This is a genomic window from Streptomyces aureoversilis (genome assembly GCF_042657885.1).
GTDB classification, from domain to species: Bacteria; Actinomycetota; Actinomycetes; order Streptomycetales; family Streptomycetaceae; genus Streptomyces; species Streptomyces aureoversilis.
Genome location: NZ_JBHSKJ010000012.1, coordinates 168,166 through 223,453 on the forward strand (window position 1 = coordinate 168,166; position 55,288 = coordinate 223,453).

53 protein-coding genes (1 of these 53 cut by a window edge) are annotated in these 55,288 nt (G+C 72.7%); 32 read left to right on the top strand and 21 right to left on the bottom strand.

What is annotated here, in order from left to right:
- The 3 genes from ACFPP6_RS21940 to truA form a co-directional block, all read left to right on the top strand.
- Positions 1-781, top strand: partial view of a DNA-directed RNA polymerase subunit alpha gene (locus tag ACFPP6_RS21940; RefSeq protein WP_004946635.1) — the 3' portion only. 242 nt of this gene lie to the left of the window's left edge; only the last 781 of its 1,023 coding nucleotides appear in the window; the start codon falls outside the window, past its left edge; its stop codon occupies positions 779-781.
- 161 nt (positions 782-942) lie between these two features.
- The gene (gene rplQ / locus ACFPP6_RS21945; protein WP_030368392.1) at positions 943-1,407 is read left to right on the top strand and encodes a 50S ribosomal protein L17; all 465 of its coding nucleotides are present in this window, start codon (positions 943-945) and stop codon (positions 1,405-1,407) included.
- 78 nt (positions 1,408-1,485) lie between these two features.
- Positions 1,486-2,340: a tRNA pseudouridine(38-40) synthase TruA gene (gene truA, locus ACFPP6_RS21950; RefSeq protein ID WP_382044950.1), complete on the top strand. Its 855-nt coding sequence runs from the start codon at positions 1,486-1,488 to the stop codon at positions 2,338-2,340.
- A 52-nt stretch (positions 2,341-2,392) separates the two neighbouring features.
- Here truA and ACFPP6_RS21955 read toward each other — a convergent pair whose 3' ends face one another.
- Positions 2,393-4,516, bottom strand: coding sequence for a glycosyltransferase family 4 protein (locus ACFPP6_RS21955; RefSeq protein ID WP_382044953.1), 2,124 nt, complete (start codon positions 4,514-4,516; stop codon positions 2,393-2,395).
- Between the two features lie 148 nt (positions 4,517-4,664).
- Positions 4,665-6,839, bottom strand: a complete 2,175-nt coding sequence (locus tag ACFPP6_RS21960; protein WP_382044955.1) for a glycosyltransferase family 4 protein — start codon at positions 6,837-6,839, stop codon at positions 4,665-4,667.
- A gap of 186 nt (positions 6,840-7,025) precedes the next feature.
- On the opposite strand from ACFPP6_RS21960, the gene ACFPP6_RS21965 reads away from it, so the two are divergent.
- On the top strand, positions 7,026-7,856 hold the full coding sequence (locus ACFPP6_RS21965) for a hypothetical protein (RefSeq protein ID WP_382044957.1): 831 nt from the start codon (positions 7,026-7,028) through the stop codon (positions 7,854-7,856).
- 184 nt (positions 7,857-8,040) lie between these two features.
- Here ACFPP6_RS21965 and ACFPP6_RS21970 read toward each other — a convergent pair whose 3' ends face one another.
- Complete coding sequence (locus ACFPP6_RS21970; protein WP_382044960.1) at positions 8,041-9,138, bottom strand: hypothetical protein; 1,098 nt, start codon at positions 9,136-9,138, stop codon at positions 8,041-8,043.
- A 65-nt stretch (positions 9,139-9,203) separates the two neighbouring features.
- Here ACFPP6_RS21970 and ACFPP6_RS21975 point away from each other — a divergent pair, with 65 nt between their 5' ends.
- From ACFPP6_RS21975 to glmM, 4 genes are all read left to right on the top strand, one after another.
- Positions 9,204-10,832, top strand: a complete 1,629-nt coding sequence (locus tag ACFPP6_RS21975) for an ABC-F family ATP-binding cassette domain-containing protein (RefSeq protein ID WP_382044963.1) — start codon at positions 9,204-9,206, stop codon at positions 10,830-10,832.
- A gap of 253 nt (positions 10,833-11,085) precedes the next feature.
- Entirely contained in the window at positions 11,086-11,532 is a 447-nt protein-coding gene (gene rplM, locus ACFPP6_RS21980; RefSeq protein ID WP_106681041.1) for a 50S ribosomal protein L13, read from the top strand.
- 39 nt (positions 11,533-11,571) lie between these two features.
- Positions 11,572-12,075: a 30S ribosomal protein S9 gene (rpsI, locus tag ACFPP6_RS21985; protein WP_106681042.1), complete on the top strand. Its 504-nt coding sequence runs from the start codon at positions 11,572-11,574 to the stop codon at positions 12,073-12,075.
- A gap of 194 nt (positions 12,076-12,269) precedes the next feature.
- Positions 12,270-13,628, top strand: coding sequence for a phosphoglucosamine mutase (gene glmM, locus ACFPP6_RS21990; protein WP_382044967.1), 1,359 nt, complete (start codon positions 12,270-12,272; stop codon positions 13,626-13,628).
- Between the two features lie 125 nt (positions 13,629-13,753).
- Here glmM and ACFPP6_RS21995 read toward each other — a convergent pair whose 3' ends face one another.
- Together ACFPP6_RS21995 and coaA are read right to left on the bottom strand one after the other, a co-directional pair.
- Positions 13,754-14,710 carry a DUF389 domain-containing protein gene (locus tag ACFPP6_RS21995; RefSeq protein WP_382044970.1) on the bottom strand — a complete coding sequence of 319 codons (957 nt, stop codon included), beginning with the start codon at positions 14,708-14,710 and terminating at the stop codon, positions 13,754-13,756.
- Between the two features lie 75 nt (positions 14,711-14,785).
- Complete coding sequence (gene coaA / locus ACFPP6_RS22000; protein ID WP_179081366.1) at positions 14,786-15,778, bottom strand: type I pantothenate kinase; 993 nt, start codon at positions 15,776-15,778, stop codon at positions 14,786-14,788.
- Positions 15,779-16,004: 226 nt separating this feature from the next.
- Here coaA and ACFPP6_RS22005 point away from each other — a divergent pair, with 226 nt between their 5' ends.
- The 5 genes from ACFPP6_RS22005 to ACFPP6_RS22025 all read left to right on the top strand — a co-directional run bounded on the left by ACFPP6_RS22005 (position 16,005) and on the right by ACFPP6_RS22025 (position 20,528).
- A complete protein-coding gene (locus tag ACFPP6_RS22005; protein WP_382044973.1) occupies positions 16,005-16,235 on the top strand; it encodes a hypothetical protein in 231 nt (76 codons plus the stop codon).
- A 132-nt stretch (positions 16,236-16,367) separates the two neighbouring features.
- Positions 16,368-18,215 (top strand): glutamine--fructose-6-phosphate transaminase (isomerizing), encoded by a 1,848-nt coding sequence (glmS, locus tag ACFPP6_RS22010; RefSeq protein WP_382044975.1) that lies wholly within the window; start codon positions 16,368-16,370, stop codon positions 18,213-18,215.
- Positions 18,212-18,580, top strand: a complete 369-nt coding sequence (locus tag ACFPP6_RS22015) for a holo-ACP synthase (RefSeq protein ID WP_382044978.1) — start codon at positions 18,212-18,214, stop codon at positions 18,578-18,580. Before glmS ends, ACFPP6_RS22015 begins: the two co-directional genes overlap by 4 nt.
- A gap of 151 nt (positions 18,581-18,731) precedes the next feature.
- Positions 18,732-19,916: a helix-turn-helix domain-containing protein gene (locus ACFPP6_RS22020; protein WP_382044981.1), complete on the top strand. Its 1,185-nt coding sequence runs from the start codon at positions 18,732-18,734 to the stop codon at positions 19,914-19,916.
- 144 nt (positions 19,917-20,060) lie between these two features.
- Positions 20,061-20,528: a hypothetical protein gene (locus ACFPP6_RS22025; protein WP_382044984.1), complete on the top strand. Its 468-nt coding sequence runs from the start codon at positions 20,061-20,063 to the stop codon at positions 20,526-20,528.
- Here the strand turns inward: ACFPP6_RS22025 and ACFPP6_RS22030 are convergent.
- Together ACFPP6_RS22030 and ACFPP6_RS22035 are read right to left on the bottom strand one after the other, a co-directional pair.
- A complete protein-coding gene (locus ACFPP6_RS22030) occupies positions 20,525-20,956 on the bottom strand; it encodes a hypothetical protein (protein ID WP_382044986.1) in 432 nt (143 codons plus the stop codon). The two genes, ACFPP6_RS22025 and ACFPP6_RS22030, sit on opposite strands and share 4 nt — an antisense overlap.
- 170 nt (positions 20,957-21,126) lie before the next feature.
- Entirely contained in the window at positions 21,127-21,369 is a 243-nt protein-coding gene (locus ACFPP6_RS22035; protein ID WP_382044989.1) for a chaplin, read from the bottom strand.
- A 147-nt stretch (positions 21,370-21,516) separates the two neighbouring features.
- On the opposite strand from ACFPP6_RS22035, the gene ACFPP6_RS22040 reads away from it, so the two are divergent.
- Entirely contained in the window at positions 21,517-22,503 is a 987-nt protein-coding gene (locus tag ACFPP6_RS22040; protein WP_382044992.1) for a MerR family transcriptional regulator, read from the top strand.
- A gap of 110 nt (positions 22,504-22,613) precedes the next feature.
- Here ACFPP6_RS22040 and ACFPP6_RS22045 read toward each other — a convergent pair whose 3' ends face one another.
- The 3 genes from ACFPP6_RS22045 to ACFPP6_RS22055 are packed head-to-tail and all read right to left on the bottom strand — an operon-like array spanning position 22,614 to position 23,385.
- Positions 22,614-22,808 (bottom strand): SDR family oxidoreductase, encoded by a 195-nt coding sequence (locus ACFPP6_RS22045; RefSeq protein ID WP_382044995.1) that lies wholly within the window; start codon positions 22,806-22,808, stop codon positions 22,614-22,616.
- On the bottom strand, positions 22,805-23,176 hold the full coding sequence (locus ACFPP6_RS22050; protein ID WP_382044998.1) for a fic family toxin-antitoxin system, toxin component: 372 nt from the start codon (positions 23,174-23,176) through the stop codon (positions 22,805-22,807). Before ACFPP6_RS22050 ends, ACFPP6_RS22045 begins: the two co-directional genes overlap by 4 nt.
- On the bottom strand, positions 23,173-23,385 hold the full coding sequence (locus ACFPP6_RS22055) for a hypothetical protein (protein WP_382045000.1): 213 nt from the start codon (positions 23,383-23,385) through the stop codon (positions 23,173-23,175). The genes ACFPP6_RS22050 and ACFPP6_RS22055 overlap by 4 nt, the downstream gene beginning before the upstream one ends.
- Before the next feature lie 180 nt (positions 23,386-23,565).
- Between ACFPP6_RS22055 and ACFPP6_RS22060 the strand changes: the two genes are divergently transcribed.
- Positions 23,566-26,877, top strand: a complete 3,312-nt coding sequence (locus ACFPP6_RS22060) for an NACHT domain-containing protein (protein WP_382045002.1) — start codon at positions 23,566-23,568, stop codon at positions 26,875-26,877.
- Here the strand turns inward: ACFPP6_RS22060 and ACFPP6_RS22065 are convergent.
- Entirely contained in the window at positions 26,858-28,321 is a 1,464-nt protein-coding gene (locus tag ACFPP6_RS22065; protein ID WP_382045004.1) for an NAD(P)H-hydrate dehydratase, read from the bottom strand. The two genes, ACFPP6_RS22060 and ACFPP6_RS22065, sit on opposite strands and share 20 nt — an antisense overlap.
- A gap of 185 nt (positions 28,322-28,506) precedes the next feature.
- Here ACFPP6_RS22065 and alr point away from each other — a divergent pair, with 185 nt between their 5' ends.
- From alr to ACFPP6_RS22085, 4 genes are all read left to right on the top strand, one after another.
- The gene (gene alr, locus ACFPP6_RS22070; RefSeq protein ID WP_382045007.1) at positions 28,507-29,664 is read left to right on the top strand and encodes an alanine racemase; all 1,158 of its coding nucleotides are present in this window, start codon (positions 28,507-28,509) and stop codon (positions 29,662-29,664) included.
- A gap of 297 nt (positions 29,665-29,961) precedes the next feature.
- Entirely contained in the window at positions 29,962-31,161 is a 1,200-nt protein-coding gene (locus ACFPP6_RS22075; RefSeq protein WP_382045160.1) for an alpha/beta fold hydrolase, read from the top strand.
- 39 nt (positions 31,162-31,200) lie between these two features.
- Positions 31,201-31,758: a tRNA (adenosine(37)-N6)-threonylcarbamoyltransferase complex ATPase subunit type 1 TsaE gene (tsaE, locus tag ACFPP6_RS22080; RefSeq protein ID WP_382045010.1), complete on the top strand. Its 558-nt coding sequence runs from the start codon at positions 31,201-31,203 to the stop codon at positions 31,756-31,758.
- A gap of 175 nt (positions 31,759-31,933) precedes the next feature.
- Positions 31,934-32,119 carry a hypothetical protein gene (locus ACFPP6_RS22085; RefSeq protein WP_382045013.1) on the top strand — a complete coding sequence of 62 codons (186 nt, stop codon included), beginning with the start codon at positions 31,934-31,936 and terminating at the stop codon, positions 32,117-32,119.
- A 5-nt stretch (positions 32,120-32,124) separates the two neighbouring features.
- On the opposite strand, the gene ACFPP6_RS22090 is transcribed toward ACFPP6_RS22085, so the two are convergent.
- On the bottom strand, positions 32,125-32,736 hold the full coding sequence (locus tag ACFPP6_RS22090) for a hypothetical protein (protein WP_382045016.1): 612 nt from the start codon (positions 32,734-32,736) through the stop codon (positions 32,125-32,127).
- A gap of 166 nt (positions 32,737-32,902) precedes the next feature.
- Between ACFPP6_RS22090 and tsaB the strand changes: the two genes are divergently transcribed.
- The 3 genes from tsaB to tsaD are packed head-to-tail and all read left to right on the top strand — an operon-like array spanning position 32,903 to position 35,224.
- Complete coding sequence (gene tsaB, locus ACFPP6_RS22095) at positions 32,903-33,571, top strand: tRNA (adenosine(37)-N6)-threonylcarbamoyltransferase complex dimerization subunit type 1 TsaB (protein WP_382045019.1); 669 nt, start codon at positions 32,903-32,905, stop codon at positions 33,569-33,571.
- 23 nt (positions 33,572-33,594) lie between these two features.
- A complete protein-coding gene (gene rimI / locus ACFPP6_RS22100; RefSeq protein ID WP_058047222.1) occupies positions 33,595-34,077 on the top strand; it encodes a ribosomal protein S18-alanine N-acetyltransferase in 483 nt (160 codons plus the stop codon).
- Entirely contained in the window at positions 34,061-35,224 is a 1,164-nt protein-coding gene (tsaD, locus tag ACFPP6_RS22105; protein WP_382045022.1) for a tRNA (adenosine(37)-N6)-threonylcarbamoyltransferase complex transferase subunit TsaD, read from the top strand. Before rimI ends, tsaD begins: the two co-directional genes overlap by 17 nt.
- A 68-nt stretch (positions 35,225-35,292) precedes the next feature.
- Here tsaD and ACFPP6_RS22110 read toward each other — a convergent pair whose 3' ends face one another.
- The 3 genes from ACFPP6_RS22110 to ACFPP6_RS22120 form a co-directional block, all read right to left on the bottom strand.
- On the bottom strand, positions 35,293-35,742 hold the full coding sequence (locus ACFPP6_RS22110; protein ID WP_382045025.1) for a hypothetical protein: 450 nt from the start codon (positions 35,740-35,742) through the stop codon (positions 35,293-35,295).
- A 143-nt stretch (positions 35,743-35,885) separates the two neighbouring features.
- On the bottom strand, positions 35,886-36,212 hold the full coding sequence (locus ACFPP6_RS22115) for a hypothetical protein (protein WP_382045028.1): 327 nt from the start codon (positions 36,210-36,212) through the stop codon (positions 35,886-35,888).
- A 27-nt stretch (positions 36,213-36,239) separates the two neighbouring features.
- Positions 36,240-37,469: a THUMP-like domain-containing protein gene (locus ACFPP6_RS22120; protein WP_382045031.1), complete on the bottom strand. Its 1,230-nt coding sequence runs from the start codon at positions 37,467-37,469 to the stop codon at positions 36,240-36,242.
- A gap of 97 nt (positions 37,470-37,566) precedes the next feature.
- On the opposite strand from ACFPP6_RS22120, the gene ACFPP6_RS22125 reads away from it, so the two are divergent.
- The 3 genes from ACFPP6_RS22125 (at position 37,567) to groL (ending at position 40,852) form a co-directional block, all read left to right on the top strand.
- Positions 37,567-38,469: a polysaccharide deacetylase family protein gene (locus tag ACFPP6_RS22125; protein WP_382045034.1), complete on the top strand. Its 903-nt coding sequence runs from the start codon at positions 37,567-37,569 to the stop codon at positions 38,467-38,469.
- A gap of 357 nt (positions 38,470-38,826) precedes the next feature.
- Positions 38,827-39,135, top strand: a complete 309-nt coding sequence (gene groES / locus ACFPP6_RS22130) for a co-chaperone GroES (protein WP_058046787.1) — start codon at positions 38,827-38,829, stop codon at positions 39,133-39,135.
- Between the two features lie 94 nt (positions 39,136-39,229).
- Positions 39,230-40,852, top strand: a complete 1,623-nt coding sequence (gene groL, locus ACFPP6_RS22135) for a chaperonin GroEL (RefSeq protein ID WP_382045038.1) — start codon at positions 39,230-39,232, stop codon at positions 40,850-40,852.
- A gap of 111 nt (positions 40,853-40,963) precedes the next feature.
- Here the strand turns inward: groL and ACFPP6_RS22140 are convergent, their stop codons facing one another.
- The 3 genes from ACFPP6_RS22140 to ACFPP6_RS22150 all read right to left on the bottom strand — a co-directional run bounded on the left by ACFPP6_RS22140 (position 40,964) and on the right by ACFPP6_RS22150 (position 43,364).
- A complete protein-coding gene (locus ACFPP6_RS22140; RefSeq protein WP_382045041.1) occupies positions 40,964-41,662 on the bottom strand; it encodes an ester cyclase in 699 nt (232 codons plus the stop codon).
- 85 nt (positions 41,663-41,747) lie between these two features.
- Entirely contained in the window at positions 41,748-42,521 is a 774-nt protein-coding gene (locus ACFPP6_RS22145) for an SDR family NAD(P)-dependent oxidoreductase (protein WP_058046784.1), read from the bottom strand.
- Between the two features lie 168 nt (positions 42,522-42,689).
- Positions 42,690-43,364, bottom strand: coding sequence for an MOSC domain-containing protein (locus ACFPP6_RS22150; RefSeq protein WP_382045046.1), 675 nt, complete (start codon positions 43,362-43,364; stop codon positions 42,690-42,692).
- A gap of 79 nt (positions 43,365-43,443) precedes the next feature.
- Here ACFPP6_RS22150 and ACFPP6_RS22155 point away from each other — a divergent pair, with 79 nt between their 5' ends.
- On the top strand, positions 43,444-44,355 hold the full coding sequence (locus ACFPP6_RS22155) for a LysR family transcriptional regulator (protein ID WP_382045048.1): 912 nt from the start codon (positions 43,444-43,446) through the stop codon (positions 44,353-44,355).
- Positions 44,356-44,443: 88 nt separating this feature from the next.
- On the opposite strand, the gene ACFPP6_RS22160 is transcribed toward ACFPP6_RS22155, so the two are convergent.
- On the bottom strand, positions 44,444-44,749 hold the full coding sequence (locus ACFPP6_RS22160; RefSeq protein ID WP_030368345.1) for a WhiB family transcriptional regulator: 306 nt from the start codon (positions 44,747-44,749) through the stop codon (positions 44,444-44,446).
- Positions 44,750-45,149: 400 nt separating this feature from the next.
- Between ACFPP6_RS22160 and ACFPP6_RS22165 the strand changes: the two genes are divergently transcribed.
- The 4 genes from ACFPP6_RS22165 to ACFPP6_RS22180 all read left to right on the top strand — a co-directional run bounded on the left by ACFPP6_RS22165 (position 45,150) and on the right by ACFPP6_RS22180 (position 49,597).
- Entirely contained in the window at positions 45,150-45,761 is a 612-nt protein-coding gene (locus tag ACFPP6_RS22165; protein ID WP_003948568.1) for a response regulator transcription factor, read from the top strand.
- A gap of 299 nt (positions 45,762-46,060) precedes the next feature.
- Entirely contained in the window at positions 46,061-46,663 is a 603-nt protein-coding gene (locus ACFPP6_RS22170; RefSeq protein ID WP_058046781.1) for a sigma-70 family RNA polymerase sigma factor, read from the top strand.
- 173 nt (positions 46,664-46,836) lie between these two features.
- Positions 46,837-48,339, top strand: coding sequence for an IMP dehydrogenase (gene guaB / locus ACFPP6_RS22175; protein WP_382045053.1), 1,503 nt, complete (start codon positions 46,837-46,839; stop codon positions 48,337-48,339).
- Between the two features lie 130 nt (positions 48,340-48,469).
- Complete coding sequence (locus tag ACFPP6_RS22180; RefSeq protein WP_168093463.1) at positions 48,470-49,597, top strand: GuaB3 family IMP dehydrogenase-related protein; 1,128 nt, start codon at positions 48,470-48,472, stop codon at positions 49,595-49,597.
- Between the two features lie 97 nt (positions 49,598-49,694).
- Here the strand turns inward: ACFPP6_RS22180 and ACFPP6_RS22185 are convergent, their stop codons facing one another.
- Positions 49,695-50,297 (bottom strand): hypothetical protein, encoded by a 603-nt coding sequence (locus ACFPP6_RS22185; RefSeq protein ID WP_382045057.1) that lies wholly within the window; start codon positions 50,295-50,297, stop codon positions 49,695-49,697.
- 139 nt (positions 50,298-50,436) lie between these two features.
- Between ACFPP6_RS22185 and ACFPP6_RS22190 the strand changes: the two genes are divergently transcribed.
- Complete coding sequence (locus tag ACFPP6_RS22190; RefSeq protein WP_382045059.1) at positions 50,437-51,588, top strand: rod shape-determining protein; 1,152 nt, start codon at positions 50,437-50,439, stop codon at positions 51,586-51,588.
- 65 nt (positions 51,589-51,653) lie between these two features.
- Here the strand turns inward: ACFPP6_RS22190 and ACFPP6_RS22195 are convergent, their stop codons facing one another.
- Complete coding sequence (locus ACFPP6_RS22195; protein WP_382045061.1) at positions 51,654-52,925, bottom strand: nucleotide sugar dehydrogenase; 1,272 nt, start codon at positions 52,923-52,925, stop codon at positions 51,654-51,656.
- Positions 52,926-53,222: 297 nt separating this feature from the next.
- Between ACFPP6_RS22195 and ACFPP6_RS22200 the strand changes: the two genes are divergently transcribed.
- Entirely contained in the window at positions 53,223-54,929 is a 1,707-nt protein-coding gene (locus ACFPP6_RS22200; RefSeq protein WP_382045063.1) for a glycerol-3-phosphate dehydrogenase/oxidase, read from the top strand.
- The last annotated feature ends 359 nt before the right edge of the window (positions 54,930-55,288 follow it).

Here is a 55,288-nt window from a genome sequence, read left to right on the forward strand (position 1 = left end):
GCAGCTGGTCGTCTCCTCGGAGCACGACGAGCCGGTCGTGATGTACCTGCGCAAGCAGGGCCCGGGTCTGGTCACCGCCGCCGACATCGCCCCGCCGGCCGGTGTCGAGGTGCACAACCCCGACCTGGTCCTGGCGACCCTGAACGCCAAGGGCAAGCTGGAGATGGAGCTGACCGTCGAGCGCGGTCGCGGCTACGTCTCCGCCGTCCAGAACAAGCAGGTGGGCCAGGAGATCGGCCGTATCCCGGTCGACTCCATCTACTCGCCGGTTCTCAAGGTCACCTACAAGGTCGAGGCGACCCGAGTCGAGCAGCGCACCGACTTCGACAAGCTGATCGTCGACGTCGAGACCAAGCAGGCCATGCGCCCGCGCGACGCCATGGCGTCCGCCGGTAAGACCCTGGTCGAGCTGTTCGGTCTGGCCCGCGAGCTCAACATCGACGCCGAGGGCATCGACATGGGCCCGTCCCCGACGGACGCCGCCCTGGCCGCCGACCTGGCGCTGCCGATCGAGGAGCTCGAGCTCACGGTCCGCTCGTACAACTGCCTCAAGCGCGAGGGCATCCACTCCGTGGGTGAGCTCGTCGCCCGCTCCGAGGCCGACCTGCTCGACATCCGCAACTTCGGTGCGAAGTCGATCGACGAGGTCAAGGCGAAGCTGGCCGGCATGGGCCTGGCCCTCAAGGACAGCCCGCCCGGATTCGACCCGACCGCCGCGGCCGACGCCTTCGGCGCCGACGACGACGCGGATGCGGGTTTCGTCGAGACCGAGCAGTACTAAGAGCTCGGACCTTACGGTCTGATCTTGGCTGCGAGTCCGCTTCGGCTGGTCGCGCAGTTCCCCGCGCCCCTTCGGGGGCGCGGTCTCCGACAGGCGACCGCCTGCTCGGATACTGACTCCGGTACCTGATACGGCCGGGGCAGACACCTAGGAGAAACACCATGCCGCGTCCCACCAAGGGTGCCCGTCTGGGCGGCGGTGCCGCGCACGAGAAGCTGATGCTGGCGAACCTCGCCAAGTCGCTCTTCGAGCACGGCCGCATCACGACGACCGAGGCCAAGGCCCGCCGCCTGCGTCCGGTCGCCGAGCGCCTGATCACCAAGGCGAAGAAGGGCGACATCCACAACCGTCGCCAGGTGCTGCAGACGATCACGGACAAGGGCATCGTGCACGTGCTCTTCACCGAGATCGCTCCGCGCTTCGCCGAGCGTCCGGGTGGCTACACCCGTATCACCAAGATCGGTAACCGCCGTGGCGACAACGCGCCCATGGCCGTGATCGAGCTGGTCGAGGGCGAGATCGCCAAGAAGGCGACCGTCGCCGAGGCCGAGGCCGCCACCAAGCGTGCGGTCAAGGAGTCCGAGGCTGCCGCCGAGGCTCCGGCCGAGGAGTCGAAGGACGCCTGACACCGCTGATGCGTGTCAGTGACGGGCCCGCCCCTTTCCGGGGGCGGGCCCGTCCCGCATTTCTGAGAGGAACCCCTGGTGAGTGACGAGGTGGCACCCGGTTACGTTCGGGTGCGGCTGGACCTTTCGTACGACGGCAAGGACTTCTCCGGCTGGGCCAAGCAGCGCGAGGGCCAGCGCACGGTGCAGGCCGAGCTGGAGGACGCGATCCGGACCGTGACGCGGTCCAAGGAGACGTACGAGCTGACGGTCGCGGGCCGTACCGACGCCGGAGTGCACGCCCGGGGCCAGGTCGCGCACGTCGACCTGCCGGCCGAGGTGTGGGCCGAGCACGAGGAGAAGCTGCTGCGCCGGCTGGCGGGGCGGCTGCCGCACGACGTACGGGTGTGGCAGGTCGCCGAGGCGCCGGCCGGGTTCAACGCGCGCTTCTCCGCGATCTGGCGGCGCTACGCCTACCGGGTGACGGACCATCACGGCGGTGTCGATCCGCTGCTGCGCGGTCATGTGCTGTGGCACGACTGGCCGTTGGACGTCGATGCCATGAACGCGGCCTCGAAGGCGCTGATCGGCGAGCACGACTTCGCCGCCTACTGCAAGCGGCGTGAGGGTGCGACGACCATCCGGACGCTGCAGCAGCTGAGTTGGGAGCGGGACGCTTCCGGCGTCATCACGGCGACCGTGCGGGCGGACGCCTTCTGCCACAACATGGTGCGGTCGCTGGTGGGCGCGCTGCTGTTCGTGGGTGACGGGCACCGGCCGGTGGAGTGGCCGGGCAAGGTGCTTGCGGCGCGGGTGCGGGATTCGGCCGTGCACGTGGTGCGTCCGCACGGGCTCACGCTGGAGGAGGTCGGGTATCCGGCCGACTCCGAGCTGGCGGCGCGGAACCTTGCGGCGCGGAACAGGAGGACGCTGCCCGGCGCGGGTTGCTGCTGACGTAAACGCAGGTGGGGCCCGGCGAAAGCCGGGCCCCACCTGCGTTGTGGGATCAAGCGGGGCAGCTGACCGCCAGGTCGCTGTTGACCGTGAAGTACGGCTTGATGCCGTCGACCTTCGGGTACAGGTCCGTCTTGTTGCGGTCGACGATGTCGCCGATGAGACGGGCCACCTTGACCGGCTCGCCGTCCGGGGTCAGGCGCAGGGCCAGGTCCCAGACGGTGTTCTCCTCGCCGGTGCCGCGGGCGTGCCGCAGCTCGGCGTAGGGGACGGTCACCCGGAAGGCCGTGCTGTCGACGGCGGTGACCTGCGCGGTGACCTTGTCGGCCGTGTCCGCGCGGGGCGTGGCGACGAGGACCGGCTCGGCGCCGTCGGCGAACTCGGCGCCGTGCAGGGTGCCTTCGACGGTGAGGGCGGTCTCGTCCTGGCGGACGAGGCGGGCCTCGGCGTGGACGGGGCGGTTCCAGGCGCGCAGGGCGAGGAAGCCGTCGACCGTCGGGTAGGGCACCCACCAGGTGAAGGGGGCGCCGGGCAGCGGCTCCAGCTCGACCAGGCCGCGGCCCTCGGCGAGGTGGGAGACGACGCGGCGGCGGGCGCCGTCGTCGCCGCGGACGACGTGCAGGTCCCAGCGGCCCTCGCCCAGGCGCAGCTGCTTGCGGTCGAGGACGGCGGTGTACGGGTCCTTCGGGCCGGCCGGTGCCTTCAGGGGCACGGCGACGGGCTTGCCCTCCTTGCGGCGGGTGACCGTGAGGGAGAGCTTCTCGCCGGAGAGGCCCTTGCGGTCGACGGAGACGAGGATGTTGCCGTCGGCGTCGATGCGGCAGGAGGCGGTGCAGCGCAGCGGCTTGCGGACGATCTCCTTGATCGCGGCCTTCACCGGCGGGGTGGAGGGCTTGGCGACGCTGCGGCGCAGCGGGCGGAGGATCTTGCCGGCGGTGCGGCGCAGCATCTTCGTCAGCGGGACGGGCGCGGGCTTGCGCTCGGCGGTGCCGGAGCCGGCCGGGGCCGCCGCCGAGGCCGGGGCGGAGCCGTCGCGGACGCCGCCGAGGCTCTCGATGAGCTCCTCGTAGCGGCGGGCGATGGCGTCCGGGTGGTAGCGCTCGGCGGAGACGCGGGCGGCCTTGCCCATGGCGTGCCGCAGCTCGTCGTCCTCGATGAGCTTGAGGAGGCCCTTGGCGATGGCGTCGCTGTCGAGGTTGGTGACGAGGAGGCCGTCGTGGCCGTCCTTGATGATCTCGCCGGGGCCGTGCGGGCAGTCCGTGGCGACGACGGGGACGCCGCAGTTCATGGCCTCCACGATCGTCATGCCGAAGGACTCCTCGCGGGAGGTCACGGCGGCGATGGAGCCCTTGGCCCACTCGGTCTCGATGGGGGAGTGGGGGCCCATGAGGGTGATGTGCTCGGTGAGGCCGAGCTGGTCGATCTGCTCGCGCAGCTTGGCCTGCTGGGGGCCGCGGCCGTAGATGCGCAGCTTCCAGTCGGGGCGGGCGGCGGCGACGGTGACCCAGGCCTTGACCAGGAGGTCGTAGCGCTTGACGGGGATGAGGCGGCCGGCGGCGACGACGAGCTTGGCGTTGCCGTCGGAGGGCTCGACCTCGGAGGCGGGGACGCCGTTGGGCAGCGCGACGAGCTTGGTCCTGATGCCGGGGAACTGCTCGCGGTGGGTCGCGGCGTCGGCGTCGGAGACGGCGGTGTGGGCGTCCAGGTGCGGGATGGCGCGGTCCTGGGCGGCGCGGATGTTCGGCTCGTGGGTGCCGTAGATCCGGTGCTCCTGGCCGATCCGCAGATAGCGGTCCTGCCCGAATTCGGCCAGGTACATGACCAGGCCGGGGCGGGTGGCGACGACGACGTCGGCGTCGGTGCGGGCGAGGTGCTCGGCGACGCGCTTGTCGGTCAGGGCGCTGAAGTGGGCGCCCTTGGCCTCGACGGGCGGGATGTGGGCGCTGTCCTGCTCCAGGAGCGGGTTGTCCCGGTCGGCGCCGGTCTCGGCGCGGGTGTCGATCAGGTGGACCAGCTTCACCTTGCGGTGCAGGGGGAGCTTGGGTGTGCCACCGGTCCTGTGGATGGACACGATCTCCACGTCGTGCCGGGCGGCGAGCGCGCCGGCGACGTTGAAGGTGGAGCGGATCGTGCCGCCGATGCCGTAGGCGTTCTGCAAAAGGAAAGAGATCTTCATGGCGGTGTGTGCGCGGCGTTACGGGCGGCGCGTCCGTCCTTCCCCCTGGCCTGGGTGTGCGGGTCTCCCCTGTCGGCCGGATGCTTCGGTGGTCCGGTCCGATCCGTCGGTTAAGACCGTTGGGAGGGATTTCGGTTGCCTGTCGAGGCTACATTGTGGCTTGAGTCACGTCGCTTACGTCAAGGGTGAGATCGTTCTCCGGGTCGAAGACGGGGCGCACGGCGACGGTACCCCGCACGGGGTGTTCCAGGTCGCGCGCCGGGTGCACGTCGGTGCGTTTGCGGTCCACGCCGTCGCCCGTGAGACGGCCGAGCGGGACGGGCGGTTCCGCGGGGGCGGGGCGCAGTTCCAGGCGCCAGACGTCGTGGGCGGTGCCGCGGCGGGCGAACAGCAGGCCGTAGGGAACGGTGCAGCGCAGCCGCCGTCCGGGGAGGGCGGTGAGGGGGACCTCCACGTCGTGGGCGGGGTCCTCGGGCGATACGAGGGCGATGCGCGATGCCGGGCCGAGGGGTGCGGTGGTGCCGAGCACGGTGGCGGTCACGGTGAGGGAGTCCTCGCCGACGGCGATCTCGTCGAGCTCGGCGTGGGCGGGGCGGCGCCAGGTGCGCAGGGTCAGGGAGCCGGCGGCGGTGACGTAGGGGACCCAGGCGGTGACGTGGCCGTCCTGCTCCTGCCGCAGGGGCAGGGTCAGCAGCCGGGCCTGTTCGACGAGATCGGCGGCGACGCGGGCGCGCTTGCGGTCGTCGGCGCGCTCGGCGAAGAAGTCCCAGCGGCCCTCGGCGAGGGTGGTGCCGGACCGGTCGAGGACGGCGGTGAGCGGGCCCTTGCCGGTGGCGGGGCGGGTGAGGGGGATCTCGATCCGCTCGCCCTCGCCGGTGCCGTCGGTGCCGCGCAGGCGCGCCGTGAGCGTCAGCCGCTCGCCCGTGACGCCCGCGCGGGGCAGCCGGACGGCGAGGCCGCCGTCGGGCGTGGCGCGGGCTGAGGCGCGGGGGCGCAGCGGTTTCAGGGGTGCGGGCGGGGCGGGCCGCTCCGCGGCGGTCGCGGTGCGGGCGGGCCCGAAGGCCTCGGCGGCCTTGCGGCGCAGCGGCCGTACGAGGCGGGCGGCGGTGCGGCGCAGGGCGGCGGGGGCGGATGCGGGGGCCGCGGCGGGTGGCGCCGGGGTCTGCGGCGGCAGCAGCTCCGGGCGGACCGCGCGGACGATCTCCTCGAAGCGCTCGGCGATCCGGGCGGGGGCGTAGCGCAGGGCGGAGTCGCGGGCGGCCCGGCCCATGGAGCGGCGCAGCTCCTCGTCGTCGATGAGCTTGAGGAGGCCCTCGGCCACGGCGTCGGCGTCGCCGGGCGGGACGAGCAGGCCGTCCACCCCGTCCTCGATGATCTCGCGGGGGCCCTGCGGGCAGTCGGTGGCGACGACGGGGACGCCGCAGTGCATGGCCTCCACGATCGTCATGCCGAAGGACTCGAAGTCGGAGGTGACGGTGGCGATGGAGCCCTTGGCCCACTCGGTCTCGATGGGGGAGTGGGGGCCCATGAGCGCGATGTTCTCGGCGAGGCCGAGCTCGTCGATGCGGGCGCGCAGGGCCGCGCGCTCGGGGCCGCGGCCGTAGATGCGCAGGCGCCAGTCGGGGCGCTCGGCGACGACCTTGGCGAAGGCGTCGACCAGGAGGTCGTAGCGCTTGACGGGGATGAGGCGGCCGGCGGCCACGACGAGCTTGGCGGTGCCGTCGGAGGGCTCGACGTCGGCGGCCGAGACGCCGTTGGGCAGTGCCGCGATGTGCGTGCCGGCCTCCGGCAGCATCTCGCGGTGGGTCGCGGCGTCCGCCTCGGAGACGGTGGTGTGGGCGTCCAGCAGCGGGATCGCGGCGTCCTGGGCGGCGCGGACCTCCGGGTGGTGGCCGCTGTGGATGAGGTGCTCCTGGCCGATGCGCAGGAAGGTGCGGTCGGTGGCGAGGCGGGTGAGGTGGACGAGGAGGCCGGGGCGGGTGGCGACGACGACGTCGGCGTCCGTGGCCTCCAGGTACTGGGCGACGCGCAGGTCGGCGAGGCGGGTGAAGGCCTTGACGTCGCGCTCGCGCGCCGGGAGGAGGGCGCTGGGCTGCTGCTGCAGCTCGTTGTCCGTCTCCGAGCCGGGGGCGTCCTTGCGGATGTCGATCAGCGACGTGAGCCGTACGCGGCGGCCGGCGGGGAGCTTCGGGGCGTCCGCGCTGCGGTAGACGGAGACGATCTCGACGTCGTGGCGGGCGGCGAGGGCGCTCGCGAGGTTGCCGGTGGCGCGGATCGTGCCGCCGATGCCGTAGGCGTTGTGGATCAGGAAGGCGATCTTCATGAGTGTGGGCCCCCTCTCCGTCTCTCCGTGCGCGTGTGGAGTCCGTCCGTTTGTTCGGGCGAGCGAACTGTAGGGGTAGCCGCGATGCTTCCGTCAAGCGGTGCATCGAACGGAAGTCCAGAGGGTAACCGGGTGGCCGGGCGTGGCGCGGGGACGGACCCCGCAGGCGCTGGGAGGCTGTGCCCTGTGAAGGCGATGGTGGCGGTCTCCGCGGTCGTGGCCCTCGGGCTGACGGCGGGATGCGGCGGCACTGGCGGCGACGGCGGACTCGACGGCAACGGCGGCTCCGGCGGAGGAGGCGGCCGCGGCGGCGGCCGCGGCGAGGCCAAGGACACGCGCGGTGCCGTGCGGATACTGAGCTCCGCCCAGCTCCGGCACGTCGAGCTGGGGCCGCGCGAGGTTCCCGGCTTCCAGATCGAACGCGCGAGCAGCTGGGCCGCCGGGGGCGGGCGGCCCGTCGCCGACGACGCCTCCTGCCGGCCCCTCGTCGAGGCCCTCGGCTCCCGGCCCCGGCCCGCGCCGGCCGCGTCCGTCGTCAACACCTTCGCCAAGGCGAGCGAGGACCTCGACTTCCAGGGCCTCATGGGGATGATCCGCGTCTCCACCTACCGCGGCGACGGCGCCGTCTCCACTCTCGACGGGCTGCGGTCCGCGGCGGCCGGCTGCGCGGGCGGCTTCCGCATGCGCACCGGGGAGGGCGAACCCCAGGAGTTCCGGGCGGTCCGGACGCTCACGGCGCCCCGGCTGGGGGACGAGGCGGTGGCCTACCGGCTGGAGAACGCGGCGGAGCGGGCGCCGAGCCTGATCACCGTCGTGCGCTCGGGCGCCACGCTCGCGATGTTCTTCGCCACCAGCCTGTCCGACCCCGAGGACGTCGAAATCCCACCGGAACTCGTCGACGCCCAGATCGCCAAACTGGCCCGCGCCGAACAAAAGGCCCCCACGGTGCCGCCGCCCTCCTCACCGATGGCGGTGGGGGAGGGCGGGGAGGCGGGGGACGGCGGCGACGGCGGGTGACACACGCCGCCCCGCATCCTTGTACCGCCGCGGCGGCGCGCAGCCACGACGGTGGAGTTCGGCGGTGCCGTACGGCCCTCGGGTGGGTTCGGCACCGCCGGGCTGCTTGGTGGGGGCTGGGCGCCGTGGCGGCGGGGTTTTTCTGCCTGCGGCAGGGGGGCGGCGTTGCGCCCGGCCCCGCCGCCTACGCCTGTTTCTTGTTGCCCGGGGACGGGGAGGCCGAGGCCACCGATGCCGCTGCCTGGGAGTTGGCCCGGGCCATGATGCGGCGGAAGGTGTAGCCCGCCACGTCGCGGCCCGCCTGGAGGGCGTCCTTGTCGTCGTCGGGGACGGCCTTGCCGTTCAGGTAGCCGGCCACGGTGAAGTACGCGTAGCGGCCCTCCGCATTGGCGGTCAGGCGGCAGGCCGTGGCCCGGCAGAAGGCGGGGCCGTCACCGGAGAGCGAGGCGATGTTCCCCGTGGACTGCTCCTTGGCCTTGTCGGCCGCGGCCTTCGTGTCGAAGACGGCCACGCCGACCGTCACCGCCACCCCGTCCCGCTTGTACGTCGCCCGCATCACCTTCCGGCAGCCGTTGTCGGCGAGGACGGAACCGAGCCCGCCCTGCGTCGCCGAGGCGCAGTCCTCGGTCGTGGCCGTGTCGACGCGGTCGTACTTCCTCTTGTCGAGGGAGGGCTTGCTGTGCGGGAAGAGCGTCTTCGTGCTGAGCGGCGCCTTGTCCTTGTCCGCGCTGGCTATGAAGTCGCGCGGGTTGGGCGGAGGCGGCGGCGCGACCTGCGAGAACGACGGCTCGGGCGAGCCGGAGGAGCTCGGCAGCTTCTGTGCCGACGGCAGGTCGGAGGCGGATTTGCCGCCCTTGTGCGAACCGACGACGAGGGCCGCCACGGTGCCGGCGACGGCGACCGTGGCCAGCGCGCCGCCGCCGACCAGCAGCCACTTGCGGCGCCGGCCGCGGGCCGCGGTGGTGTCGGCGAGGGCGTCCCAGTCGGGGGTCTGCGAGGCCTGGCCCGGGGCGGAGGCCCACGGCGCGGGCGGTGCGGGCGGCACGGGGTGGTGCTGGGGCGCCGGCTGCGGCTGCGCCTGCTGGGGCGCCGGCTGCGGCTGCGCCGCGGGCTGCCCGGCCTGGGGCGACAGGTCCGGCGGCGGACCGAACTGCCCGGCCGGCGGCATCGGCTGTGAGCCCGGCGGCGGCCCCGAGGGCGGACCCGGGAGCGGACCCGGCTGCTGGTTCGGCTGCTGCGGATCGCCCGGGGGCCCGTACGGCCCTGCCTGCCCAAAACTCATGGCGTGCATCGTAAACCGCGAAAACGGGTTGGTCGCCCCCTCGGCGAGCAGGGAGAATCCCGCCCATGGGACACGTGGAAGCAGCACATCTGGAGTACTACCTCCCGGACGGGAGGGTGCTCCTCGGCGATGTCTCCTTCCGCGTCGGCGAAGGCGCCGCGGTCGCCCTCGTCGGTGCCAACGGCGCAGGCAAGACCACGCTGCTGCGCCTGATCGCCGGCGAGCTGCAGCCGCACGGCGGTACGGTCTCGGTCAGCGGCGGCCTCGGCGTGATGCCGCAGTTCGTGGGCTCGGTCCGGGACGACCGTACGGTCCGTGACCTGCTGGTCTCCGTCGCCCAGCCGCGCATCCGCGAGGCGGCGCGGGCCGTGGACGCCGCCGAACTCGCGATCATGGAGCGGGACGACGAGGCCGCGCAGATGGCCTACGCGCAGGCCCTCTCCGACTGGGCCGAGGCCCGCGGCTACGAGGCCGAGACCGTGTGGGACATGTGCACCATGGCCGCGCTCGGCGTCCCGTACGAGAAGGCGCAGTGGCGCCAGGTGCGCACGCTCTCCGGCGGCGAGCAGAAGCGGCTCGTCCTGGAGTCCCTGCTGCGCGGCACGGACGAGGTCCTGCTGCTGGACGAGCCGGACAACTACCTGGACGTCCCCGGCAAGCGCTGGCTGGAGGAGAAGCTGCGCGAGACGAAGAAGACGGTCCTCTTCGTCTCCCACGACCGCGAGCTGCTGGCCCGCTCCGCCGAGAAGATCATCAGTGTCGAGCCGGGCCCGGCGGGCAGCGACGTCTGGGTGCACGGCGGTGGCTTCGCCACGTACCACGAGGCCCGCAAGGAGCGCTTCGCCCGCTTCGAGGAGCTGCGGCGGCGCTGGGACGAGAAGCACGCCCAGCTGAAGAAGCTGGTGATCACGCTGCGGCAGGCGGCCGCGGTCAGCCACGAGATGGCCTCGCGGTACGCCGCGGCGCAGACCCGGCTGCGCAAGTTCGAGGAGGCGGGCCCGCCGCCGGAGCCGCCCCGCGAGCAGGACATCCGGATGCGGCTGCGCGGCGGCCGTACCGGTGTGCGCGCCCTGACCTGCGTAAACCTGGAGCTGACCGGCCTGATGAAGCCGTTCGGGCTGGAGGTCTTCTACGGCGAGCGGGTAGCGGTGCTGGGCTCGAACGGCTCCGGCAAGTCCCACTTCCTGCGGCTCCTGGCGGGGGACGCCGAAAATCCCGTGGCGCACACGGGCGAGTGGAAGCTGGGCGCCCGCGTCGTGCCGGGGCACTTCGCGCAGACCCACGCCCACCCGGAGCTGATGGGGCGCACGCTCGTCGACATCCTGTGGACGGAGCACGCCAAGGACCGCGGCGGGGCGATGTCCGCCCTGCGGCGGTACGAGCTGGAGAATCAGGGCGACCAGGCCTTCGAGAAGCTCTCGGGCGGCCAGCAGGCCCGCTTCCAGATCTTGCTGCTGGAGCTGGCGGGGACGACCGCGCTGCTCCTGGACGAGCCCACGGACAACCTGGACCTGGAGAGCGCGGAGGCCCTGCAGGAGGGTCTGGAGGCGTACGAGGGGACGGTGCTGTGCGTCACACACGACCGCTGGTTCGCCCGTTCCTTCGACCGGTTCCTGGTCTTCGGTGCGGACGGCCGGGTCCGGGAGGCCCCGGAGCCGGTGTGGGACGAGGGGCGCGTGGCGCGCGCCCGGTAGTGGGCCGTGTGGCCGCGCTCCGGCGCCGGTGAGACCATGTGTTTTGACCCCGCCGGTGGGCGCCCGGTACTCTACGAGTTCGTTATGCGTATTGGCTTGGTCGTTCTCACGCGAGGGGCCCTTACGCTTGCCCACCAGAGTGGCCGCCAGCGGCCCGCACCCGGGTTGCGTCCCCGGAGTGCGTCCCTCGCCGGCAGCCGCCTCAGGCGGGCCGTGTCAGGACCCACTCACTGAAGAAGCGAAGGCTACGACCGTGCGTACGTTCAGCCCCAAGCCCGGCGATGTCCAGCGCCAGTGGCACATCATCGACGCGCAGGACGTCGTCCTGGGCCGTCTGGCCTCTCAGGCCGCCTCCCTGCTGCGCGGCAAGCACAAGCCTGTGTACGCCCCGCACATGGACATGGGTGACTTCGTCGTCATCATCAACGCCGACAAGGTGCACCTGTCCGGCAACAAGAAGACCCAGAAGATGGCGTACCGCCACTCTGGCTTCCCGGGTGGTCTGCGCTCCGTCCGTTACGACGAGCTGCTCGACAAGAACCCCGAGAAGGCCGTCGAGAAGGCGATCAAGGGCATGCTGCCCAAGAACTCCCTCGGCCGTCAGATGCTCTCGAAGCTGAAGGTCTACTCCGGCGCCGAGCACCCGCACGCCGCCCAGCAGCCGCAGCCGTTCGAGATCACCCAGGTCAAGCAGGGCTAAGTCCCGGCCACCGCCGAACCAGAAAGTCTGAGGAGAATCGTGGCTGAGACCACTGCCGAGATGCCGGTCGAGGGCGTCGAGGAGTACACCACCGAGACCGAGGTCGTTGAGTCGGAGTACACCTCCGAGTCCCTCGCGTCCCGCTTCGGCGACCCGCAGCCGGCCGCCGGCCTGGGCCGTCGCAAGAACGCCATTGCCCGTGTCCGGATCGTTCCGGGCTCCGGCAAGTGGAAGATCAACGGTCGCACCCTTGAGGACTACTTCCCCAACAAGGTGCACCAGCAGGAAGTCAACGAGCCCTTCAAGGTGCTCGAGCTCGACGACCGCTACGACGTCATCGCCCGCATCTCGGGTGGCGGCGTCTCCGGCCAGGCCGGCGCCCTGCGCCTCGGCGTGGCCCGCGCGCTGAACGAGGCGGACGTGGACAACAACCGCGGCCCGCTGAAGAAGGCCGGCTTCCTGAGCCGCGACGACCGTGCGGTCGAGCGCAAGAAGGCCGGTCTCAAGAAGGCCCGCAAGGCCCCGCAGTACAGCAAGCGCTAATCACGCGACTTCGCTGCTCTGCTCGAACGCCCCGGCGGCACACTCCGTGCCGGCCGGGGCGTTTCGGCTATCGGTCACCCGGGACGTATCGGCGTATACCTGAAGTCAACGTTCCGGTTCCGGACCCGACACTTTTGTTTGCGGGGCCCGTTCACAGGCAGGCCCCGTATCCGCGCGTTTTTCGGAGGACACCAGTGGGACGACTCTTCGGTACGGACGGTGTGCGCGGCGTCGCCAACGCCGATCTGACGGCCGAGCTCGCACTCGGCCTGTCGGTCGCCGCGGCGCACGTGCTCGCCGAGGCGGGGACGTTCGAGGGCCACCGCCCGGTGGCCGTCGTGGGCCGCGACCCCCGCGCGTCCGGGGAGTTCCTGGAGGCCGCCGTCGTGGCCGGCCTGGCCAGCGCCGGCGTCGACGTGCTGCGGGTGGGCGTCCTGCCCACGCCCGCCGTCGCCTATCTGACGGGCGCCCTCGGCGCCGACCTGGGCGTGATGCTCTCCGCGAGCCACAACGCCATGCCCGACAACGGCATCAAGTTCTTCGCCCGCGGCGGCCACAAGCTCGCCGACGAGCTGGAGGACCGCATCGAGCAGACCTACCGGGCGCACGCCTCCGGCGAGCCCTGGGAGCGTCCCACCGGCGCCGGCGTCGGCCGCGTCCGCGAGTACGACCAGGGCTTCGACAACTACGTCGCCCACCTGATCGGCGTCCTCCCCAACCGCATGGACGGCCTGAAGGTCGTCATCGACGGCGCCCACGGCGCCGCGGCCCGCGTCTCCCCGGAGGCGTTCGCCCGCGCCGGTGCCGAGGTCATCACGATCGGCACCGAGCCCGACGGCCTCAACATCAACCACGAGTGCGGCTCCACGCACCTGGACAAGCTGCGTGCCGCCGTCGTCGAGCACGGCGCCGACCTGGGCGTGGCGCACGACGGCGACGCCGACCGCTGCCTGGCCGTGGATCACAAGGGCAACGAGGTCGACGGCGACCAGATCCTCGCCGTCCTGGCCCTCGCGATGCGCGAGGCGGGCTCGCTGCGCAAGAACACCGTCGTCGCGACCGTCATGTCCAACCTGGGCTTCAAGCTGGCCATGGAGCGCGAGGGCGTCGAGCTGGTCCAGACGGCCGTCGGCGACCGCTACGTCCTGGAGGAGATGAAGGCCCACGGCTTCGCCCTCGGCGGCGAGCAGTCCGGGCACGTCATCGTCCTCGACCACGCCACGACCGGCGACGGCACCCTGACCGGCCTGATGCTGGCCGCCCGCGTCGCCGCCACGGGCCGCTCCCTCGCGGACCTGGCCGCCGTCATGGAGCGCCTGCCGCAGATCCTCATCAACGTCCGCGACGTCGACAAGAACCGGGTGAACTCCTCCGAGGAGCTCGCCGCGGCCGTCGCCGACGCCGAGGCACAGCTGGGCTCCACCGGCCGCGTGCTGCTGCGCCCGTCCGGCACGGAGCCGCTCGTGCGCGTGATGGTGGAGGCCGCCGACATCGAGCAGGCCCGCACCGTGGCCCAGCGCCTCGCCGACGCGGTCAAGTCGGCTCTGGGCTAGGCCGGTATTCCGCTCGCCGCCGTGGCCCACGCCGCGGTGGCACCTCGCCGTAGCGGCGGAAGAACATGCCGGGTACCGCCTGCGCATCTCTTCCGCCGCAGCGGCGCGGGACGACGGCGGGGCCGTCAGCCCTTCGGGCCGCTTGCCGCCACCGCGGAGCGGGCCCGCTGCCTGCCCCAGAACCACTTCTGGGCGAGGAGCGTGAGCGTTCCCGCCACCACGATCCCCGCGAGGTTCAGCGCCAGCTGGACCGCCGACCCGCGGGTCTCGGCCCAGTCCCCGTAGGACAGGGCGACGGCCGCGTTCGCCGCGGCCGGCACCGTCGTCACCGAGATCGCCACGCCGATCAGCGCCCCCGACTTCGCCGAGGTCAGGGAGAGGATGCCGGCGATGCCGGCCAGGAACGCCACCACGAAGGAGAAGGCGTCCGGCTGCCAGATGAAGGACGTCTGGGGGCGGGGGGCCAGGAACTTCGCCTCGTGGAAGAGCCCCAGCGCGTCCATCAGGAGGCTGAAGCCGCCGGTCAGCGCCATCGCCACGGGGAAGCCCACGAGCAGCGCGCCCACCGACCGCCAGGCCAGCCGGGGCGCCCGCCGCACGATCGCCGTGCACAGCCCGGCCAGCGGGCCGAACTCCGGGCCCACCGCCATCGCGCCCACGATCAGGATCGCACTGTCCATGATCACACCGCAGGCGGCCAGCATCGTCGCCACCGTCAGGAACGCCAGGAACGTGACGGTGAGCGTCGACTCCTCGTGGGTCTCCTCGACCAGCGACTCCCACACGATCGCGTCCGCGCCCGAGCCGGGCGCGGCCAGCTCGGCGCGCTGCGCGCGCCGGGACAGGCTCAGGTCGATCTCCTCGACCGAGACCGCGCCGACCTCCGGCAGCCCGCTCGCGCGCAGCGCGTCCAGCAGCTCGTCGGCCGCCTCGCGTGCCACGTCGCACAGCACGATGTCGCCGTGCGGGTCGCGGCCCGCGCCGGGGACGACGGCCAGATGGGTGGCGCCCACCGTCTTCTCGACGAGGGCGACCACGTCGTCGGTGCGCGCGGGCGGGCAGATCATCCGCAGGTGGAGCATGGCTCTCCCGGGTGGTCGGAGCGGTGTTCGCTGCGGTGGTCGGAGCGGAGGTCGCTGCAGTGGCGGCCGCGGTGGTCAGAGCTTGCGCAGCGACAGCCGCTGCACCTTGTGGTCCGGGCCCTTGCGCAGGATCAGGTTCGACCGGCCGCGCGTGGGGGCCACGTTCTCCAGCAGGTTGGGCTTGTTGATGGTGCGCCAGTTGCGGCGCGCGTAGTCCAGGGCCTCCTCCTCGGAGACCTGGGTGTAGCGCCGGAAGTAGGAGTCGGGGTCGGTGAAGGCCGTCGCGCGCAGCTTCTTGAAGCGCTCGTAGTACCAGCGCTCGATGTCCTCCGCGCGCGCGTCCACGTACACGCTGAAGTCGAAGAAGTCGGCGAGTCCGACGCGGGTGCGGCCGTCCTTGCCGGGCAGGGCCGGCTGGAGGACGTTGAGGCCCTCGATGATCAGGATGTCGGGGCGGTGCACGGTCAGCTTCTCGCCGGGCACGATGTCGTAGATCAGGTGGGAGTAGACGGGGGCCGAGACCTCGTCCTTGCCCGCCTTCACGTCGGCGACGAAGCGGGTCAGGGCGCGCCGGTCGTAGGACTCGGGGAAACCTTTCCGCGACATCAGGCCGCGGCTCTGCAGCTCGGCGTTGGGCAGCAGGAAGCCGTCCGTGGTGACCAGCTCCACGCGCGGGTGCTCGGGCCAGCGGGCCAGCAGCGCCTGCAGGAGGCGCGCGGTGGTCGACTTGCCGACCGCCACGCTGCCCGCGACGCCTATGACGAAGGGCGTGCCGGGCTGGGAGCCGTGCCCGTCGCCCACGTCGCCCAGGAAGGTGTTCAGCGTGCCCCGCAGCCGGCTGGTGGCCTCTACGTACAGGTGCAGCAGCCGGGACAGGGGCAGGTAGACCTCCCGCACCTCGTCCAGGTCGATGACGTCCCCGAGGCCGCGCAGCCGCTCGACCTCGTCGGCTGTCAGCGGCAGCGGGGTGTTTTCCCGCAGAGCGCTCCACTCGGCGCGGGTCAGGTCCACGTACGGGGACGAGTCCGCGCGGCGGCGCTGCGGCGGCTGGTCTGTGGTGGTCGGCACGGGCCCATTGTGCGCGGGTCGCGCCCGGCGCTCACTTCCGGGTGGCGGGAGCGGGTGTTCTCGTGGGATTTGGGTGACTCGTACGGCGGGTAACGGGGCGCAACGGTGGGTGAACTTTCACCGGCCTCTGTACCTACTGACCGGTCAGCCACTACGTTCCGCTCGCGGGCCGCACGCGCACGCCCCCCACCACGCGGCCGCATCACGTAGGGATGCCGTGTTGTCTGTGTTCGCCCTCAGAAACCTGCGCCGGAGAACCGCCGCCGAAGCCGAGCGGGAGGACTTCGCCGCCCGCGTCTGCGCCGAGCTGGCCGACGACCTGCCCGACGAGGACCTCACCCAGGACCTCGGCGACTGCCTCGACCGCTACGAGCTCGGCAGCAAGCCGCGCTGCGAGGAGGTCGAGTACCTGGAGATGGTGCAGGACGCCATCGACAGGATCGAACGGGGCTGCTGAAGCCCCCCGCCGGATGTCCCGCCGGATGCCCTGCCGGACGCCCCGCCGATCCGGCGCCGGCCCGGGCGGTCGTGCCGGCGGTTGTGCCGTTGCCGCCACGAGCGGGGCCGCCCGCGCCGTAACCTGCTCCGCATGTGCGGAATCGTTGGCTATGTGGGAGGGCAGTCCGCCCTCGATGTCGTATTGGCGGGGCTGCGGCGGCTGGAGTACCGCGGCTATGACTCGGCCGGGGTCGCGGTGCCGGCCGACGGCGGTCTCGCCGCCGCGAAGAAGGCGGGCAAGCTCGCCAATCTGGAGAAGGAGCTGTCCGACCGGCCCCTGCCGTCCGGCCCGACCGGCATCGGCCACACGCGCTGGGCCACGCACGGCGCGCCCAACGACGCCAACGCCCACCCCCACCTGGACAACCCGGGCCGCGTCGCCGTCGTCCACAACGGCATCATCGAGAACTTCGCCGAGCTGCGGGCCGAGCTGGCCGGGCGCGGCCACGCCCTCGCGTCGGACACCGACACCGAGGTCGTCGCGCACCTGCTGTCCGAGTCCTTCTCCTCCTGCGGCGACCTGGCCGAGTCGATGCGCCAGGTCTGCCGCCGGCTGGAGGGCGCGTTCACGCTGGTCGCGGTGCACGCGGACGAGCCGGACGTGGTGGTCGGCGCGCGCCGCAACTCCCCGCTCGTGGTCGGCCTCGGCGACGGCGAGTCCTTCCTCGCCTCCGACGTCGCCGCCTTCATCGAACACACCCGCGAGGCCGTCGAGCTCGGCCAGGACCAGGTCGTGGAGCTGCGCCGCGACGGCGTGACCGTCACCGGCTTCGACGGGGCGCCCGCGGAGGTCCGTCCGTACCACGTCGACTGGGACGCCTCGGCCGCCGAGAAGGGCGGCTACGACTACTTCATGCTCAAGGAGATCGCCGAGCAGCCGAAGGCCGTCGCGGACACCCTCCTGGGCCGCATCGACGCCGCGGGGGCGCTGTCGCTGGACGAGGTGCGGATCCCGGCGTCCGTGCTGCGCGAGGCCGACAAGATCGTCATCGTGGCGTGCGGCACGGCGTACCACGCGGGGATGATCGCCAAGTACGCGATCGAGCACTGGACCCGCATCCCCTGCGAGACGGAGCTGGCCAGCGAGTTCCGCTACCGGGACCCGATCCTGGACCAGCGGACGCTGGTGATCGCCATCAGCCAGTCCGGCGAGACCATGGACACCCTGATGGCCCTGCGGCACGCCCGGGAGCAGGGCGCGAAGGTCCTCGCCATCTGCAACACCAACGGCTCGACGATCCCGCGGGAGTCGGACGCGGTCCTGTACACGCACGCGGGCCCGGAGGTGGCCGTCGCCTCGACGAAGGCGTTCCTCACCCAGCTGGTGGCCTGCTACCTCGTCGCGCTGTACCTGGGCCAGGTGCGCGGCACCAAGTGGGGCGACGAGATCGTCTCCGTGATCCGCGAGCTCTCGCAGATCGCGGGGCAGGTGGAGGAGGTCCTGGAGACCATGGAGCCGGTCCGCGAGCTGGCCCGCTCCCTGGCCGACAAGAACACGGTGCTGTTCCTGGGCCGCCACGTGGGCTACCCCGTGGCCCTGGAGGGCGCGCTGAAGCTCAAGGAGCTCGCGTACATGCACGCGGAGGGCTTCGCGGCGGGCGAACTCAAGCACGGGCCGATCGCGCTGATCGAGCGCGACCTGCCGGTCGTGGTCGTCGTGCCGTCGCCGCGCGGCCGGTCCGTCCTCCACGACAAGATCGTCTCGAACATCCAGGAGATCCGGGCGCGGGGCGCACGCACGATCGTGATCGCCGAGCGGGGCGACGAGGCGGTGCGGCCGTACGCCGACCACCTCATCGAGATCCCGGAGACGCCCGTGCTGCTGCAGCCGCTGGTGGCCACGGTGCCCCTGCAGGTCTTCGCCTGCGAGCTCGCCACGGCCCGCGGCAACGAGGTCGACCAGCCGCGCAACCTGGCGAAGTCGGTGACCGTCGAATGATCGTCGGAGTCGGCATCGACGTCGCCGCGATCGACCGCTTCGAAGCCGCCCTGAGACGTACGCCCGGGCTCGCGGCGCGGCTCTTCGCGGACGGGGAGCTGCACCTGCCGAGCGGCGAGCGGCGCGGCATCGCCTCCCTCGCGGTCCGCTTCGCCGCGAAGGAGGCCGTGGCCAAGGCGCTGGGCGCCCCCGGGAACCTGCTGTGGACGGACGCCGAGGTGACGACGGAGAGCAGCGGCCGGCCGCGGCTGGTGGTCCGCGGCACGGTCGCGGCACGGGCGGAGGAGCTCGGGGTGACGTCGTGGCACGTGTCGCTGAGCCACGACGCGGGGGTCGCTTCCGCTGTGGTGATCGCGGAGAAGTGAGGCGGGGCCCGCGCCCCCGGCCTGCCGCCCCGGCCGGTGGGGCGGCGCGCCTCGGCACGTACGAACGGCCCCCGGGGCGGGGGCCGTTCGCGGCGTGCCTGTCATAGGGCAGGAGTACGGTTTCCGTGTCACGTCAGAAACGGAGCTCCGTATGCCCCCGCACAATGGCGAGCACACCGGCGCGCGCATCGCTCGCGCGCGCAAGGTCCGGCGCCTGACCCAGCGCGAGTTGTCGGACCTGGCCCATGTCTCCTACAGCACTCTGACCAAGGTCGAGCAGGGCGCCCTGCCCGCGAGCCCGTCGGTCATCGGGGCGCTGGCCCGTGCGCTGTCCCTGCCCGTCACCGAACTGACCGGCCAGCCCTACCTCGACGAGCTGCGGGCCGACCAGCTGGACGGGCTGATCCAGCCGATCCGCGAGGCGCTGGACGTCTACGACCTCGGGCCCGACCCGGACGTCACGCCCCGCCCCTTGGCGGAGCTGGAGGCGCACGCGGACGAACTGTGCGCCATGGTCCGCGCGACGAACATCAAGCAGGTCGCCGTGGCCCTGCCCGGGCTGATCCACGAGGCCACCACGGCGGCGCACGCCTCTCCCGGCGACCGCAGCTGGCGCGTCCTGGCCAGCGCGTACCGGACGGCGTACGACGTGACCACGAAGCTCGGCTTCCTCGACCTGTGCACGGTCGCGCTGGACCGCCTGGAGTGGGCCGCGCAGCGCGCCTCGGACCCGGTTCTCGCCGGGATGCGCCAGTACCTGCGGGCCCTCGCCTACCTCCGCGCCAGCGACTACCGCACGGGCAAGCGGCTCGTACGGCTCGCCATGTCCACCTTGGCGCAGGCCGAGGCGGGGCGGGTGCGCGACGTCGTCACGGGCCAGCTGCACCTGGGCGCCGCCGTGCTCGCGGGCCGGGACAAGGACGGGGACGCCGCCACGGGCCACCTGGACGAGGCGCGGCGGATCGCGGAGCGCACCGGGGAGGCCGGGAAGGTGCACTGGCTGTCCTTCGGGCCGACCAACGTCGGGGCGCACCACGTGAGCGTTCTCGCCGAACTGGACCGGTATCCGGAGGCCGTGCGCGCGGCCGAGGAGACGGCGATCCCGGACGCCTGGCCGCCGTCCCGCCGGGCGCACCACTACAGCGAGGTCGCCCGGGCCGAGCTGTGGACCGGCCGCACGGACGCGGCCTTCAGGAACCTGCAGCTGGCCCGGAAAGTGGCGCCGCAGCAGACGCGCTACCACCCGACGGTGCGCGAGACGTTCGCGGGGCTGGAGTCGGCGAAGCGGCGGATGCCCGAGACGTTCAGCAACTACGGTGCCTGGCTGGGCAGGTGACGCACGGCGAGGCGATGGCCGGAGCTATCAGCAACTCCTGGTAGTTCCGGCCCTGTTGTGTCGCCACTGTGTGGTGGTCGGAAGGACCCCCGCGGCCGCGCGAACGGCCCGGGGGCATGGCCCACGCCACGTAGGAGCGTCGACATGCGCAACACTGTCCGCCGCCTCGCCACCTGGCTGAGGATCGGCCGCGAACCGGCCACCCCGGCGGCCCCGGCCGCGCCCGCCGCGTCGGTGCCGGCCGCCCCGGCAGACCCGGCCGTACCCCCGGCGCAGGTGAAGCCGGCCGCGTGCGGCATCTACGTATGGGCGACGGCGCACGGCATCGACCTCAGGCCCAGGCATTCCCTGCTCACCTGCACGTGTTCGACCCGCGCGGAGCGCGCGACGCCCGTCGTCGGGGCGTTCGTCGTGGATGCGCGCGGCGGAGGACTGGCGCAGGTCGTCGCCGCGGAAGGCGCCCGCCTGCGCCTGCGCCCGCCCGCCGGAGGCGAAACCTGGGAGGCGGAACCGGCCCTGCTGCGCCCCGCCGCGGAGGCCGAGCAGCTGAGCGCGAAGGTCGCGGAGGCGAACCGGGCGAGCCGGTGGGGGAACGGCGCGGGCTGTGACTAGTGGGCCCGGGCGGCGAACGCCGCCCGCATCGGCTTGCTGTTGACGATCAGGACGACGCCGGCCAGAAGGACGCCGCACACGGCCTGCTCCACCTTCAGCCATGCCGGAAACGCGCCCGGCAGCGCGACGATGACGGCGATCGCCACCGTCATGCCGCCCGAGGAGAAGCGCAGCCGGGCGTACGAGGGGCTGTGGCCGCGGGCCGTCCGGGCGGCGAACCAGGCCATGAGGAACGACGCGGCGACGACGATGCTCGCCCGCGCCCAGACGGCGTCGGTCACGAGGTCGTGGTGGTTGCGCAGCAGGGCGACGGCGCCGAGGGTGCACAGGCTGAGGCCGGCGAAGCAGCCGATGAGCAGCTTGGCGCTGCGTAACGACCGCTGGATGCGGGGGTGGTTGAGGCCGTCGGCGGAACCGGGCGTTGCCATGGTGATCCTTTCGCTTCCCTGTGAGGTCGCTAAAAGGATCCGTTCCGCTTGCGGTCCGATCATCGTCCACTCGGACGAGACGCGGCTCGCCCGGCCTCGGGGGCCTGCCCGGGGTCGTCCCGTAGGGGCCCCGGCCGGGCCGCGCGGGGTGCGGGCGCGGCCGGGAGGAGCTAGTCGCTGATGCAGACGTTGCCGGAGGCCGAATTGAGCAGGCCGACGACGTTGAGGCTGAGGGAGCACAGGTTGATGGGCACGTGGACCGGGATCTGGATCACGTTGCCCGAGATCACGCCGGGGGACTTGTGCGCGGTGCCGGCCGCGACGCTGTCGGCGGTGGCCGCGCCGGCGCCCGCGGCGGCGAGGAGCGTGGCGGTGGCGGCCGCGGTGGCGGCAGCCTTGGTGGTGGGTGTCATGGGAACTCCCGGGGATGGGGGGTCGATGCGCGGCCAAGTCTCGCGCACACTTCTCCATTTTTGTCTCATTTGCCGCTTGTGCCGTATTTGGTCGGCGGTAAATCCGTTGTTGACTCTCCAGCGACCGGAGACTCCAAGGTGAGGGACATGGACGACGACACCTCGTACTCCCGGGAGGCCCCGGGATCCCCGGAGCCCCCGCACTCGCTGCACTCCATCGGGGAACTGGCCCGGCTGACCGGGCTGACGGTCAGGACCATCCGGTTCTGGTCCGACACGGGCGTGGTGCCGCCGACCGACCGCACACCCGCGGGCTACCGCCTCTACGGCCCCGACGCGCTCGCGCGCCTCGGCCTCGTGCGGACGCTGCGCGACCTCGGCGTGGGGCTCCCCGTCATCCGGCAGGTGCTGGAGCGGGAGGTCACCGTCTCCGAGGCCGCGGCAGTCCACGCCGAGGCCCTGGACGTGCAGATCCGCACTTTGCGGTTGCGTCAGGCCGTGCTGCGGGCGGTGGCCGGGCGCGGGTCGACACCCGAGGAGATGGAACTCATGCACAAGCTCGCCACCCTGTCCGAGCAGGAACGGCGCCGCCTGATCGGCGAATTCATCGACAGCGCCTTCGAGGGCCTGGACGTCGACCCGGACTTCCTCGCCTCGATGCGCAACGGCATGCCCCGGCTGCCGGAGGACCCCTCGCAGGAGCAGCTCGACGCCTGGGTGGAGCTCGCGGAGCTCGTCCAGGACGAGGACTTCCGGGCCGGGATCCGCCGGGCGGCCGAGGACCAGACGCGCGCCTGGCGGGAGTCCGGGCGGCCCGACGGCGAGCGGACGAAGCACGCCGCGCAGGTGATCAAGGAGCGTACGGCCGAGGCGCGGCAGGCCGGGATCGCCCCGGACAGCCCCGCGGCCCGGCCGTACGTCGACCGGCTCGCCGCCGCCCTCGCGGAGGTGTCGCGCCGCGAGGACGGGCCGGCGTTCCGGGCCTGGCTGCTGGAGCGGCTGGAGACCGGCAACGACCCGCGCTACGGCAAGTACTGGCGGCTCGTGGCCGTGATCAACGGCTGGGCGCTGCCGGACATGGAGCCGGCCACGGAGTGGTTCACGGCCGCGCTGCGGGCCGCGGTCCGGGGGTAGGGCTCGCCCCGTCCGTGCACAGGACCCGGCCCGGTGCGCCCCCCGTCGGCGCACCGGGCCGGGTGCCGGGGCGGTGCCGGAGCGGTGCCGGGCCGGGCGTCCGGTTCCCGTCAGGCCGTGAACCCTCCGTCCACCTCGATCGACGCACCCGTCACGTACCGGCCCCCGTCCCCCGCCAGATGGACGACGGCCGCCGCTATGTCGTCCGGCGCGCCGTAGCGGCCGAGGGCCGTGAACCCGCGGATGGCCTCGGCGTTCGGGTACTTCGCGGGAGCCGAGCCGTCCTCGGTCTGCGCCGGGCTCACTTGCTCCAGTCGCGGAGCATCTCGGCGACCGAGGCCGCGGTGGCGCCGGGCCTCTTGAGCTCGTGAGCCAAGGCCGTGACGTCTGTCTGCGTGGGTTTCACCTCGATCCCGGACGCCGTCAGGTAGCCGTGAGCCACGCCGATGGCCACGCGTAAATTCGACCGCTCCAGCCATGGGAGCCGCCCCAGTGTGTGGGCCAGCGCCGCGGCCCGCGCGTACACGCCGTCATAAACATCCTGACCGGCGAGTACGGCCCGGTGTCGTTCGACAGCGGCGATCGCTACGCCGTAGTCGTCAGGTGCCGGGTCGTCCTCACCGGTCAGGCGGGCGGCTGCCAGGAGCCATGACAGGTCGATGTGGAGGATCACGCGGCGGCCTCGATCTCGTCGATGAGGTCGCCGTAGCCGTCAAGGATCTCCTGGACCCCGGCCATGAACGCTGCGCGGAGCTGCTCGTTGTCCGCGCGGATCAGCTGTTCCACGTACTCGTTGACCGGGATGTGCCGCGTCTCGGCGGCCTGCTTGGCCATCTCGGCAGTGGATTCCTCGAGCCGGAGGTTCACCTGTGTCTTCGCCATACCAGCGAAGCTATCGCCTGATAGCAGCTGACGCCGTGGGTTGACGGGATCCCTTGGAAGCGGGGCGGAGCCGTCTCCGCCGAGGACCGCTTCGAGGCACGCGCATCCGCAGAACCCCCTGTCACCACCCTCGTCCTGACGTATCGTCGGTTGGCGGAAACGCGCTCGGAGGGGACAGTGGTGCACCCGGCGAAGGAACGTATCGCAGCGGTATTCGGACGGAGTCAGGGCAGCGGATACCTCCTCGCCCCGAACCTGGTGCTGACGGCCGCACACGTGGTCGGTGACTGCGCGAACCCGCGGGCGATCGTCCCCGGCGGCGTCGGGCAGGTGCGCTGCAGAGTGGTCTGGGCGCGCGACGACAACCGCCGCTGCGACGTCGCCCTGCTCGTCGGCGAGCGGGACCTCGTCGCCGAGGACGTCGCCGAGGCCTTCGAACCCCTCGTCTGGGGCCGCGCCTACGACCTGAGGGTCTGGCCCGGCGCCCAGGCCATCGGCTTCCCGCACGTCCAGCGCGACGAAGCCGGCGAGCTCGACACCGAGCAGATCGTCGGCTCCCTCAAGCCGGGCAGCAACCTGCTCAGCGGCCGGCACGTGCTCGACAGCGAGTACGGGCCCCCGCAGCCGCCCGCCGGCGGCGGTTCGCCGTGGGCCGGGATGTCCGGCGCCGCCGTCTTCGTGGACGGCCTGCTCGCCGGCGTGGTCTGCGCCGACCCGAACGGCTGGCGGCACGGGCGGCTCACCGTCACCCCGTCCGCCACGCTCTGGCAGGACTTCGCGTTCCTCAGCGAGTGCCTGCTCGTGGGCCACAAACCCGAGTCCCGCTCCCTCGCCTCGCCGCGGCAACTGGAGATCGAGGCCTTCGAACGGCGCCTGCGCGACTACATCGTCGAGAAGTCCGGCGAACTGACGATCATCGGCCTGACCCTCTCCGACGGCGAGGGCGAGACCTGGCCCCTGGACGCCGCCTACCTGAGCCTGGAGCTGACCGGCGGCGCGGCGCGCGGCGCGGGCGGCGCCGAGGCCAGGGCAATGGGGGAGTGGCTGCCCGAGAACTCCACCCCGTCGCCCCAGCGCGCCGAGGAAGCCCTCGCCGGCCGCCGCCGCGTGCTCCTGCGCGGCGCCGCCGGCTCCGGCAAGACGACGCTGCTGCAGTGGCTCGCCACCATCACCGCCCGCGGCGACCTGCCGCCCGGCCTCGGCCACCTCAGCGGCTGCCTGCCGCTCACCCTCCCCCTCCGTACGCTCATCCGCCGCGGCGAACTCCCGCAGCCCGAGGAGTTCCTGGCCGCGGCCGCCGGCCCGCTCGCCGGCCTGCCCGCCGCCCAGGGCTGGGTGACCCGCAGGCTCACCGAAGGCACCGCGCTGCTGCTGATCGACGGCGTGGACGAGGTCCCCGAGGCCGACCGCCGCCGGACCCTGACCTGGGTCAAGGACCTCCTCGCCGCCTACCCCGACGCCCGCTACGTCATCACCACCCGCCCCTCCGCCGTGCGCGAGGGCTGGCTCGCCGACGCCGGCTTCACCGAGCTCGAACTCCTCCCCATGAGCCGCGGCGACGTCATCTCGTTCATCGGCCGCTGGCACGACGCCGCGGGCGCGCGCCACCACGAACCCCTGCGCGCCTTCCGCGACTCCCTCACCACCGCCGTCGTCGCCAAACGCGACCTCGGCATGCTCGCCACCAACCCCCTGATGTGCGCCCTGATCTGCGCCCTCAACCGCTCCCGCAAGGGCTATCTCCCGCACGGCCGCATGGAGCTCTACCGCGCCGCCCTGGAGCTGCTGCTCGTCCGGCGCGACCGCGAGCGGGGCGTGGTGGTCGGCGAGGACGGCCCGGAGCTGGAGCACGCGCAGCAGGTGGCCCTGCTGCAGAAGATCGCCTACTGGCTGATCCGCAACGGCCGTACGGTCATCGAGTGGCACAAGGCCGTCGAGATCCTCGACCGGGCCCTGCCCGCCATGCCGGCCGTGGCCGCCCGCGGCGGCGCCGAGGACATACTGCGCCACCTCGTCCTGCGCAGCGGTCTGCTGCGCCGCCCCACGAACGAAACCCTCGACTTCATCCACCGCACCTTCCAGGACTACCTCGGCGCCCAGGCCGCCGTGGACGACTGGGACTTCGACGTCCTGGTCCACCACGCCCACGACGACCAGTGGGAGGACGTCCTCCGCATGGCCGTCGGCCACGCGCCGCCGCGCGCCCGCGCGGAGCTCTTGCGCCTGCTGCTGGAACGCGGCGACAAGGAGCCGGCCCACCGTGCCCGGCTCCACCTCCTCGCCGCGGCGTGCCTCGAACACGCGACGGAGGTCGACTGGGAGGTCCGCGCGCGGGTCGAGAAGGCGGCGGGGGAGCTGGTGCCGCCGCGGGACCTTGAGGCGGCGAAGTCGCTCGCCGCGGCGGGGAGGGTGGTCCTGGACCTGCTTCCCGGCCCGGAGGGGCTTACGGACGACGTCGCGCATGCGGTGGTCGTCGCGGCGACGACGGTGGCGGACGACAGGGCGTTGCCCTTGCTGTGCCGGTACGTGGACCACCCTTCGCTGGAGGTACGGGCACAGCTCGCGTGGGCCTGGGACCGGTTCGAGACGGAGGCGTACGCGGAGGCGGTGATCGGGCGGCTGGCGTACGAGGACGGGCTCGACTTCGTGGTGAAGTCGCGTGAGCACCTGGCTGCGTTGAGGCGGCTCGGGGGGCGGCCGCGGGTCCAGCTCCGAGGGATGGAGGCCACCGAGGACTTGTCGGATCTCGCCACGTCGGCCCTCGCTGACGTGACCTTCCGGGGCATGAGTGATGTTGTCGACTTGCGTGTGCTGCGCGGCTGCCCTCCGCTGCGAGCCCTGCGCGCCGTCGAGACCCCGCAGGTGCTCCAGCTGAGTGCACTGGACGTCAGCGCGTTGCAGACCCTGCATCTGTGGCTGGAGGGCTGGCCAGAGGATCTCAGCGCGCTGCCCGCCATGACCGAGTTGCGGAATCTGACGTTGCACTGGGAGACCACGGGGCCCTGGATGCCGCCTTGCGAGGTGTGGCTACCCCGTGCGCTCCGCTATCTGCACCTCGGCCCCGGTGCGTCGTCAGCCGCAGAGCTGCCCGACCTGGCAGGGCATCCGGCGCTCCGGCAGTTGGTGATTCACGGGGGCCGCGCCCGGACGCGATTGCCGTTGGCGTCTCTTTCCGAGCTGCGGTTCCTCCGGGTCTACGGGGAGAATCTGCAGTACCTCGCGGACGTGGAGCCCCTGCCACAAGTGGAGGAGCTCCACGTGAAGGAGAGCACCGGCCTGTCCGGGCTGGCCCACGTGTCGCGCGTCTACCCGGCAGTCAAGAAGATCAACATCATCGACCCCGTGAGGGACGGGAGCGGGGAGCCGGTCGACCTGGGGCTGCTCGGGAACCTGGGGCCGTTGAACGTGCGCATCAGGCACTCGGGGCCGGTCATCAACCGCGATGCCCTTCCCCCCGGCTCCGAACTGACCCTCATCGCCGATCGGAACTGAGCACCCCCCTCCACGCCCCCCGCAGCTCCTCCGCCACCCCCATCGCCGTCAGCGGCGCAGCCCCCCGCTCCCGGGCCGCCAGCCCGTGCAGGTACGCCCCGGCCGCGGCCGCGTCCCAGCCCGGCAGCCCCGCTGCCAGCAGGGAGCCCGTGAGCCCCGACAGGACGTCGCCGCTCCCCGCCGTGGCCAGCCACGGAGTCCCCGTCGGGTTGACGCGCACCGTGCGGCGGCCGTGGCCGGGGCCGCCCGTGGAGGCGATCAGGGTCGTGGAGCCCTTGAGGAGGGCGGTGGCGCCGTAGCGTTCGGAGAGGGCGCGGACGGCCGCCAGGCGGCCGGATTCGACCCGGTCGCGCGAGACGCCCAGCAGGGCCGCGGCCTCCCCGGCGTGCGGGGTCAGGACGGTCTCCGCCGCCCGGCCCCGTACCGCGTCGGCCGGCATCAGGCGCAGCCCGTCCGCGTCCACGAGCACCGGCACGTCCGAGGCGAGGACGTCTTCCAGGGCCTGCCGGGCCTCGGGGCCGTCGCCGAGGCCGGGGCCGACGACCCAGGCCTGGACGCGGCCCGCCTTGGACGGGGGGCCGGCGGAGACGAGGGTCTCGGGGAAGCGGGCGATCACGGCGTCCGCGGCCGGGCCGGCGTAGCGCACGGCGCCCGCGCCGCCGTGGAGGGCGCCCGCGACGGCGAGGACGGCCGCGCCGGGGTAGCGGGCCGAGCCGGCGACGACGCCGACGACGCCGCGCCGGTACTTGTCGCTCTCCGCGGCGGGCCGCGGCAGCAGCGCGGCGACGTCGGCGTGCTGCAGGGACTCGACGTCGGGCCGGGCGGGCAGCTGCAGCCCGATGTCGACGAGCCGGAGGGCGCCGGCGTGCTCGCGGGCGGGGGCGACGAGGAGGCCGGGCTTGTACGCGCCGAAGGTGATCGTCGCGTCGGCGCGTACGGCGGTGCCGCGTACCTCCCCGGTGTCGGCGTCGACGCCGCTCGGCAGGTCGACGGCGACGAGGATCGCGCCGCCGTCGGCGGCGGCCCGGACGAGCTGGGCGGCGTCGGGGCGCAGGCCGCCCCTGCCGCCGATGCCGACGATCCCGTCGAGGACGAGGTCCGCGCCGCGCAGAACCCCGTCCGCGGCCTCGGCGGAGGCCACGCGCCCTCCGGCGGCCCGCAGGGCGGCGAGCCCGGCGGCGTGGGCCCGCTCGGGCGCGACGAGCACGGCGGTCACTCCGGCGCCGCGCCGGGCGAGCCGGGCCCCGGCGTAGAGGGCGTCGCCGCCGTTGTCGCCGCTGCCGACGAGCAGGGCGATCCGTGCCCCGTACACCCGCCTGAGCAGCCCGGCGCAGGAGGCGGCGAGCCCCGCGGCGGCGCGCTGCATCAGGGCGCCGTGGGGGAGCTGTGCCATGAGCGCGCGCTCGGCGGCCCGTACGGTCTCGACGCTGTAAGCAGTCCTCATGCCCTCAGTCTCACCACCGGACGCCCCGCACGCTCCCGATAGGGCGACCCTGATGGATCCGGGTGTGACCTGATGGGGCCTGGTGCGACCCGATGCGGCCTGACGTTCCGGAAAAGACCGCCCGAAATGACAGCCTGAGGCCCACCCCTCATCGCCCGCGCGGACGTCCTGAGAGACTGACGGGGATGAACGAGACTCCGATGCGCGCCCGTGCCCTGGTCGACCTGGCCGCTCTGCGGGCCAACGTACGCACGCTCAAGGCCCGCGCGGCCGGGGCGCAGCTGATGGCCGTGGTCAAGGCGAACGCCTACGGCCACGGCGCGGTGCAGTGTGCCCGGGCGGCCCGCGAGGCCGGTGCCGAGTGGGTGGGCACGGCCACGCCGGACGAGGCGCTGGCGCTGCGCGCGGCGGGCGACCGGGGCCGGCTGATGTGCTGGCTGTGGACGCCGGGCGGGCCGTGGCGCGAGGCCGTGGAGGCGGACGTCGACGTGACGGTCGGCGGGCTGTGGGCGCTCGCGGAGGTCGCGGAGGCCGTTCGGGCCGCGGGGCGTCCCGCGCGCGTCCAGCTGAAGATCGACACCGGTCTGGGGCGCAACGGCTGCCAGCCCGACGACTGGCCGGAACTGATCGCCGCGGCGCGCGAGGCGGAGGAGGCCGGCCTGCTGAAGGTGACCGGCATCTGGTCGCACTTCGCGTGCGCCGACGAGCCGGGCCACCCCTCCATCCAGGCCCAGCTGAGGGTCTTCCGCGACGCGGTGGCGTACGCGGAGCGGCAGGGCGTCGAGCCCGAGGTGCGCCACATGGCCAATTCCCCGGCGACCCTCACGCTCCCCGAGACGCACTTCGACCTCGTGCGGACGGGCATCGCGATGTACGGCGTCTCGCCGAGCCCCGAGGTCGGCACGCCGCAGGAGCTGGGCCTGAAGCCGGTGATGACGCTGTCGGCGTACCTGGCGTCGGTGAAGCGGGTGCCGGGCGGCCACGGCGTCTCGTACGGGCACCACTACATCACCCCGGGCCCCACGACCCTCGCGCTCGTCCCCGTGGGCTACGCGGACGGCATCCCCCGCGCGGGCTCCGGTACCGGCCCGGTGCTGGTGGGCGGCAAGTGGCGGACGGTGGCCGGCCGGGTGGCCATGGACCAGTTCGTGGTCGACCTGGGCGGCGATACGGCGCAGGTGGGCGAGGAAGCGGTGCTGTTCGGGCCGGGCGACCGGGGCGAGCCGACCGCCGAGGACTGGGCGCGGGCCACCGGAACGATCGCTTACGAGGTGGTCACGCGCATCTCCAACCGCGTGCCCCGCGTCTATGTCGGTGAGAACGTGGACGGGTACACCGAATAGGTCCGCATAAACCGGGCGCACGGACCCGGTGCACGGACCTGGTGGGCGGGCCCGGTGGAAAGGCCGGGCGCACAGACCCGGTGGAAAGACCGGGCGGGCAGGCCGCACGATTGGGCCCGGCCCGCACGGGCACGAGCACGGGCACGATGAGTACGCGGACGTGGACATGCCGAAAAGCGGGGACACGGGGGGCGCGCGATGAACGGGAACAGCACGGGCGCGGGCACGGCGGCCGGCACGGCGGCGGCGGCCGCCGGGGCCATCGAAGCCGTCGGGGCCGTCGCGGCGGCCGGCGGCATGACGCCGCCGGGAGCGGGCACCGGATGGCGGCGCGGCGCCGGCGTCGCGGGAGCGGCTCTGGGCGTCCTGGCCGCGGGAGCCGCGGTCGGCGTGGCGGTCGAGCGGCTGACGGTCGGGCGCGGCATGCGCCGCGACGCCCGGCTGGCCCTGGACTCGGCGGGCCCGTACGGGACGCTGCGCGGGACGCCGGGCTCGGCGGTCGCGGAGGACGGCACGCAGCTCTACTACGAGGTCGACGAGGTGGAGGGCGCGCGCGAGGAAGCGGACGGCTCCGCCTCCCGGCGCCTGTTCGGCGGCCGCCGTGCGCCCGCCGCTCCGCCCCTGACGGTCGTCTTCAGCCACGGCTACTGTCTCAGCCAGGACTCCTGGCACTTCCAGCGCGCCGCCCTGCGGGCCGCCGGCGTCCGCGCGGTCTTCTGGGACCAGCGCAGCCACGGCCGCTCCGAGCGCAGCCGTACGGGCGCCGTCTCCATCGACCTCTTCGGCCGCGACCTCAAGGCCGTCATCGACGCCGCGGCCCCCGAGGGGCCGCTGGTGCTCGTGGGGCATTCGATGGGCGGCATGACGACGATGGGGCTGGCCGCGCAGTACCCCGGCCTGATCGCCGGGCGCGTCGTCGGCGCGGCCTTCCTCGGCACGTCCTCGGGCGGGCTCGCGGAGAACACGTACGGGCTGCCGGCCGCCGGGATGGCCCTGGTCCGGCGGCTCGTCCTGCCGGGCGCCTTCAAGCTGATGGCCGCCCGGCCCGAGCTGATCGAGAAGGGCCGCCGGGCCACGTCCGACCTGTTCGCGGGCATCCTCCGGTGGTACTCGTTCGGGTCCAAGGACGTGGACCCGGCCGTCGTGCGGTTCTCGGAACGGCTGATCGAGGCCACGCCGGTCGACGTCGTCGCCGCGTTCTACCCGGTCTTCGCCGAGCACGAGAAGCGGGAGGCGCTGCGCGCCTTCGACGGCCTGCCGGTGGTCGTCGCGGCCGGCGACAAGGACCTCCTGACGCCGAGCGAGCACAGCGAGGCCATCGCGGAGGCCCTGCCGGGCGCCCGGCTCCTCCTCCTGGAGGACACCGGACACCTCGTGATGCTGGAGCGGCCCGAGGTGATCACCGCCCAGCTGGGCGAGCTGCTCGCCGCGGCGGCCGGCGGCGGAGCCCTGGGGCGCGGGGAGCGCGCGGCGGCGGGGGCGCGCGGCCGCGCCTGAAACGCGCCGGGACCGCCCGGCCCCGTACCATCGGCGGGTATGAGCGCCCAGCCTGACATCACCGCCGCCACCACCGCGACCAGCACAGAGCTCACGGTCAAGACCGCCGACGCCATGCGGGAGGTGGGCCGCCGGCTGGCCGGCCTGCTGCGCCCCGGCGACCTGGTGCTGCTCACCGGCGAGCTCGGCGCGGGCAAGACGACGCTGACCCGCGGGCTCGGCGAGGGTCTCGGCGTGCGCGGCGCGGTCACCTCCCCGACGTTCGTCATCGCGCGCGTCCACCCCCACCTCGGCGGCGGCCCGGCGCTCGTCCACGTCGACGCCTACCGGCTGTCCGGCGGCCTGGACGAGATGGAGGACCTGGACCTCGACGTCTCCCTCCCCGAGTCCGTGATCGTCGTGGAGTGGGGCGACGGCAAGGTCGAGGAGCTCTCGGAGGACCGGCTGCACGTGGTCATCCACCGCGCCGTGGGCGCGAGCGCCGCGGATGCGGCGGACGTGGCCCACGCGGCGGAGGACGCGGACGACGTGCGGAGCGTCCGGGTGACGGGCGTGGGGGCGCGCTGGGCGGGCGTGGACCTGTCGCCGCTCGGCTGAGGAACAGCCGAGGACAGCGGAGGACGGCGGAGGACAGCGGAGGAACACGCGTCGCTGTACGTTCCGACAAGCCGTCGGCAAGATGTTGCGTCGGCGGCTGCGGGCGTGGTCACATGGTAGGCAGAGACATGGTTAGGTCTACCTAACCTTGCCCAGATGCCCCCCAGGAGGCACCATGCCGGCCCCAGAGCAGCCGCAGTCCGGGACCCGCTCGGAAGAGCGGCCTCCGTCGACGTCGATGCGCGACCTGCTGGCTTCCTGCGCGGCGGCGGACGCGGTGTCGAAACCGCCGCGAGCGCCGGGGGCGCCGGAGGCGCAGGGCGACGACGAGGCGGCGCCCGGCACGCAGGACGCCGCGTAAGCCCCCTACGCGACCACGACCACCTTCGTACCGTTCAGAGCGAAGTCCCACATGGCCCGCCCGTCGGCAGGCATCTCCCGCACCGCACCCGTCTTCCTGCCCGCCGCCGCCGGATCCGGCAGCGACCCGTCCACCGCCGCGCTGAAGCCGAAGACGACCCCCGCCGGATTGCGGTGGAACCGCACCACGTGCTCGATGGCCTTGCCGTCGGACCCCGTGCCCGTGGCGTCCCGCGAGGTCACCGCGTAGGGCCCCGGAGCCGGGTTCACCGCGCTCGGCGCGACCTCGAAGCTGTGCGTCGCCTTGCCGTCCGCGCCGACCAGCCACACCCGCTTCTGCCCGAGCGCGTAGACGACCCGCTTGCCGGTGCCGGAGCCCGCGGGCACGTCCGGGATGGCGGCCTTCGCGCCCTCGTCCTTGCCGGAACCGGTGCCGGAATCCGCCGGCGCGCCGTCCTTGCCCTTGTCCTCGCCCTTGCCGGCGGCGCCCGCGCCCGCAGCGTGCGAGGACTGCGGCTTGTCGGGAGCGGCCTCGGCCTGGACGGCGAGGAAACCGACGCCCGCGAGGGCCGCCGCGGTGAGCGCGGCCACGAAGACCCCCGAGCTGCTGCGTGCCACGGCTGCGCACCCTTCTCAGGACCGCCGGTCCTGGTCCTACGTACATATAGATACGGCGTTGCGGCTGACCGTAGCACCCGCCCGCGCCCCCGCCGCGCCGTCGGCCCGGCCCACGCGCGGCCCAGGTGCGCACCGTCCGCCCCACGGTGAGCCGTAGTCTGTCAGTGTGCTGCTGCTCGCTCTTGATACCGCCACGCCCGCCGTCACCGTCGCCCTCCACGACGGGGACAAAGTCATCGCCGAATCGCGTCAGGTCGACGCGCGCCGGCACGGTGAGCTGCTGCTTCCCGCCGTCGACCGGGTGCTCGGCGAAGCGGGCCGCAAGCTCGACGCCGTGACGGACATCGTGGTCGGCGTCGGCCCCGGCCCGTACACCGGCCTGCGGGTCGGCATCGTCACCGCCGCCACCTTCGGCGCCGCGCTCGGCGCGCCCGTCCGCGGCCTGTGCTCGCTCGACGGCCTCGCGTACGCGGCCGGGCAGGCGGGGCTGGAGGGCGAGTTCGTCGTGGCGACGGACGCCCGCCGCAAGGAGGTCTACTGGGCGCGGTACGCGGATGCCCGTACCCGTATCACCGAGCCCGCCGTGGACCGCCCGGCGGACCTCACCGAGAAGCTGGCCGGCCTGACCGCCGTCGGCGCGGGCGCCGTGCTCTACGCGGACTCCTTCACGGACGTGCGGGCCGACATGCCCGAGCACCAGTCCGCGGGCGCCCTGGCCTCCCTCGCCGCGGAGCGCCTGCGCACGGGCGGCGAGTTCCTGCCGGACCAGCCGCTCTACCTGCGCCGCCCCGACGCCCAGGTGCCCGCCAACTACAAGGTGGTCACCCCCAAGTGACCGTGAACGTGCGTGTCCGCGAGATGCGCTGGTGGGACATCGGGCCGGTGCTGGAGCTGGAGCGCGCGCTCTTCCCGGACGACGCCTGGTCCAAGGGCCTGTTCTGGTCCGAGCTGGCCCACGCGCGCGGCGCGGGCGCCACCCGCCGCTACGTCGTCGCCGAGAACGACGAGGGCCGCGTCGTCGGCTACGCGGGCCTCGCCGCGATCGACGGCACCGGCGACGTCCAGACCATCGCCGTCTCCCAGGACCACTGGAGCACGGGCCTCGGCTCCCGCCTCCTCGGCGAGCTCCTGACCGCCGCGACCGACTTCGAGTGCCGCGAGGTGCTCCTCGAAGTGCGCGTCGACAACACCCGGGCGCAGCGCCTGTACGAACGCTTCGGCTTCGAGGCCGTGGGCGTGCGCCGCGGCTACTACCAGCCCGGCAACATCGACGCCCTGGTGATGCGCCTCTCCGATCCCCTCTCCGCAGTGCAAGGAATGACCCATGGCTCGCAAGGCTGACGAACCCCTCGTCCTCGGCATCGAGACCTCGTGCGACGAGACCGGCGTCGGCATCGTCCGCGGGCACACGCTGCTCGCCGACGCCGTCGCCTCCAGCGTGGACGAGCACGCCCGCTTCGGCGGCGTCGTCCCGGAGGTGGCGAGCCGCGCCCACCTGGAGGCGATGGTCCCGACCATCCAGCGCGCGCTGAAGGAGGCCGGCGTCTCCGCGAAGGACCTCGACGGCATCGCGGTCACCGCGGGCCCCGGTCTCGCGGGCGCCCTGCTCGTCGGCGTCTCGGCGGCCAAGGCGTACGCGTACGCCCTCGGCAAGCCGCTCTACGGCGTCAACCACCTCGCCTCCCACATCTGCGTCGACCAGCTGGAGCACGGCCCGCTGCCCGAGCCGACCATGGCGCTGCTGGTCAGCGGCGGTCACTCGTCCCTCCTCCTGGCCCCCGACATCACCTCGGACGTCCGCCCCCTCGGCTCGACGATCGACGACGCGGCCGGCGAGGCCTTCGACAAGGTCGCCCGCGTGCTGAACCTCGGCTTCCCCGGCGGCCCGGTCATCGACCGCTACGCCCGCGAGGGCAACCCCGACGCGATCCGCTTCCCGCGCGGCCTGACCGGCTCGCGCGACCCGATCTACGACTTCTCCTTCTCTGGCCTGAAGACGGCCGTGGCCCGCTGGATAGAGGCCAAGCGGGCGGCGGGCGAGGACGTGCCGGTCGCGGACGTCGCCGCGTCGTTCCAGGAGGCCGTCGTGGACGTCCTCACGCGCAAGGCCGTCCGCGCGTGCAAGGACGAGGGCGTCGACCACCTGATGATCGGCGGCGGCGTCGCGGCGAACACGCGGCTGCGGGCGATGGCCCAGCGCCGCTGCGAGGACGCGGGCATCACGCTGCGCGTGCCGCGGCCGAAGCTGTGCACGGACAACGGGGCGATGGTGGCGGCGCTCGGCGCGGAGATGGTGGCGCGGGGGCGCGCGGCGTCCTCGTGGGACCTGTCGGCGGACTCGTCGCTGCCGGTGACGGAGACGCATGTGCCGGGGGAGGCGCACGACCACGACCACGACCACGACCACGGCGGCGGTCATGGCCACTCCCACTCCCATGATCACGACCACGTCCACGAACTGAGCAGGAAGAACCTGTACGAGTCGTAAGGGCGGGGACGGACGATGGCGAACCCGCCAACCCCCGGTAGGACAGGGCGGACGGAAGAGCGGAACGGCTACGCCGGCTGATCCGGGGCGAGGCGGGTGACGCGGTCACCCGCCTCGCCCACCTCGAACGCCGTCGGCCCGCGGAAGGCGTTCCCGGAGACCTGTCCTGCCGCTGCCTGCGAAGGCGCTCCGTACTTTTCCGCCAGGGACTTCAACTCCTCCGCCGCGGCTTCCCGTTGTTCCGCGGGGAGGCTCTCCAGCAGCGTCTCGAAGCGGTCCTGCCAGACGGCCTCCTGGCGGTCGCGGGTCCGCTCCGTCTGCCCGGACCGGGCCGCGGTCTCCAGGGCGCCGGCCGTGCGGTCGAGCCGTTCCCGTTCGGCGCGCTCGCGCGTCTCGTCGCCGCGCCCGAACCACCGGGCGATCCGTTCCCGGAGCCCGGTCCACGCGTCGGTTCCCGCCGTCTGTACGACCGCCGTACCGCCCGCCGCGGCCACCGTCGTCAGTGCCTCGCTCAGCATCCCGCCCGCCCCCGTCGTCTCCGTCGTCCGCCGCCGGCGTGCCCCGTGCCGGACGCCGGACGCGACGCACGCTAGCGCCGAACCGGCCCTCGCAGCGTCCGTTCGGCGGGAAATACGACCGGTCGCCCGGCGGCGGATCCGCGCTACCCGGAATCGCGGGCGAGTTCGAGCGCCAGGGTCTGCAGGATCTCCTCCGTCGGCGCCTCGGGCGTCGTCTCGTCGTAGGCGTCCGCGACCGCTTCGAAGGCCAGCATCAGGCCGCTGATCAGTGCGCTCATGGGCGCGGAGAGCTGGTTCAGCACGGCGAGTCCCACCTCGCGCGCCTCCGCGCCGACCGGCACCATGAACTCGTCCGGGATCACCTCGCCGAGGAGGGACGACACGTAGTCCGTCCCCACGCCGCCGCGCAGGGCCGTGAGCGCCGCGATGGCCTTGAGCTTGATCTCGTTCTCGTTCAGGTTCTTGCTCATGGGGCGAGCGTAGGAGGAACGGGCCCCTTACGCGCGGACCTCCCGCCCCAGCAGCATCACCGGCGCTCCCGCCGCCCGGGTCAGCACGATCACGCAGGAGTTCGGGCCGGCGAGCTTCAGCTTCTTGCGGAGGTCCTCCGGCTCCACTGCCGAGCCCCGCTTCTTGATGACGGCGACGCCGATGCCCCGCTCCCGCACCACGGCCTTGAGCTTCTTCAGGTTGAACGGGAGGACGTCCGTGATCTCGTACGCCGACGCGTAGTCCGTCGCCCGCAGCTCGTCGCTCGTCACGTACGCGATCGTCTCGTCGATCAGCCCGCCGTCGTCCAGCGCGGCCGCCACGTCCGCCACCAGGTGCGCGCGGATCACGGCACCGTCCGGCTCGTACACGTACCGTCCCACCGGCCGTACCGCCGGGTCGGGCAGCCCGGCGCCCACCAGCGAGTGCCCGCCCGGCAACAGCGTCGCCCGCCGCGCGCCCGGCGCCGTGCCGAACCACAGCACGGCCTCCTTCACGTCGCCGCCGTCCGAGATCCACTCGGCCTCGGCGTCGTCCGGGACGGCCTCGTGAGGCACCCCGGGGGCGATCTTGAGGGCTGCGTGCGGGGCCTTCCGGGCGGCTTCGATCGCCCACGACAGCGGCGGCGAGTACGCCTCCGGGTCGAAGACGCGGCCGCGGCCGCCCCGCCGCGCCGGGTCGGCGAACACCGCGTCGTAGCCCGAGGTGTCCACGTCGGCGACATCGGCGCAGCGCACCTCGATGAGGTCGGACAGGCCCAGCGCTTCGGCGTTCGCGCGGGCGACCTCGCAGGTCAGCGGGTCGCGGTCGACGGCGAGGACGCGGATGCCCAGCCGTGCCAGCGCGATCGCGTCGCCGCCGATGCCGCAGCACAGGTCGGCCACGGAGCGGACGCCGAGCGCGGCGAACCGGCCGGCCCGGTATTCGGCCACGGACCGCCGCGTCGACTGCTCCACGCCGTTCGGCGTGAAGAACATCCGGTACGCGTCCTCCGGCCCGAACTTCGCCACCGCCCGCTGCCGCAACCGGGCCATGCCGAGCGCCGCCGAGACGAGCTCCGCGGGGTGGTCGCGGCGCAGCCGGGTCGCCGTGGCCAGTTCCCGGGCGGGGTCGTGGTCGCGCAGCCGGGCGAGCAGGCCGCGGCCCTCGTCCGTGAGAAGGGCGGTGAAGGCGGCGACGGCGGCGGCCGCCGACGCGTCCGGCTCGTTCGGCTCGTTCGGTTCGTTCTGTGCTGGCACCCGGCCATTCTTGCCCAGGCCTCCTCCCCGGCCCTCCGACAGGCCCGCCCTTCCGCCGGGTCCGCCCGGCTCGAACGCATGCACAACAATCGGATGCGTGAGCACCCCTATATCCGGCCCGATATCCGTCCGCACGCCGGCCCGCGTGTCCGCCCGCACGGCCACGGTCACCACGCTCCTGCTGGCCGCCCTGCTCCTCAGCGGCTGCTCCGGTTCCTCCGGCGGCGGCAAGGGGGCGGCGTCCGCGTCCCCCTCCCCGCGTACGGACGCGGCCTCTTCGCCCTCGGCCTCCGCCGTCCCGGACGCCGCCGCCTACCGCCGCTGGGGCCTGGACAAGCCCCTCGCCGCGCCGCCCGCCCCTCCGGCCACCAAGCTGACGGAAGGGATGAGGTCCGGCGCCACGCCCAAGGTGATCCGGCGCGTGCCCACCGACGACAAGGTCGTCTTCCTGACCTTCGACGACGGGGCGGAGAAGGACCCGGAATTCGTGAAGATGGCCAAGGACCTGAAGCTGCCCTTCACGATGTTCCTCACCGACGACATCGCCCGCGCGGGCAGCGGCTACGGCTACTTCGAGCAGCTGTGGGGCGGGGGGAACCGCAACGGCATCCACAACCACACCCTCTCCCACCCCAACCTCCGCACCCTCTCCGCCGACGCGCAGCGCCGCGAGGTCTGCGGCCAGCAGGACGTCCTGGAGAAGCGGTACGGCAGCAAGCCGCCGCTGTTCCGCCCGCCCTACGGCAACTACAACGACGCCACCCTCGCCGCGGCCGGCAGCTGCGGGGTGAAGGCGCTGCTGCTGTGGGAGGCGACGATGCAGATCAACGACATGCGTTACGCGGACGGCGGCAAGCTGCGCTCCGGCGACATCGTCCTCGCCCACTTCCGCGGTCCCTCGGAGCTCAAGGGCACGACCATGACGCAGATGGTCGCCAACATGCTGCGCAGCATCGAGCGGCAGGGGTTCACCGTGGCGCGTCTGGAGGATTACGTGTAGGGCCGTGCGCAGGGATCGCCGTACGCGCCGGACGTGCCGTACGCGTCGCGTGAGAATCCGGAGGATTACGACCCGCGGCCCGCGGGCAGATCCACCTCCGCGCCGGAACGCCGGGGCGCGCCGCCCCGGCCGTCCGGGTGCTGACCCCCAGGGGTGAACCGCAGGCTCGCCGCACGGCGAATTGGCACTCCGCTTGACCGAGTGCTAACCGCGTCATAGTCTCGGCTCCGTTGGCACTCTCCACCCGGGAGTGCCAAACACAGCGACGGGCAGAATCCGGCACCCGCGACGACGGATCCTCCTGGTCGCCACCTCAGACAGATAACCCCGTGAATCTCCGAAGGGGGAGGTCGGATCGTGACGACCGCCAGCTCCAAGGTTGCCATCAAGCCGCTCGAGGACCGCATCGTGGTCCAGCCGCTCGACGCCGAGCAGACCACGGCCTCTGGCCTGGTTATTCCGGACACCGCCAAGGAGAAGCCCCAGGAGGGCGTCGTCCTGGCCGTGGGCCCGGGCCGCTTCGAGGAGGGCAACCGTCTTCCGCTCGACGTGAACGTCGGCGACGTCGTGCTCTACAGCAAGTACGGCGGCACCGAGGTGAAGTACAACGGCGAGGAGTACCTCGTTCTCTCGGCTCGCGACGTGCTCGCGATCATCGAGAAGTAATTCACCCCGTTTGATGTGATCTGCGCCCTGGTTCCCGTGTGTATGTGCCGCCGGGGTCCGGGGCGCGGTTCGTTTGAGAGGACTTGAAGCAACCATGGCGAAGATCCTGAAGTTCGACGAGGACGCCCGTCGCGCCCTCGAGCGCGGTGTCAACAAGCTGGCGGACACGGTCAAGGTGACGATCGGCCCCAAGGGCCGCAACGTCGTCATCGACAAGAAGTTCGGTGCCCCGACCATCACCAACGACGGCGTCACCATCGCCCGTGAGGTCGAGATCGAGGACCCGTACGAGAACCTCGGCGCCCAGCTCGTCAAGGAGGTGGCGACCAAGACCAACGACATCGCGGGTGACGGCACCACCACCGCGACCGTCCTGGCCCAGGCGCTGGTCCGCGAGGGTCTGCGCAACGTCGCCGCCGGCGCCTCCCCGGCCGCCCTGAAGAAGGGCATCGACGCCGCGGTCAAGGCCGTCTCCGACGAGCTGCTCGCGACCGCCCGCCCGATCGACGACAAGGCCGACATCGCCGCCGTCGCCGCCCTGTCCGCCCAGGACAAGCAGGTCGGCGAGCTCATCGCCGAGGCGATGGACAAGGTCGGCAAGGACGGTGTCATCACCGTCGAGGAGTCGAACACCTTCGGTCTGGAGCTGGACTTCACCGAGGGCATGGCCTTCGACAAGGGTTACCTGTCGCCCTACATGGTCACCGACCAGGAGCGCATGGAGGCCGTCCTCGAGGACCCGTACATCCTCATCCACCAGGGCAAGATCTCCTCGATCCAGGACCTGCTGCCCCTGCTGGAGAAGATCATCCAGGGTGGCTCCTCCAAGCCGCTGCTGATCATCGCCGAGGACGTCGAGGGCGAGGCCCTCTCCACCCTCGTGGTCAACAAGATCCGCGGCACCTTCAACGCCGTGGCCGTCAAGGCCCCGGGCTTCGGCGACCGCCGCAAGGCGATGCTGGGCGACATGGCCACCCTGACCGGCGGCACCGTCGTCGCCGAGGAGGTCGGCCTCAAGCTCGACCAGGTCGGCCTGGACGTGCTGGGCTCCGCCCGCCGCGTGACCATCACCAAGGACGACACCACCATCGTCGACGGTGGCGGCAACTCCGAGGACGTCCAGGGCCGCGTCGCCCAGATCAAGGCCGAGATCGAGGCCACGGACTCCGACTGGGACCGCGAGAAGCTCCAGGAGCGCCTCGCCAAGCTCGCCGGCGGCGTCTGCGTCATCCGCGTGGGTGCGGCCACCGAGGTCGAGCTCAAGGAGAAGAAGCACCGTCTGGAGGACGCCATCTCCGCGACCCGCGCCGCGGTCGAGGAGGGCATCGTCTCCGGTGGTGGCTCCGCGCTCGTCCACGCCGTCAAGGTGCTCGAGGGCAACCTGGGCAAGGAGGGCGACGAGGCCACCGGTGTCGCCGTCGTCCGCCGCGCCGCCGTCGAGCCGCTGCGCTGGATCGCCGAGAACGCCGGCCTCGAGGGCTACGTCATCACCTCCAAGGTGGCGGAGCTCGACAAGGGCCAGGGCTTCAACGCCGCGACCGGCGAGTACGGCGACCTGGTGAAGGCCGGCGTCATCGACCCGGTCAAGGTCACCCGCTCCGCCCTGGAGAACGCCGCGTCCATCGCGTCGCTGCTGCTCACGACCGAGACCCTGGTCGTCGAGAAGCCGGCCGACGAGGAGCCCGAGGCCGGTCACGGCCACGGTCACTCGCACTGACCCCGCGCCGCACAGCGGCCGCAGTCCGGAGCCCGGCACCCCTGGTGGGTGCCGGGCTCCGGCCGTTCGTCCGTCCGTCCGGCCGTCCGGCCGGTCACGGGTGCCTGCGGTTCACACCGGCCCCGCCTCCAGCTGCCGCATCAGCCGCATCAGGTCGTAGAACCACCAGCTCTCGGCGATCTTCCCGTCCCGGAAGCGGAAGACGGTGGTGCCCGTCATGAGCACTTCCTGCCCGGTGGGCTGGTGACCCATGAAGTCGCCCTGGTGCGTGCCCCGCCAGGTCCAGCGCGTGGCGACCTCGTCGCCGTCGGCGATCTGGGAGTGGAGGGTGAAGGCGAAGTCGAACGCCTCCCGCCAGCCCTCGACGTCGGAGCGGATGACGTCCCGGCCGGTCATGTCGGGTTCGGCCTTGCCCATGTCGTGGTCGCGGTGGTCGGCGGCGAAGAGCTCCTCGATCAGGCCGAGATTCCCGTCCCGCGCCACCTCGTCGAAGAAGCGGCGGGCCGCGGCCTTGTTGAGCTGCTCGTCGCGGACCACGTCCAGGTCGGTGAAGGTCGGCATCCCGTCGCAGAGCGCGACCATCTCGGCGAAGATCCGGTCGGTCTCGGGGAGCTTCGAGTTGCGCATCGCGTCCTCGTAGGAGGGGAACTCCACGATCTCCACGTAGTGGTCGCCCTGCGCGCGGTCCTTGCCCACGATCGAGTGCGTGGCGGTGCGCTTCCCCTCGGTCGCGGCGAGCCAGTCGTCCATCAGCCGGTTCATGTCGTCGTACCGGCTCGTCTTGCAGTCGATGATCTGTACGAAAGTCATGGCGCCTCCCGGGTGATATATCCAGGTTAGTCCTGAATGGATCACCCGGGAGGGCGGGATTCTCCGCTGCAGCGGAGAAGGCGCGCTACTTCGGCCCGTACTTGCGGCCCGTCGTCGACGACGCCCGCGACACCACCCTGCGCGGCGCCAGCTTCATCAGGCCCGTCATGGCCTTGTACCGCGGGTCGGGCACCGACAGCGTCTTCCCCTGCGACAGGTCCCGCAGCGCGGCCGTCACCACCTTGTCGGCGTCCAGCCAGAGCCAGCCGGGCACGTTGTCCGTGCCCATCCCGGCGCGCTGGTGGAACTCCGTCCGCACGAAACCGGGGCACAGCGCCATCAGCCGCACCCCGTTCCCGGCCAGGTCGCGCGCGGCGCCCTGGGTGAACTGCACGACCCAGGACTTGCTCGCGCCGTACGTGCCGCGCGGGACGAACGCGGCGATCGACGCCACATTGATCACCGCACCGCGCTTGCGCTCCCGCATCCCCTCGGCCGCCGCGGACGTCAGCCGCAGCACCGCCTCGCAGTGCACCTTGAGCATCTTGAGCTCGTCGGCGAGGGGCACCTCCAGATAGCCGCCCTTGTTGCCGAACCCGGCGTTGTTGACCAGCAGGTGCACCGGGCGCTCGCGGTCGCGCAGGCGCGCCTCGACCGCCTCGATGCCCTCCTCCTCGGCGAGGTCCGCGGGCAGGACCTCCACCTCCACGCCATGGCGGTCGTGGAGCTCGGTCGCATGGCGGCCGAGCCGCTCCTCGTCACGGGCCACGAGTACGAGGTCGTGGCCGTCGCCCGCCAGGCGGCGCGCGAACGCGGCGCCGATCCCGGCCGTCGCTCCAGTGATCAATACAGTCGTCATACCGGCACGTTAGAGCCCGGCGGCGGCGCTTGCCGATCTCGTTCGGCGTTTTGACGGCGGGTCGGGCGCTGATTGACGGTCACGGGGTGGCAGCCGTGCCGCTCCGGACGCCCGGTCAGGGGCGCGGCGCCGCCCGCCCGGCCCGCCGCCGGAGCCGCTCCGGGGGCCTCAGAGGCTCGCCCGGTACGCCAGCGCCTTCTCGCGCGTACCGGCCGTAAGGGCGTCCCCGGCTGCCAGAACGTCGGGCAGGAGGGCCCGCTCGACGGTGCCGGCGCGGAAGAGGAAGGAGACCGTGACGTGGTGGCCGGGGCGGTGGACGACGGTGACGGGGTCGCCCGCGCGGATCTCGCCCGGCTCTATCACCCGAAGGTAGGCGCCGGGGGCTGCCTCCTGGGTGAACCGCTTGATCCAGCCCGCTTCGCCGAGCCACGTGGCGAACGTCCGGCAGGGGATGCGGGGAGCGCTGACCTCGAGCACCAGATCGGCACCGATGCGCCAGCGCTCGCCTATCAGCGCGCCGTTGACGTCGAGACCGCTGGTGGTGAGGTTCTCGCCGAAGGAGCCGTTGGGCAGGGGGCGGCCGAGCTCCCGCTCCCAGCGGTCGAGATCCTCGCGCGCGAACGCGTACACCGCCTGGTCGTCCCCGCCGTGGTGGCGCAGGCTGACGATCTCGTCACCCGCGAGGCCGCTGCCGCCCGTGCCCTTGGGGCCCGGCGCGGCCACGGCGACCGGCCCCTCGACGGGGCGCTTGTCGATTCCGGTGGCCATGCCGGCCTCGAAGCCGGGCGCGCCAGGGACGTCCGCCGTACCGGCGCGGCCCACATTCACGGAGAGGAGGTGCATGGACCGAGATTACTCGCTGCAACTCAAAGTGACCAGGGGGTAAGTCGCGACTTCCCCAAGGTTGCCTTATGCTCGCAGCATGATCGAGGCTCGTCATCTGAGGGTGCTGCGCGCGGTGGCCCTGACCGGTTCCTTCTCCGCCGCGGCGCGCGAGCTGGGCTGCACCCAGCCCGCCGTCAGTCAGCAGATGAAGGCGCTGGAGCAGTCCACGGGCACGCCCCTGCTGGTGCGCACGGGCCGCGAGATGCGCCTCACCCAGGCCGGCACGGCCCTCGTCCGGCACGCCTCCGGGATCCTGGCCGGGCTGACCGCCGCCGAGGAGGAGATCGCGGCCATCGCCGGGCTGCGCGCGGGCCGGGTGCGGCTCGTGTCCTTCCCCAGTGGCAGCTCGACGCTCGTGCCCGGCGCGCTCGCGCAGATGCGGGCGGCGCACCCGGGCACCGAGATCTCCCTGGTGGAGGCCGAGCCCCCGCGCTCGGTGGAGATGCTGCGCGACGGCGAGTGCGAGATCGCGCTGGCCTTCCGCTACCCGGACGTCCGGGGGTCGGATCCGGCCGTAGGCGCGGAATGGGAGGACCTCGTCGTCCGCCCGCTGCTGACCGACCGGCTCATCGGCGTGGTCCCGGAGGGGCACCGGCTGGCCGGGGCGGAGCGCATCGGCATCACCGACCTGGCGGAGGAGCCGTGGATCGCGGGCTGCCCGCGCTGCCGGCGGCATCTGGTGGAGGTCTGCGAGAGCGCCGGGTTCACCCCCCGCATCGACTTCGCGACCGACGACTACCCGGCGGTGTTCGGCCTGGTCGGCGCGGGGCTGGGCGTCGCGGTGATGCCGGAGCTGGCGCTGGAGTCCGTGCGTCCCAAGGGCGCGCGGGTGGTTCCGGTGGAGCCCGCGGTGCACCGCGAGATCGTGGCCCTGACCCTGCCGGACCTGGCGCGGGTGCCGGCGGTGGACGCGATGCTGGACAAGCTGGCGGGGACGGCCGGGCGCTGAGCGGGGCCCGGCGCAGGGGTGTCAGTCCCGCGCGCCGGGCGGGCGGCGCCCCGGCGCGGGCCTGCGGGCCGGCCGCGGTCCGGGCTCCTTACGAGCCGGCCGCGGCGATGGCTCTGTGTCGCGCGCGGCCCATCAGCTCCTCGCGCTCGTCCTCGGTGAGGCCGCCCCACACGCCGTAGGGCTCCCGCACGGCCAGCGCGTGCGCCGCGCATTCGGCGCGTACCGGGCAGCGCATGCACACCTCTTTCGCGGAGGTCTCGCGGGCGCTGCGGGCGGCGCCGCGCTCGCCCTCCGGGTGGAAGAAGAGCGAGCTGTCGACCCCGCGGCAGGCGGCCAGGAGCTGCCAGTCCCACAGGTCGGCGTTGGGACCGGGAAGCCGGGAGAAATCTGCCATTGCTATCCCCTCGAAGCGAACGGTCTGCCGGGCGGATGTAAATATGACTGATTGCGAATCTAGTCATAGACACCAGCAAATGGGAAGAAAAACTGCTCCGCATGGGCAAATGGGGCATATCTCAGTTGTGACACGGGCGGGGCGGGGGTGTGGCAGGGGTGGTGTGCCGGGCGCCCCCAATGCGCCCTGCTCCGTGTCCGCGCCCTCACGTAGAGTGCCGAACGTGCTCGACCGACCCCGTAACTCTTTCGGGTGACCGTCGTTGAGAGGGCGGAGGCGGTTGACGGATGAAGCAGTCGGGCAGGTGTCCGACCCGGCGCCAGAGTCGTCGATCGCACAGGTGACGATCAGTACCAGCCTGGAGGCTCAAGGTGACGCGCATCAGCTGCGGAGGACGGTCATGACATCCGTCCTCGTCTGCGACGATTCCCCGCTTGCCCGTGAGGCGCTCCGCCGCGCGGTGGCGACCGTGCCCGGCGTCGAGCGTGTGACGACGGCAGCCAACGGCGAGGAAGTCCTCCGCCGCTGGGGAGCCGATCGTTCGGATCTGATTCTGATGGACGTACGCATGCCCGGTCTCGGTGGAGTCGAGACCGTGCGCCGGCTGCTGTCCGCGGACCCCGGGGCCCGCATCATCATGCTCACCGTCGCCGAGGACCTCGACGGTGTCGCGCTCGCGGTCGCCGCCGGAGCGCGGGGCTATCTGCACAAGGACGCCTCGCGCGCCGAGCTGCGGGCCACCGTGACGCAGGCCCTCGCCGACCCGACCTGGCGGCTCGCCCCGCGCCGGCTGCGCTCGGCCGAGATGGGCGCCGCACCCACGCTCACCGCGCGCGAGATCCAGGTGCTCGAAGGCATGAGCCACGGCCGCTCGAACGCGGAGATCGGGCGGGAGCTCTTCCTCTCGGAGGACACCGTCAAGACCCACGCCAGGCGCCTGTTCAAGAAGTTGGGCGCATCGGACCGGGCGCACGCCGTGGCGCTCGGATTCCGCTGGGGCCTGGTCCGCTAGGCGCCTGACGTGCAGCGCAGCGGGGGAGCGACGTACCCCGCCCGTCCCCGAGCGGGCGGGGCGGGGTGCCGGAGCTGTCCGTCCCGCTGCACGTTTCCCGCGCGCTGCCGCATCCTTGGAGTATGGAGTTCCTCGGGGACGGCTCGGTCGGGCGTGATGGGAGGGCGCGGGAAATGACTGCCGGCGCACCCGCTCACAACGCATCGGTACAGGACTACGGACGGGACCACGGGCGGGACTGCGCACAGGGTCACGGACTCGGTGCCACGGAAAGTCCGACTTCAAGGCACCATGGACCGATGCGCGAAGACGATACGAAGGGGTCCCCGGCGGCGGCCGCCCCGGGAGAGATCGGCGCCCTCGTAGCCCGCGCCGTCGAGGGTGACCGGCGGGCCACCCACGACCTGCTGGCCCTCGTGCACCCCCTCGCGCTGCGCTACTGCCGCACCCGGCTGTCGCGGCTGCCGGGTGATGCCCGCCACTTCGTGGACGACCTCGCACAGGAGGTCTGTCTCGCCGTGCTCTGCGCCCTGCCCCGCTACCGCGACACCGGGCGCCCCTTCGAGGCCTTCGTCGTGGCCATCGCCGCGCACAAGGTCGCCGATCTCCAGCGGGCCGCCATGCGCCACCCCGGCAGCACGGCCGTGCCCTCCGACGAGATGCCCGAGCAGCCGGACGATTCGCTCGGGCCGGAGGAGCGGGCCCTGCTCAGCAGCGATGCGGAGTGGGCCAAGAAGCTCCTCGCAAGCCTTCCGGAGAACCAGCGCGAGCTGGTCCTGCTGCGCGTCGCCATCGGCATGACCGCCGAGGAGACGGGGCAGATGCTGGGCATGTCGCCGGGTGCGGTGAGGGTCGCGCAGCACCGGGCGCTCAGCAGGCTGCGCGCGCTGGCCGAGCAGTAGGGGAGCGGTGGGGGAGCAGTAGGGCCGGCCGGGCAGGAGGCCCGAGGGCCATCGCGGCCCGCAATCGTACGAATCTCCAAGTGACGCGATCCTCAGCCGTCGTGGAATGGGACACGTGTGGCGGCCGTTAGCATGGGAGTCCGCGCTGGGGCAAGACCATTTGGGAAGGTGTCATGACTGACAACGTCGACGGAATGCCCGGGAAATTCGCGATGCTCGGTCTGACTTACGACGACGTCCTGCTGCTGCCGGGCGCTTCGGAGGTCCTGCCGAACGCCGTCGACACCTCCTCCCGGGTCTCGCGCAACGTCCGGGTGAACATCCCGCTGATGTCGGCGGCGATGGACAAGGTCACCGAGGCGCGCATGGCCATCGCCATGGCCCGCCAGGGCGGCGTGGGCGTCCTGCACCGCAATCTCTCCATCGAGGACCAGGCCAACCAGGTCGACCTGGTCAAGCGCTCCGAGTCCGGCATGGTCACCGACCCGATCACGGTCCGCCCGGACGCCACCCTCGCCGACGCGGACGCGCTCTGCGCGCGCTTCCGTATCAGCGGCGTGCCGGTCACCGACCCGGCCGGCAAGCTCCTCGGCATCGTCACCAACCGCGACATGGCCTTCGAGCTCGACCGCAGCCGCCAGGTGCGCGAGGTCATGACGCCGATGCCGCTGGTCACGGGCAAGGTCGGGATCTCCGGCGAGGACGCCATCGAGCTGCTCCGCCGTCACAAGATCGAGAAGCTGCCGCTGGTCGACGACTCCGGCGTGCTCAAGGGCCTCATCACGGTCAAGGACTTCGTCAAGGCCGAGCAGTACCCGAACGCCGCCAAGGACGCCGAGGGCCGCCTGATCGTCGGTGCCGCGGTGGGCGTGGGCGACGAGGCCTACGAGCGCGCCCAGGCGCTCGTCGAGGCCGGCGCCGACTTCCTGGTCGTCGACAGCGCCCACGGCCACAGCCGCGGCATCCTCGACATGATCGCCAAGGTCAAGTCCAACATCAACGTCGACGTCGTCGGCGGCAACGTCGCCACCCGCGACGGCGCCCAGGCGCTCATCGACGCCGGTGTCGACGGCGTCAAGGTCGGCGTCGGCCCGGGCTCGATCTGCACCACCCGCGTCGTCGCCGGCATCGGCGTCCCGCAGGTCACCGCGATCTACGAGGCCGCGCAGGCGTGCCACGCCGCGGGCGTGCCGCTGATCGGCGACGGCGGTCTGCAGTACTCGGGCGACATCGCCAAGGCGATCGCCGCCGGTGCCGACGCGGTGATGCTCGGCTCGCTGCTCGCGGGCTGCGAGGAGTCGCCGGGCGAGATGGTCTTCATCAACGGCAAGCAGTTCAAGTCCTACCGGGGCATGGGTTCGCTGGGCGCCATGCAGTCGCGCGGCCAGGCCCGCTCCTTCTCCAAGGACCGCTACTTCCAGGACAACGTCCTCTCCGAGGACAAGCTCGTGCCCGAGGGCATCGAGGGCCAGGTGCCCTACCGCGGTCCGCTGGGCTCGGTGGCGCACCAGCTCATCGGCGGCCTGCGCGCCTCCATGGGCTACGTCGGCTCCGCCAACATCCAGGAGCTCAAGGACAAGGGCACCTTCGTCCGCATCACGTCGGCGGGCCTCAAGGAGAGCCACCCGCACGACATCCAGATGACGGTGGAGGCGCCGAACTACTCCCGCCGGTAGCCGGTCCTACTGTCACCGGTAGTAGTACGCGTTTAAAGCATTTTTACGGAGCCCGCGACCGCTCAGGCCGCGGGCTCCGCCGCGTCGGGGATACTGGATGCGGCAGGACGTAGAAGGAAAGGCCACACACGTGACTGAGATCGAGATCGGGCGCGGCAAGCGCGGCCGCCGGGCGTACGCATTCGACGACATCGCCGTCGTCCCGAGTCGCCGTACCCGCGACCCGAAGGAGGTCTCGATCGCCTGGCAGATCGACGCCTACCGCTTCGAGCTGCCGTTCCTGGCCGCCCCGATGGACTCGGTCGTCTCGCCCGAGACCGCCATCCGCATCGGCGAGCTGGGCGGCCTGGGCGTCCTCAACCTCGAGGGCCTGTGGACCCGCTACGAGGACCCGGAGCCGCTGCTCGCCGAGATCGCCGAGCTGGACGAGACCGCCGCGACCAAGCGCCTCCAGGAGATCTACGCCGAGCCGATCAAGGAAGAGCTGATCGGCCAGCGCATCAAGGAGGTCCGCGACTCCGGTGTCGTGACCGCCGCCGCGCTCTCCCCGCAGCGCACCGCGCAGTTCTCCAAGGCCGTCGTCGACGCCGGCGTGGACATCTTCGTGATCCGCGGCACCACCGTCTCCGCCGAGCACGTCTCCGGCGCCGCCGAGCCGCTGAACCTCAAGCAGTTCATCTACGAGCTCGACGTGCCGGTCATCGTCGGCGGCTGCGCCACGTACACCGCCGCCCTGCACCTGATGCGCACGGGCGCGGCCGGTGTCCTCGTCGGCTTCGGCGGCGGCGCCGCGCACACCACCCGCAACGTCCTGGGCATCCAGGTCCCGATGGCGACCGCCGTGGCCGACGTGGCCGCCGCCCGCCGCGACTACATGGACGAGTCCGGCGGCCGCTACGTGCACGTCATCGCCGACGGCGGCGTGGGCTGGTCCGGCGACCTGCCCAAGGCCATCGCCTGCGGTGCCGACGCCGTGATGATGGGCTCCCCGCTCGCCCGCGCCACCGACGCGCCGGGCCGCGGTTTCCACTGGGGCATGGAGGCCGTCCACGAGGACGTGCCGCGCGGCAAGCGGATGAACCTGGGCACGGTGGGCTCCACCGAGGAGATCCTCACCGGTCCCTCGCACACCCCGGACGGCTCGATGAACATGTTCGGCGCCCTGCGCCGCGCCATGGCCACCACGGGCTACAGCGACCTCAAGGAGTTCCAGCGGGTCGAGGTGACGGTCGCGCCGTCGCAGCACGACAAGCGCTGACGCGGAGCAGCAGCGCAGCTGACAGCCCGAAGGGCCCGGACCGCCGTCGCGGTCCGGGCCCTTCGGCGTCGTGCCGTGCCGTGCGGGGCCGCGGGCGTCAGCCGCCCAGCTTGCGGGCGGTCTGGAAGGCGCCCGCGCCGCCGAGTATGAAGAAGAGCGCGTCGATCGGCTCCAGGTACTCCTGCCAGGCCTCGGACAGCGAGTCGAAGTGCTCGAAGAGGATCTCGGTGACCGGGACGCGGAAGACGTCGCTCAGCTCCAGGGCGATGCCGAAGATCTGGCCCAGGTAGACGCCGAGGAGCCCGAGGAGCGCACCGACCACCGGCAGGGCGGGGTTGCGGCCGCCGACCTTGCCCAGGGCGGCGCCGATGAGCGCGCCCGTACCGACGGCGAGGTAGCCGATCTGGCCGCCGTCGGAGGCCTTGAGGATCCCGCCGTAGACAGCGGCGCCGACGAGCATGGCCACGAGGCCGAGCACCACGGCGAGGCCGGGGTTGCCCCGGCGGACCGGCGGGGGCGGCGGCGGGAAGCCGCCGGGAGGGCCGTACGGAGGCGGCGGCTGCTGCCCGTAGCCGAAGGGCGGCTGCTGGGGCGGGTAGGGCTGGTGCTGCGGCGGGTACGGCTGGGGCGGCGGCTGGCCGTACGGGTTGTGCTGCGGCGGCTGCTGCGGTTGCTGAGGCTGCTGCCAGGGCTGGCTCATCTGCGATGTCCCCCGAATGTGCTCGGTGTTGAGTAAGGGCCAAAAGGTATCAGCGTGCTACGACGCCGTCGTTACCCACAGCGAGCACACGGCTGTGAACTCCGTATAAAAGTTCGACCGTAAGGAATAATGGCAACTTATGGCGCAAAGCAAGTCGTTCAGCGGCAGGGACATGGGGATCGACCTCGGCACGGCGAACACCCTGGTGTACGTGCGCGGGAAGGGAGTGGTGCTCAACGAACCGTCAGTCGTCGCCGTGAACGCCGACGACGGCAGCGTGCTCTCGGTCGGCTCCGAGGCCAAGGAGACCATAGGCCGCACCCCCTCCAACATCGTCGCGGTCCGCCCGCTGCGCGACGGCGTCATAGCCGACTTCGAGGTGGCCGAGCGCATGATGCGGCACTTCATCAAGAAGGTCATGGGCAACCGCCTCTTCGCCCGTCCCCGCGTCGTGGTGTGCGTGCCCTCCGGCATCACCGGCGTCGAGCGGCGCGCCGTCATCGAGGCCGCCTCGCGCGCCGGGGCCCGCCAGGTGCACCTCGTCGAGGAGCCCATGGCCGCGGCGATCGGCGCGGGCCTGCCCGTCAGCGAGCCGACCGGCTGCATGGTCGTCGACATCGGCGGCGGTACGACCGAGGTCGCCGTCATCTCCCTGGGCGGCATCGTCACCGCCCGCTCCGTGCGCACGGCCGGCGACGCGATGGACGCGGCGATCATCTCGTACGTGAAGAAGGAGTACTCCCTCGCGATCGGCGAACGCACCGCGGAGGAGATCAAGATGAACATCGGCTCCGCCGCGCCGACCGGCTACTGGTCCGCGGCCGGGCTGGCCGCCCTCGCCAAGCAGCTGGAGAAGGACACCGGCCTGGAGGAGGTCGGCGGCGACCCGGAGGAGACCCAGGGCCTCAAGCCGCCGGAGCGCTGCACCATCCGCGGCCGCGACCAGGTCAGCGGCCTGCCCAAGACGCGCGAGCTGACGGCCGACGAGATCCGCCACGCGCTGTCGGAGCCCGTCGACGCCATCGTCATGGCGGTCCGCCAGACCCTCGACGAGACCCCGCCGGAGCTCTCCGGCGACATCATGGACCGCGGCATCGTCCTCACGGGCGGCGGCGCGCTGCTGCGCGGCCTCGACGTCCGGCTCAGCAAGGAGCTCGACATCCCGGTCATCATCGCCGACGACCCGCTGGACTGCGTGGCGGTCGGCACGGGCCGCTGCGTGGAGGACTTCGCGGCCCTGAGGACGGTCCTGGACGCGCCGAACAGGGCGCTGGGGCTGGGGCGGCTGTAATCCCTGGCCGCGGGGCGGCAACCCCTGGTCCCGGGGCGGCATTCCCTGGTCGTGGGGCGGCGCTCCTACAAGCGGTACCCCGCGCCGGCGGGTGTCGCCCCGCGTGTGTCCAGGAGCAGCTGCGCCTTCACCGCAAGGCCCTGCAGGTCGTAGGTCCGGTGATGCTGCAGCAGCACCGTGAGGTCGGCCGCGGCCGCAGCCTCGTACACGCTGTCGGCCCGCGGCACCGGCCGCCCCATCACCCGCCACTGCGCCACGTGCGGGTCGTGGTAGCTGAGCTGCGCCCCCAGCTCCATCAGCCGTGAGGCGATCTCGCGGGCGGGCGATCCCTGCTGGTCGGAGACGTCGGCCTTGTAGCTGACCCCCAGCAGCAGGACGCGGGCCCCGCGCGCGGACTTGCCGTGTTCGTTGAGGAGCGTGGCGCACCGCTGGGTGACGTAGCGCGGCATGCGCCCGTTGACCTCCTGGGCGACCTCCACCATCCGCAGCGGATAGCCGAGGCTGCGGCCCTTGTAGGACAGGTAGTTGGGGTCGATGGGCACGCCGGGCCCGCCGACCCCGGGCCCGGGGCGGAAGGCCTGGAAGCCGAAGGGCTTGGTCTCGGCGCAGCGCACGACGTCCCACAGGTCGACGCCGATGTCGTGGCAGAAGACGGCCATCTCGTTGACGAGCGCCACGTTGACGTACCGGTAGTTGGTCTCGAGGACGCGGACGGCCTCGGCCTCGCGCGGCCCGCGCGCGCGGACGACCTTCTCGCAGACCCGCCCGTAGAAGGCGGCGGCGGCCTCCGTGCACGCCGGGGTGAGGCCGCCGATGACCTTGGGGATGCCGGCGTAGCCGTGGCGCTTGGTGCCCGGGTCCACCCGGCTGGGGGAGTAGGCCAGGTGGAAGTCGTGGCCGGCGCGCAGCCCGGAGCCGGATTCGAGCAGGGGGCGCAGGTATTCCTCCGTGGCGCCGGGGTAGACGGGGGACTCCAGGAGAACGGTGGTGTGCGGGCGCAGCCGTACCGCGAGCGCCCGGGCCGCGGCACCGATGGCGGAGAGGTCGAGGGCCCTGTCCTCGCCGAGCCGGGTGGGGGCGCAGATCACTGCGGTACGCACCTTGCCGAGCTCGGCGTCGGCAGTCGTGGGGCGGAAGCCGGCGGCGATCATCCGGCGGACTTCGGCGGCGGTGAGGGAGCCGTCGGCGCACTCCAGGGGGAGCCGGCCGGCGCGCAGCTCGGCGACGGTGTGCGGGTCGGGGTCGTAGCCGATGGTGTCGATGCCGGCGGCGGTCGCGGCCTGGGCGAGGGGCAGTCCGAGGTGGCCGAGTCCGATGACGGCGAGATCTGCGGGCATGACGAGGCGGTCCTTCCCGGGGAGCCGGGGGGTTCGGCACGCGAACGAGTTACATCAGGTTAAGCGGATATATGACTGTTATTGGGGACCAACGCGGCGCGGCTCGCTCCCCTGCGCCGCCGGCGCGGCCAAACCGGCCGATCTGGGGCAGCATCGAGAGGGAAGGACGGAAGCACGGGAGCACGGAGGCGCGGGAGCGCGGGAGCACGGCAGTGCGGAAGTGCGGGAGCACGGAAGTGTGGAAGCACGGAAGCGCAGGGACCAGCGGAGCAACCGGCGGCCGAAACGGAGGCAGCGGTGAGGACAGCGACACTCGGGCCGGACGAGCGCAGTGCGGCACTCGCCCGGATGGCGGAGCGGGAACTGGACGTCCTGGTCGTCGGCGGCGGCGTCGTCGGGGCGGGCACCGCGCTCGACGCGGCCACGCGCGGACTCACGACCGGCCTCGTCGAGGCGCGCGACTGGGCGGCGGGCACCTCCAGCCGCTCCAGCAAGCTCATCCACGGCGGCCTGCGCTACCTGGAGATGCTCGACTTCGCCCTCGTCAGAGAGGCCCTCAAGGAGCGCGGCCTGCTGCTGGAGCGGCTCGCCCCGCACCTGGTCAAGCCCGTGCCCTTCCTCTATCCGCTGCAGCACCGCGGATGGGAGCGCCTCTACGCGGGCTCCGGCGTCGCGCTCTACGACGCGATGTCCGTCTCCTCCGGGCACGGCCGGGGCCTGCCCACCCACCGCCACCTCACCCGCAAGCGGGCCCTGCGCGTCGCGCCGTGCCTGAAGAAGGACGTGCTGGTGGGCGCGCTGCAGTACTACGACGCCCAGATGGACGACGCCCGCTACGTCACCACCATCGTGCGCACGGCCGCCGCCTACGGGGCCCACGTCGCCAACCGGGCGCGGGTGACCGGCTTCCTGCGCGAGGGCGAGCGGGTGGTCGGCGCCACGGTGCGCGACCTGGAGCAGGGCGGGGAGTTCGAGGTCCGGGCCCGGCAGATCGTCAACGCCACGGGGGTGTGGACGGACGACACCCAGAAGCTCATCGCCGAGCGCGGCCAGTTCCACGTCAGGGCCTCGAAGGGCATCCACCTGGTGGTGCCGAAGGACCGCATCCACTCCACCACCGGGCTGATCCTGCGCACCGAGAAGAGCGTGCTCTTCGTGATCCCCTGGGGCAGGCACTGGATCATCGGCACGACCGACACCGACTGGGACCTGGACAAGGCCCACCCCGCCGCGTCGAGCGCGGACATCGACTACCTGCTGGAGCACGTCAACGCGGTCCTGGCCGTGCCGCTGACGCGGGACGACGTGCAGGGCGTGTACGCGGGCCTGCGTCCCCTGCTGGCCGGCGAGTCGGACGCGACCAGCAAGCTCTCGCGCGAGCACACCGTGGCCCACCCCGTGCCGGGGCTGGTCGTCGTGGCGGGCGGGAAGTACACCACGTACCGCGTGATGGCCAAGGACGCCGTGGACGAGGCGGTGCACGCGCTCGACCGGCGCGTGGCCGAGTGCGTCACGGAGGACGTGCCGCTCGTCGGGGCGGAGGGCTACAAGGCGCTGTGGAACGGGCGCGCGCGGATCGCCCAGAACACCGGCCTGCACGTGGCGCGCGTGGAGCACCTGCTGAACCGGTACGGCTCGATGGTGGACGAAGTGCTGGAGCTCGTCGCCGCCGACCCCTCCCTGGGCGACCCGCTCACCGGCGCCGACGACTACCTCCGGGCCGAGGTCGTCTACGCCGCCTCCCACGAGGGCGCGCGCCACCTCGACGACGTCCTCACCCGCCGGACCCGCATCTCCATCGAGACCTTCGACCGCGGCACGCGCAGCGCCCGCGAGACCGCCGAGCTGATGGCGCCGGTGCTGGGCTGGGACCGGTCGCAGGTGGAGAAGGAGGTCGAGCGCTACGAGAAGCGGGTGGAGGCCGAGCGCGAATCGCAGCTGCAGCCGGACGACCTGACGGCGGATGCGGCGCGGCTGGGGGCGCCGGACGTGCAGCCGATCTGATGCGTCCGATCTGATGCGTCCGATCTGATGCGTCCGGTCTGATGTGTCCGAGCCGGTACCTCTGATCCGGTGCCTTTGATGCCCCGTTGGGGCAGTTGTGTCTGGTGAGCTCTGATGAGCGTCATGTGACAGCTCCGACGCGCCGGGAACCGTCCTGTCCGAAACCGGGTCCTGTAAAGGCAACGGACCCGTGCGGCACCCGCCGGCGTCGTCGTGCCGGGCGCCGCCGGGCCCTCGCGGCGCAGGTGGGCCGGGCCGGTGCGGCGGCGGCCGGCGCGCGTCGCGCGGAGGGCGAAGGGCGGCGGTGCGCCCGTATTGTCCGCCGGCCCGCGGACCCTGGCCTTCCGCCGGTCCGCGGA

Coding starts and splice junctions, on each gene's coding strand:
- ACFPP6_RS21995 (WP_382044970.1), bottom strand. CDS start 14,710: ATGCTCCACCTGCGGATGATCTGCCCGCCCGCGCGCACCGACGACGTG.
- ACFPP6_RS22065 (WP_382045004.1), bottom strand. CDS start 28,321: ATGAGGACTGCTTACAGCGTCGAGACCGTACGGGCCGCCGAGCGCGCG.
- ACFPP6_RS21970 (WP_382044960.1), bottom strand. CDS start 9,138: ATGAGTTTTGGGCAGGCAGGGCCGTACGGGCCCCCGGGCGATCCGCAG.
- ACFPP6_RS22075 (WP_382045160.1), top strand. CDS start 29,962: ATGACGCCGCCGGGAGCGGGCACCGGATGGCGGCGCGGCGCCGGCGTC.
- ACFPP6_RS22015 (WP_382044978.1), top strand. CDS start 18,212: ATGATCGTCGGAGTCGGCATCGACGTCGCCGCGATCGACCGCTTCGAA.
- ACFPP6_RS22145 (WP_058046784.1), bottom strand. CDS start 42,521: ATGACGACTGTATTGATCACTGGAGCGACGGCCGGGATCGGCGCCGCG.
- ACFPP6_RS21975 (WP_382044963.1), top strand. CDS start 9,204: ATGGGACACGTGGAAGCAGCACATCTGGAGTACTACCTCCCGGACGGG.
- ACFPP6_RS22190 (WP_382045059.1), top strand. CDS start 50,437: ATGGCGCAAAGCAAGTCGTTCAGCGGCAGGGACATGGGGATCGACCTC.
- ACFPP6_RS21955 (WP_382044953.1), bottom strand. CDS start 4,516: ATGAAGATCTCTTTCCTTTTGCAGAACGCCTACGGCATCGGCGGCACG.
- ACFPP6_RS22025 (WP_382044984.1), top strand. CDS start 20,061: ATGCGCAACACTGTCCGCCGCCTCGCCACCTGGCTGAGGATCGGCCGC.
- ACFPP6_RS22160 (WP_030368345.1), bottom strand. CDS start 44,749: ATGGCAGATTTCTCCCGGCTTCCCGGTCCCAACGCCGACCTGTGGGAC.
- groL (WP_382045038.1), top strand. CDS start 39,230: ATGGCGAAGATCCTGAAGTTCGACGAGGACGCCCGTCGCGCCCTCGAG.
- rplQ (WP_030368392.1), top strand. CDS start 943: ATGCCGCGTCCCACCAAGGGTGCCCGTCTGGGCGGCGGTGCCGCGCAC.
- ACFPP6_RS22035 (WP_382044989.1), bottom strand. CDS start 21,369: ATGACACCCACCACCAAGGCTGCCGCCACCGCGGCCGCCACCGCCACG.
- ACFPP6_RS22150 (WP_382045046.1), bottom strand. CDS start 43,364: ATGCACCTCCTCTCCGTGAATGTGGGCCGCGCCGGTACGGCGGACGTC.
- rimI (WP_058047222.1), top strand. CDS start 33,595: ATGCGCTGGTGGGACATCGGGCCGGTGCTGGAGCTGGAGCGCGCGCTC.
- glmS (WP_382044975.1), top strand. CDS start 16,368: ATGTGCGGAATCGTTGGCTATGTGGGAGGGCAGTCCGCCCTCGATGTC.
- ACFPP6_RS22030 (WP_382044986.1), bottom strand. CDS start 20,956: ATGGCAACGCCCGGTTCCGCCGACGGCCTCAACCACCCCCGCATCCAG.
- ACFPP6_RS21960 (WP_382044955.1), bottom strand. CDS start 6,839: ATGAAGATCGCCTTCCTGATCCACAACGCCTACGGCATCGGCGGCACG.
- ACFPP6_RS22155 (WP_382045048.1), top strand. CDS start 43,444: ATGATCGAGGCTCGTCATCTGAGGGTGCTGCGCGCGGTGGCCCTGACC.
- ACFPP6_RS22140 (WP_382045041.1), bottom strand. CDS start 41,662: ATGACTTTCGTACAGATCATCGACTGCAAGACGAGCCGGTACGACGAC.
- ACFPP6_RS22020 (WP_382044981.1), top strand. CDS start 18,732: ATGCCCCCGCACAATGGCGAGCACACCGGCGCGCGCATCGCTCGCGCG.
- ACFPP6_RS22040 (WP_382044992.1), top strand. CDS start 21,517: ATGGACGACGACACCTCGTACTCCCGGGAGGCCCCGGGATCCCCGGAG.
- ACFPP6_RS22055 (WP_382045000.1), bottom strand. CDS start 23,385: ATGGCGAAGACACAGGTGAACCTCCGGCTCGAGGAATCCACTGCCGAG.
- ACFPP6_RS22085 (WP_382045013.1), top strand. CDS start 31,934: ATGCCGGCCCCAGAGCAGCCGCAGTCCGGGACCCGCTCGGAAGAGCGG.
- ACFPP6_RS22195 (WP_382045061.1), bottom strand. CDS start 52,925: ATGCCCGCAGATCTCGCCGTCATCGGACTCGGCCACCTCGGACTGCCC.
- guaB (WP_382045053.1), top strand. CDS start 46,837: ATGACTGACAACGTCGACGGAATGCCCGGGAAATTCGCGATGCTCGGT.
- alr (WP_382045007.1), top strand. CDS start 28,507: ATGAACGAGACTCCGATGCGCGCCCGTGCCCTGGTCGACCTGGCCGCT.
- tsaE (WP_382045010.1), top strand. CDS start 31,201: ATGAGCGCCCAGCCTGACATCACCGCCGCCACCACCGCGACCAGCACA.
- ACFPP6_RS22185 (WP_382045057.1), bottom strand. CDS start 50,297: ATGAGCCAGCCCTGGCAGCAGCCTCAGCAACCGCAGCAGCCGCCGCAG.
- tsaD (WP_382045022.1), top strand. CDS start 34,061: ATGGCTCGCAAGGCTGACGAACCCCTCGTCCTCGGCATCGAGACCTCG.
- ACFPP6_RS22165 (WP_003948568.1), top strand. CDS start 45,150: ATGACATCCGTCCTCGTCTGCGACGATTCCCCGCTTGCCCGTGAGGCG.
- ACFPP6_RS22115 (WP_382045028.1), bottom strand. CDS start 36,212: ATGAGCAAGAACCTGAACGAGAACGAGATCAAGCTCAAGGCCATCGCG.
- ACFPP6_RS22170 (WP_058046781.1), top strand. CDS start 46,061: ATGCGCGAAGACGATACGAAGGGGTCCCCGGCGGCGGCCGCCCCGGGA.
- ACFPP6_RS22110 (WP_382045025.1), bottom strand. CDS start 35,742: ATGCTGAGCGAGGCACTGACGACGGTGGCCGCGGCGGGCGGTACGGCG.